General features: G+C 43.4%; 46 protein-coding genes, 1 tRNA gene and 1 pseudogene (2 of these 48 cut by a window edge). 21 read left to right on the top strand and 27 right to left on the bottom strand.

Translation table 11 applies throughout. The annotated features are described in order from the left end of the window. Together NT175_01745 and NT175_01740 are read left to right on the top strand one after the other, a co-directional pair. Positions 1–701: the 3' end of a BamA/TamA family outer membrane protein gene (locus NT175_01745; GenBank protein ID MCX6233436.1), read on the top strand. The gene continues 1,657 nt to the left of window position 1, outside the view; 701 of the gene's 2,358 nt are visible here — the last part of the coding sequence; its start codon lies off the left edge, out of view; it ends in the stop codon at positions 699–701. Positions 702–765: 64 nt separating this feature from the next. Continuing rightward, positions 766–2,193, top strand: coding sequence for an AAA family ATPase (locus NT175_01740; protein MCX6233435.1), 1,428 nt, complete (start codon positions 766–768; stop codon positions 2,191–2,193). Between the two features lie 59 nt (positions 2,194–2,252). Here NT175_01740 and ispF read toward each other — a convergent pair whose 3' ends face one another. The 4 genes from ispF to porU (NT175_01720) all read right to left on the bottom strand — a co-directional run bounded on the left by ispF (position 2,253) and on the right by porU (NT175_01720) (position 11,372). Next, complete coding sequence (ispF, locus tag NT175_01735) at positions 2,253–2,738, bottom strand: 2-C-methyl-D-erythritol 2,4-cyclodiphosphate synthase (protein MCX6233434.1); 486 nt, start codon at positions 2,736–2,738, stop codon at positions 2,253–2,255. Next, positions 2,738–3,949, bottom strand: coding sequence for a type IX secretion system outer membrane channel protein PorV (gene porV, locus NT175_01730; protein MCX6233433.1), 1,212 nt, complete (start codon positions 3,947–3,949; stop codon positions 2,738–2,740). The genes ispF and porV overlap by 1 nt, the downstream gene beginning before the upstream one ends. A 94-nt stretch (positions 3,950–4,043) precedes the next feature. Next, positions 4,044–7,505 (bottom strand): type IX secretion system sortase PorU, encoded by a 3,462-nt coding sequence (gene porU, locus NT175_01725; protein ID MCX6233432.1) that lies wholly within the window; start codon positions 7,503–7,505, stop codon positions 4,044–4,046. A gap of 6 nt (positions 7,506–7,511) precedes the next feature. Further along, a complete protein-coding gene (gene porU / locus NT175_01720; protein ID MCX6233431.1) occupies positions 7,512–11,372 on the bottom strand; it encodes a type IX secretion system sortase PorU in 3,861 nt (1,286 codons plus the stop codon). A gap of 271 nt (positions 11,373–11,643) precedes the next feature. Here porU (NT175_01720) and NT175_01715 point away from each other — a divergent pair, with 271 nt between their 5' ends. From NT175_01715 to NT175_01680, 8 genes are all read left to right on the top strand, one after another. Then, complete coding sequence (locus NT175_01715) at positions 11,644–12,657, top strand: type IX secretion system membrane protein PorP/SprF (GenBank protein MCX6233430.1); 1,014 nt, start codon at positions 11,644–11,646, stop codon at positions 12,655–12,657. Positions 12,658–12,695: 38 nt separating this feature from the next. Continuing rightward, complete coding sequence (locus NT175_01710) at positions 12,696–14,189, top strand: SUMF1/EgtB/PvdO family nonheme iron enzyme (protein ID MCX6233429.1); 1,494 nt, start codon at positions 12,696–12,698, stop codon at positions 14,187–14,189. Continuing rightward, positions 14,173–15,525 (top strand): UDP-N-acetylmuramoyl-tripeptide--D-alanyl-D-alanine ligase, encoded by a 1,353-nt coding sequence (murF, locus tag NT175_01705; protein ID MCX6233428.1) that lies wholly within the window; start codon positions 14,173–14,175, stop codon positions 15,523–15,525. The genes NT175_01710 and murF overlap by 17 nt, the downstream gene beginning before the upstream one ends. A gap of 36 nt (positions 15,526–15,561) precedes the next feature. Continuing rightward, complete coding sequence (locus NT175_01700; GenBank protein MCX6233427.1) at positions 15,562–16,641, top strand: anhydro-N-acetylmuramic acid kinase; 1,080 nt, start codon at positions 15,562–15,564, stop codon at positions 16,639–16,641. Between the two features lie 175 nt (positions 16,642–16,816). Continuing rightward, positions 16,817–17,503: a MotA/TolQ/ExbB proton channel family protein gene (locus NT175_01695; protein ID MCX6233426.1), complete on the top strand. Its 687-nt coding sequence runs from the start codon at positions 16,817–16,819 to the stop codon at positions 17,501–17,503. Positions 17,504–17,514: 11 nt separating this feature from the next. Then, positions 17,515–17,937: a biopolymer transporter ExbD gene (locus NT175_01690; GenBank protein MCX6233425.1), complete on the top strand. Its 423-nt coding sequence runs from the start codon at positions 17,515–17,517 to the stop codon at positions 17,935–17,937. Further along, a complete protein-coding gene (locus NT175_01685) occupies positions 17,934–18,734 on the top strand; it encodes a hypothetical protein (GenBank protein MCX6233424.1) in 801 nt (266 codons plus the stop codon). The genes NT175_01690 and NT175_01685 overlap by 4 nt, the downstream gene beginning before the upstream one ends. A 119-nt stretch (positions 18,735–18,853) precedes the next feature. Further along, positions 18,854–20,152: a bifunctional folylpolyglutamate synthase/dihydrofolate synthase gene (locus tag NT175_01680; protein MCX6233423.1), complete on the top strand. Its 1,299-nt coding sequence runs from the start codon at positions 18,854–18,856 to the stop codon at positions 20,150–20,152. A gap of 78 nt (positions 20,153–20,230) precedes the next feature. On the opposite strand, the gene thiS is transcribed toward NT175_01680, so the two are convergent. Both thiS and thiF read right to left on the bottom strand, forming a co-directional pair. After that, positions 20,231–20,434: a sulfur carrier protein ThiS gene (gene thiS / locus NT175_01675; protein ID MCX6233422.1), complete on the bottom strand. Its 204-nt coding sequence runs from the start codon at positions 20,432–20,434 to the stop codon at positions 20,231–20,233. Next, entirely contained in the window at positions 20,431–21,006 is a 576-nt protein-coding gene (gene thiF, locus NT175_01670) for a sulfur carrier protein ThiS adenylyltransferase ThiF (GenBank protein MCX6233421.1), read from the bottom strand. The genes thiS and thiF overlap by 4 nt, the downstream gene beginning before the upstream one ends. 192 nt (positions 21,007–21,198) lie before the next feature. Between thiF and NT175_01665 the strand changes: the two genes are divergently transcribed. The 3 genes from NT175_01665 to NT175_01655 all read left to right on the top strand — a co-directional run bounded on the left by NT175_01665 (position 21,199) and on the right by NT175_01655 (position 25,374). Further along, positions 21,199–23,355: an aldehyde:ferredoxin oxidoreductase gene (locus tag NT175_01665; protein MCX6233420.1), complete on the top strand. Its 2,157-nt coding sequence runs from the start codon at positions 21,199–21,201 to the stop codon at positions 23,353–23,355. A gap of 100 nt (positions 23,356–23,455) precedes the next feature. Next, positions 23,456–24,115: a uracil phosphoribosyltransferase gene (upp, locus tag NT175_01660; GenBank protein ID MCX6233419.1), complete on the top strand. Its 660-nt coding sequence runs from the start codon at positions 23,456–23,458 to the stop codon at positions 24,113–24,115. A 23-nt stretch (positions 24,116–24,138) separates the two neighbouring features. After that, positions 24,139–25,374: an ABC transporter permease gene (locus NT175_01655; protein ID MCX6233418.1), complete on the top strand. Its 1,236-nt coding sequence runs from the start codon at positions 24,139–24,141 to the stop codon at positions 25,372–25,374. A gap of 19 nt (positions 25,375–25,393) precedes the next feature. Here the strand turns inward: NT175_01655 and NT175_01650 are convergent, their stop codons facing one another. Then, a complete protein-coding gene (locus tag NT175_01650; GenBank protein ID MCX6233417.1) occupies positions 25,394–26,731 on the bottom strand; it encodes a DUF5103 domain-containing protein in 1,338 nt (445 codons plus the stop codon). Positions 26,732–26,944: 213 nt separating this feature from the next. On the opposite strand from NT175_01650, the pseudogene NT175_01645 reads away from it, so the two are divergent. Both NT175_01645 and NT175_01640 read left to right on the top strand, forming a co-directional pair. After that, positions 26,945–27,127 (top strand): annotated as a pseudogene (locus tag NT175_01645) (NADH:ubiquinone reductase (Na(+)-transporting) subunit F). Next, on the top strand, positions 27,127–28,131 hold the full coding sequence (locus NT175_01640) for an FAD:protein FMN transferase (protein ID MCX6233416.1): 1,005 nt from the start codon (positions 27,127–27,129) through the stop codon (positions 28,129–28,131). Before NT175_01645 ends, NT175_01640 begins: the two are co-directional and overlap by 1 nt. A gap of 21 nt (positions 28,132–28,152) precedes the next feature. Here the strand turns inward: NT175_01640 and NT175_01635 are convergent, their stop codons facing one another. The 13 genes from NT175_01635 to NT175_01575 all read right to left on the bottom strand — a co-directional run bounded on the left by NT175_01635 (position 28,153) and on the right by NT175_01575 (position 38,524). Next, complete coding sequence (locus tag NT175_01635) at positions 28,153–29,628, bottom strand: hypothetical protein (GenBank protein MCX6233415.1); 1,476 nt, start codon at positions 29,626–29,628, stop codon at positions 28,153–28,155. Positions 29,629–29,726: 98 nt separating this feature from the next. After that, the gene (locus NT175_01630; protein ID MCX6233414.1) at positions 29,727–30,500 is read right to left on the bottom strand and encodes an RNA methyltransferase; all 774 of its coding nucleotides are present in this window, start codon (positions 30,498–30,500) and stop codon (positions 29,727–29,729) included. Between the two features lie 137 nt (positions 30,501–30,637). After that, positions 30,638–31,087, bottom strand: a complete 450-nt coding sequence (gene rplI / locus NT175_01625) for a 50S ribosomal protein L9 (GenBank protein ID MCX6233413.1) — start codon at positions 31,085–31,087, stop codon at positions 30,638–30,640. A gap of 10 nt (positions 31,088–31,097) precedes the next feature. Next, positions 31,098–31,370, bottom strand: coding sequence for a 30S ribosomal protein S18 (rpsR, locus tag NT175_01620; GenBank protein MCX6233412.1), 273 nt, complete (start codon positions 31,368–31,370; stop codon positions 31,098–31,100). Between the two features lie 25 nt (positions 31,371–31,395). Then, a complete protein-coding gene (gene rpsF, locus NT175_01615) occupies positions 31,396–31,758 on the bottom strand; it encodes a 30S ribosomal protein S6 (protein MCX6233411.1) in 363 nt (120 codons plus the stop codon). 146 nt (positions 31,759–31,904) lie between these two features. Further along, the gene (wecB, locus tag NT175_01610) at positions 31,905–33,053 is read right to left on the bottom strand and encodes a UDP-N-acetylglucosamine 2-epimerase (non-hydrolyzing) (protein MCX6233410.1); all 1,149 of its coding nucleotides are present in this window, start codon (positions 33,051–33,053) and stop codon (positions 31,905–31,907) included. A 42-nt stretch (positions 33,054–33,095) separates the two neighbouring features. After that, the gene (gene radC, locus NT175_01605) at positions 33,096–33,794 is read right to left on the bottom strand and encodes a DNA repair protein RadC (GenBank protein ID MCX6233409.1); all 699 of its coding nucleotides are present in this window, start codon (positions 33,792–33,794) and stop codon (positions 33,096–33,098) included. 104 nt (positions 33,795–33,898) lie between these two features. Then, positions 33,899–34,153, bottom strand: a complete 255-nt coding sequence (gene rpsT, locus NT175_01600; protein ID MCX6233408.1) for a 30S ribosomal protein S20 — start codon at positions 34,151–34,153, stop codon at positions 33,899–33,901. A 20-nt stretch (positions 34,154–34,173) separates the two neighbouring features. After that, a tRNA-Glu gene (locus NT175_01595) sits at positions 34,174–34,245 on the bottom strand. Between the two features lie 203 nt (positions 34,246–34,448). Then, the gene (locus tag NT175_01590; protein MCX6233407.1) at positions 34,449–35,141 is read right to left on the bottom strand and encodes a hypothetical protein; all 693 of its coding nucleotides are present in this window, start codon (positions 35,139–35,141) and stop codon (positions 34,449–34,451) included. Positions 35,142–35,300: 159 nt separating this feature from the next. Further along, a complete protein-coding gene (locus NT175_01585; GenBank protein MCX6233406.1) occupies positions 35,301–36,089 on the bottom strand; it encodes a porin family protein in 789 nt (262 codons plus the stop codon). A 170-nt stretch (positions 36,090–36,259) separates the two neighbouring features. Continuing rightward, entirely contained in the window at positions 36,260–37,237 is a 978-nt protein-coding gene (locus NT175_01580; GenBank protein ID MCX6233405.1) for a bifunctional ADP-heptose synthase, read from the bottom strand. An 84-nt stretch (positions 37,238–37,321) separates the two neighbouring features. Beyond that, entirely contained in the window at positions 37,322–38,524 is a 1,203-nt protein-coding gene (locus tag NT175_01575) for a pyridoxal phosphate-dependent aminotransferase (GenBank protein ID MCX6233404.1), read from the bottom strand. 117 nt (positions 38,525–38,641) lie between these two features. Between NT175_01575 and NT175_01570 the strand changes: the two genes are divergently transcribed. Next, positions 38,642–39,163, top strand: coding sequence for a hypothetical protein (locus tag NT175_01570; GenBank protein MCX6233403.1), 522 nt, complete (start codon positions 38,642–38,644; stop codon positions 39,161–39,163). A gap of 142 nt (positions 39,164–39,305) precedes the next feature. After that, on the top strand, positions 39,306–40,214 hold the full coding sequence (locus tag NT175_01565; GenBank protein MCX6233402.1) for a DMT family transporter: 909 nt from the start codon (positions 39,306–39,308) through the stop codon (positions 40,212–40,214). Positions 40,215–40,250: 36 nt separating this feature from the next. Here NT175_01565 and NT175_01560 read toward each other — a convergent pair whose 3' ends face one another. The 3 genes from NT175_01560 to alaS all read right to left on the bottom strand — a co-directional run bounded on the left by NT175_01560 (position 40,251) and on the right by alaS (position 44,564). Continuing rightward, the gene (locus NT175_01560) at positions 40,251–40,760 is read right to left on the bottom strand and encodes an RNA polymerase sigma factor (protein MCX6233401.1); all 510 of its coding nucleotides are present in this window, start codon (positions 40,758–40,760) and stop codon (positions 40,251–40,253) included. Positions 40,761–41,001: 241 nt separating this feature from the next. Next, positions 41,002–41,892, bottom strand: a complete 891-nt coding sequence (locus NT175_01555; GenBank protein MCX6233400.1) for a MerR family transcriptional regulator — start codon at positions 41,890–41,892, stop codon at positions 41,002–41,004. Between the two features lie 62 nt (positions 41,893–41,954). Continuing rightward, positions 41,955–44,564: an alanine--tRNA ligase gene (gene alaS / locus NT175_01550; protein MCX6233399.1), complete on the bottom strand. Its 2,610-nt coding sequence runs from the start codon at positions 44,562–44,564 to the stop codon at positions 41,955–41,957. A 138-nt stretch (positions 44,565–44,702) separates the two neighbouring features. Here alaS and NT175_01545 point away from each other — a divergent pair, with 138 nt between their 5' ends. Together NT175_01545 and NT175_01540 are read left to right on the top strand one after the other, a co-directional pair. Beyond that, the gene (locus tag NT175_01545) at positions 44,703–45,674 is read left to right on the top strand and encodes a M23 family metallopeptidase (protein ID MCX6233398.1); all 972 of its coding nucleotides are present in this window, start codon (positions 44,703–44,705) and stop codon (positions 45,672–45,674) included. Positions 45,675–45,694: 20 nt separating this feature from the next. Further along, the gene (locus NT175_01540; protein MCX6233397.1) at positions 45,695–46,030 is read left to right on the top strand and encodes a MerR family transcriptional regulator; all 336 of its coding nucleotides are present in this window, start codon (positions 45,695–45,697) and stop codon (positions 46,028–46,030) included. Positions 46,031–46,156: 126 nt separating this feature from the next. On the opposite strand, the gene NT175_01535 is transcribed toward NT175_01540, so the two are convergent. The 4 genes from NT175_01535 to NT175_01520 form a co-directional block, all read right to left on the bottom strand. Continuing rightward, positions 46,157–51,070: a carboxypeptidase regulatory-like domain-containing protein gene (locus tag NT175_01535; GenBank protein MCX6233396.1), complete on the bottom strand. Its 4,914-nt coding sequence runs from the start codon at positions 51,068–51,070 to the stop codon at positions 46,157–46,159. A gap of 23 nt (positions 51,071–51,093) precedes the next feature. Then, positions 51,094–51,750: a carboxypeptidase-like regulatory domain-containing protein gene (locus NT175_01530; GenBank protein ID MCX6233395.1), complete on the bottom strand. Its 657-nt coding sequence runs from the start codon at positions 51,748–51,750 to the stop codon at positions 51,094–51,096. 349 nt (positions 51,751–52,099) lie between these two features. Beyond that, entirely contained in the window at positions 52,100–53,065 is a 966-nt protein-coding gene (rfaD, locus tag NT175_01525; GenBank protein ID MCX6233394.1) for an ADP-glyceromanno-heptose 6-epimerase, read from the bottom strand. 33 nt (positions 53,066–53,098) lie between these two features. Next, positions 53,099–54,481, bottom strand: a complete 1,383-nt coding sequence (locus tag NT175_01520) for an MFS transporter (protein ID MCX6233393.1) — start codon at positions 54,479–54,481, stop codon at positions 53,099–53,101. Positions 54,482–54,667: 186 nt separating this feature from the next. Here NT175_01520 and NT175_01515 point away from each other — a divergent pair, with 186 nt between their 5' ends. Together NT175_01515 and NT175_01510 are read left to right on the top strand one after the other, a co-directional pair. Next, on the top strand, positions 54,668–57,619 hold the full coding sequence (locus NT175_01515; protein MCX6233392.1) for a PKD domain-containing protein: 2,952 nt from the start codon (positions 54,668–54,670) through the stop codon (positions 57,617–57,619). Between the two features lie 4 nt (positions 57,620–57,623). Further along, positions 57,624–57,671, top strand: partial view of a trypsin-like serine protease gene (locus tag NT175_01510; protein ID MCX6233391.1) — the 5' portion only. 1,848 nt of this gene lie beyond the right edge of the window; only the first 48 of its 1,896 coding nucleotides appear in the window; the start codon lies at positions 57,624–57,626; the stop codon falls past the right edge of the window.

Here is a 57,671-nt window from a genome sequence, read left to right as displayed (position 1 = left end):
AAATCAAAACAACTGTTGATTTTATTTATCTTGATGTCAGCGGTGAATCGGGTGGGAACCTGCTATATACTATAAATAGATTAACGGGTGCTTCAAAAAATGAGAATGGCAAATATACTATTCTGCGTATTCCCTTTTCACAATATCTCAAAGGAAATATCGACCTGCGATATTATCACTATTTAAATCAGGACAACATCCTCGTTATGAGAGGGTATATGGGGCTAGGCATACCCTTTGGCAATTCCGAGGCTTTACCTTTCGAAAGGGCATTCTTTGGTGGCGGTGCAAATGATCAGCGGGGGTGGCAGTTCATGCGGCTGGGTCCGGGTTCATTTTACAGTGACACACTGAAAGATATTGACCGCATGGGAGATATCAAACTGATGGGCAACATTGAATTCCGTTTCCCTGTCTATTCGTTCTTTCACGGTGCATTATTTGCCGATGCCGGCAATATCTGGCAGCTCCATGCCAGCGAGGCATTTCCCAGCGGACAATTCAAATTGGACGAGTTTCTGAGTCAGATGGCCGTGGATGCCGGCATCGGCTTCCGCTTCGACTTCGACTTTTTCATCTTCCGGCTTGATGTAGCCTCCCCTGTCCTTGATCCGTCGCACACAGCCGGTGACCGCTGGATATTCAATAATAAAAACGTCGCTCATTTGGTGTGGAATTTTGCGATAGGATATCCGTTTTAATTGCCAATTGTCAATTTGGCGATTTGACGATTTGACGATGGCATTCTGATGACCTCTTATTAATATGAACATATCCGACATCGAAAGATTACTTCTCCGGCAATTCCCTTACAATCCCACTGAGGGCCAGAAGAAGTTTATCCTGAAACTTTCGCAATTTCTGATAGATTTTGAAAAGCCCTCTCTATTTATTCTCAAAGGTTATGCAGGTACGGGAAAAACGACTGTCGTCAGTGCGCTAGTGCAGATGTTATCGCTGCTGGGAAAGCAATCTGTGCTTCTGGCCCCCACCGGTCGTGCTGCCAAAGTTCTGGCGGCCTATTCCGGTCATCAGGCCTTTACGATCCACAAAAAGATCTATCAGCCGCGCGTGGCCAGCGATGGCAGCATCATCATGACACTGGCACAGAATACCCATTCAAACACTCTTTTCATCGTCGACGAAGCATCCATGATACAGAATGATAATCCGAACGATTTCAGCCTGTTTTCGCAGCGCAACGTGCTTGACGATCTGTTCTCCTATGTGAGCCAGGGCAGGAACTGTAAGCTCCTGCTCATCGGCGATACGGCACAACTGCCTCCGGTCGGGCTTTCCATCAGCCCGGCACTCGATACCGCATACCTGAAAAATGCCTACCACATAACCATCGAACTGCATGAACTCACCGAGGTGGTCCGGCAAGCCCATGACTCCGGGATATTGTATAATGCTACACTGCTCCGTAAGAAAATTAAAACCACAGCAGCCACTCCGCCATTTTTTTCAGTTTCTTCCTTTGATGATGTGGTGGAAATTAATGGCGTGGACTTCGAAGACCTGCTGAACAAAGCTTATTCCACACACGGATGGAGCGATGTTGTGGTCATCTGCCGCTCCAATAAAAGAGCCAACATGTATAACCAGGAAATACGCCGCAGGATTCTCTACCAGGATAGTGAAATCACAGCAGGTGACCTGCTCATGGTGGTGAAGAACAGTTACTTCTGGCTGCCACCTGATTCCCATGCCGGATTTATTGCCAATGGCGATATCATCGAGATCATGCGCATCAGAAGGATTTACGAAATGTATGAATTCCGCTTCGCCGATGTGTTGGTCAGGATGCTCGATTACCCTGACGAGAAGGAGTTTGATACAAGGATTCTCCTCGACACACTGACCAGTGAATCACCCTCACTCAGCAGCGACGATAACCGCCGCTTTTTCAGTATTGTCATGGAGGATTATGCCGACATGGAGAAAAGAAGCTCGCGTGTGGAACAGGTGAAAAACAACCCATATTATAATGCCCTGCAAGTCAAATTTGCCTATGCCCTGACCTGCCATAAGACACAGGGAGGACAATGGAACACCGTGTTCATTGACCAGGGGTATGTGAGAGATGAGATGATTAATGTGGAGTTCATGAGATGGTTGTATACAGCGCTTACACGGGCAAAGGAAAAGGTGTACCTGGTGAACTTCAATGATAAATTCTTCAGCAGGTGATCTTTTTATTTTAAAAGAACTGTCAAGTAGTACCATGTACTTTCGGGCATAGTCTGCATCTATCGGGGAACAGACTGAATTAATGCCACAGCATAGGCTGATATCCCTTCACCCCGGCCAACATAGCCCAGCTTTTCTGTTGTTGTCGCCTTAATCGAAATGTCTTCCTCACTCATCCCCAACACTCCTGCAAGAACTTTTCTCATTTCCGGAATAAAAGAAGAAATTTTCGGTTCCTGCAAGCAGACGGTAGCATCAATATTGCCGATGGCATACCCTTTTTCAGTAAGCATGTCTTTTACCCTGCCAAGGAGTATTGTGCTGTCAATATTTTTAAATTCCAACGATTTATCAGGAAAATGATAGCCGATATCTCTCAGGCCGGCAGCGCCGAGTAGGGCATCACAGATGGCGTGGATAAGGACATCGGCATCGCTGTGACCCACAGAACCCTTCGTATAAGGGATAATGACGCCGCCAAGGACAAAAGTCTTGCCGGACTCGAGTGGATGAACATCAAAGCCAAATCCGACCCTGATTTTCATCAATTAAGATTTTGGGTATCTCGATTTACTACGGCATCAAAGTTAAATGTCAGCGTGAACCGCAGCGTATTTTCGAGTGGATTCTTTTGGTCGGTAGGTATAAGATAGGAGAAATCCAGTCCGAAGACGTTATATCTGAGGCTGGCGCCAAGCGTGAAGAACTTGCGGTTGCCTTTTGTCTTATCTTCCCAGAAATATCCGCCTCTCACGCCAAATTGCTTGTCGTACCAGTATTCTGTTCCAATAGAGAAGCTGAACTCGCGCATTTCCTCATTAAAACCGCCGGGAGCATCATAAAACGACTGGTATATTGCTTTGACAATACCTATATCGGGATTTTCCCCTGCAACGATCACAGATTCCCCGTCAACCGTATCGTATATTGGCGGCGTTGGAACAAGTAGCTTGTTCACATCGACCATGAACGACAGAGAGTTAAATTCATCAATGTCTAATGTTATCGATGGCCCGATGCGAAGGTTGGTAGGTATGAAGTCTTTTTCCGTATTATCATCGCTATAAGAGATTTTAGCGCCGATATTGGAGATATTTGCTCCGATGTTAAACGATCCGCCAGAGAGGTTTCTGCTTTCCAAAGGTGTGGTATAATAAAAGGCAACGTCAGTAGCGACAGAGTTACCTGGGTGTGTGGCAGCACCGGCAACATATTGTCCCTGTGTAAGGTTGGAATGAATATAACGCGCCGAAACAGCACCCGACCATTTGGGCCCCAGTTTACGGGAATAAGTGGCATCAATAGAAAATTCATTGGGTTTGTAATTGCCGATGATCTCACCCTGTATATCGGTAAATGTAATATCGCCAAGAGAGAAATACAGCAGCGACATGGCCAGAGTCTGCCGATCGTCAAGTCTTTTAAATCCGGCCAGGTAAGCCAGGTTTATATCGCTGACGAGAGCCCGCAGCCAGGGACTGTAAGAGACAGAAAAACCCATATCCTTATCAATGAACGCATATTTTGCCGGATTCCAATGCATGGAATTGGCATCCGGAGTTGATGACACACCCACATCGCCCATGCCTCCCGCCCTGGCATCCGAAGCTATCATGAGAAATGGCACAGCCGTGGTAATGGTATTCAGTTGACCTAGATAATTTGGTTTGTCACTATTCTGAGCACTTATTACAGAGGTTAGGAATAAAAAACCTGAAAAAACCACCAGCCTGATTTTCAGCGATATTATCTGCATAGAGTTTATCAATTTTTGAGTCTGCAAAGATATGAAATTATTATTACTTCTGAACGCCTTTTTAAAAAACTTATTGCTGATCAAAGATATTATATCAGTTAAAAATGATAAGTTTACCGGATAACGTTTGTTTTGATAATTTATTATTATCAACGATGACCTGATAGATATAAATACCACGGCTGAAAGGAGAGCCATTATTTCCAGTCCCGTCCCAGTAAATTGGTTCGGCATGATAACCTTCAGAGATGATCATTTGCGGGCCAATGGTTGTCATCAGGTTGCCCAACATATCAAAAATTCTGATCTCCACTTGCAATTGGGCATTGAACTGGTTATGGTCAAATTGGAATGAAGTGCCACTGGTCACCGGATTTGGGTAATTCATCACATGAGATATGGCTACGTCAATAGTAAGTGAAACCATAAAATCAATAGTCACAGTGGATGAATTATTCTGAAGGTCCCATGCTTTCACTGTTAAGGTATGAGGCCCTTCGGCCAGGTCATGAAAATAATACCTCACTATGCCACTTTGATATGTATCGAGACCTGGCTCGAAATAGTCATTCAGTGTGATGGCTTCGTCTGAATGTCCGTCGAGATAACCTATGATTTCATGCCCGATGCCGATACCGTTTGCATTTATGCCGCAATCGTCTGTAAGATAGGCAAGCAACAGGGGATTCTCGTTAATGACATCACCGGACCGGAAATTTGTATCATTCATAAATAACCTGATGACAGGGCTTTCCATATCAGGTACCACCTCCTGGTCAATATCGCCTATAATAAAATTGTCATAGTAGCCTGAAGCATCCATACCGGCATTCCGGGCATAGTAACTTATTTTACCATTTCCATAGCTATAGGAAATATCTTTTGGCAGCATGAAAGAAAAAGAAAATTCACCATTTATGATACTAACCTGGCCTTTATAAAGGATATTTTTCTGAACGTAGAAAGGTGCCGGGAAGCTCTTGGGATCGTTGCCCAGGGTATTGACTACACCGGGCTTATCATATACTAATGGGAATAGAGTACCGCCGAAAGCCATATCGATGTTGCCCTGATCATCTACGACAGCACCCCTGACTGCCACGGTGCTCAGAGCTCTCACTGTGTCGGGCGCCCCATCGGCAGGAGAATTGTTGAATGAAGTGGTTATAACGGAATAACGCGGATATGCCAATTGCAGAGCAGGATCTCCCAGGAGGACGATATTCCGGATATTATCGTTGGGCGGATTCTTCGACAATCTTATGAGGTCGCCAATTCGCCAGTACTGTCCGTTACTTTTTTCAAAGACATGTTCATAGAAACGCTTATTCATTAAAAAGTTGGATTGGGCAAAAGCGAGTCTGGTGGTGGTGATCAAAGCGATGCCGCCTCCATTGGGGTTAAGGAAAACCTGTTCTCCTGCCGATGTCCGGCCCGGGTCATCAAACCTGCTGAATTCACAAGTGGCGGTGACAAACAGAGGCAGTCTGTCGAAATTCGTCCATGAATTGATATCTGTCATCTCCAACACCTTTTCATCTGACCATCCTTCCTCACCTCCATGCCCGGTATAATTCAAGATCAGCACGCCATCTTCAACACGTTTGTTCAGGGCCTTTTTAGCATCCGGATAGCGTTGGCCCGCCGGAGTGGATATCTGTTTAAAGGCATCAAAGTAGATCTTGTCAATGTTTATGGTTTTGTTGTTTGCCCTGATGTATTCAGATAACTCCTCAGCCTGCTTGAAATGGAGGTTATTATCTTCATCATCGGCAACATAACAAATATTATTGCGCCAGTTGCCAAGAACATTTTGAGAAGTGCTGAGGTAATGCTCAATTTTCCCCACAAAAATTTCTGCCTCAGCTTCAGATGTCACCGGCAGACGTCCGATGCCAATATCAAGACCTCCCATGCCATCATTCCCTTCATCCGGGTCAAAGAGACCGAAAAAATCATCGGAAACAAAGGACGAAGTCAAAAGAAGTGATTCTCTCGACTGAAATGTCGGGATAAAGTTGGTATTGCTGGTAACGCGGTCTTTGGGATCATATGTGCCATCACCAACCAGGAGAAGGTATCGTGGTCTATTTGCAGAATCAGCCCTTTTATAAAGCATTCTCATGAAATTCCTGATAGCAGCAATATCCTGCGATCCGGACGAAAACTCATTATAGATCTGCTGCGGCGTCACCACTGCTACCGTCAGTCCATCCTTCTCATTGTGCAGGTCGGCCAGGTGAAAGGCCTGATCAAGAAACAGCGGGTGACTGACAATGACCATGTCAATAGGCTCAATACCATGAAGATTCTGGTTAATGACCTTTTCAACAAAAACCGGACTGTAGAACGATGTTTTGTCAAAAGCAATGAAGTGCCTTAAAGTATCTGTCGCCATCCGGAACCGGAGCTGTGTGCCTGTCAACTCAGCTGCAACAGCACGTACATCAAGCGGATTGGATACCTCCCATACAGTAACCTGTTCATTTGCAGAGGACATAATAAATTCAGCAATTTTATCCCTGCCCATGGAGTTGATATCACGAAACGACACCTGCCCCCCGGGAAACAGAAGATGCCTGGTCACATTAATTTCCAGATAATTCAGCCATCCCAGTGAGGTGGTCGTCGGTGGATCATATATGATCTTGAAATCCAGCGCAGGGCCTGTGACTTGGAAATATTCCGCAGTAATGGTTTTTCGGGCATAAACAGTTGTCGAAGTGGGAGAAATCCCGCTGACAGATGCTGTGATGACAGCGGTATTTCCATAGTTGACCGTAAAGGTGCTGGATGTCGTTGACTTGGCAGCCACATTAAGCCGCATGTAGACCAAAGCTGACGTGTCAATATCCGGAAAATCAAATGATACGGTTTCCGAGTTATCTATAGGGCTGTATTTCTTCCCGTACCATTCCTTGCCCGATTTGATAAGGTTGGTGAGGTCGGGGTCATAGCAGGCAAAATCATTGTAACTGACAACTGTATCCGTAGGTGTAGCCGAAGTCGAAGTGACAGTGCTGAGCCGTCTGCCATTGTCACCGGAAGGAGTAACAGTTAAAAAGTAATATGTGTAATCATCATACAGGTGATTGGTATGTTCAAATTTAGCCCTGAAAGGATTAAAAGACCATACTGTTGACGACTGCCCGTAAAACAGGATATAGTCATCCGTGTCGAAATGCCCATCCTCTTCACCCTGGACATAAATAGCCATTTCAGACAGGTCATCCATGCCGGCGTCAAAGTTCGATTCTGCAAGCATGCCGGCCGGATTACCATATAGCCGCAGTTTTCTGGGATCAATGGTGGTTGGGTCCAGACCAATACCCACCAAATCCTGATATGTCACCTTATAGATCCCTGTCTTGTCTACTTTGAATTTGTACCAGTCACCAAATTCCAATACCGACTGGTCAGCATAAAGGTGTTTCCCTTCCTGACCTCCAAAACCCGGAAAGGGTAAAACAAGACATATAAGGAAACACAGGCGATATGAATGCACTATTTTCAAAAGGCTTCCCCTCTTCTTTTTAAAATCACCTGAAAACATCATTTCCGACTACCTGTAGATAACTAACTTTGCTGATTTCTCAGCATATTCACCATAATTTGAGCGGATTCCGGCACGGTACAAATAGATACCCGCTCTGAGCCGGAAACCATTGTCGTCAGTGCCATCCCACCGTATGGGAGCTATCCTGTAGCCCTCGGCATAACCCGAACTTCTGATCGATTTAACACGTTGCCCGGTAATAGAGAATATGTCGATGGTAATATCCAGGATCTGATCGGCACTATTATGTTCAAAGCTGAAATTTGTATAATCCCTGAACGGATTGGGATAATTTATCATGTCACCGATCGTAAAGCTATCTGACCCTCTGACCACAAAATTGATCGTTTCTTCCGATGAATTATTAAAGGCATCCCATATCTTGAATTTTATCTGATGAGGGCCTTCGCTCAAACCAAAAAATGGATAGCGCACGCTTCCACTCTTATACGTGTTAAGGTCCGATTCATAAAAATCGTTGAGTACTTTAATATCTTCGCTTTTATCATCGAGTATGGCTGTGATATCGTGACCGATGCCATTGCCAACAGTATTGATGCCACTCTCATCGCTCACGATGGCAAGCAGAACTGGATTTTCATTGGTCATACCACCGTCAAGGAAATTTGTATCATTCATATACAAATGGATTTCCGGTCCCATCTGGTCAAGAGAGGCATCTTTATTAAATCCGCCGATGATGATATTGTCATTGTATCCGTTGGCGTCGGTTATCCCATTTTCAGCATAATAACTGATCTTCCCATAGCCATACTTATAGGCTATGTCCTTGGGTACGATAAAGTTTAAGCTGAACACGCCATCAGTGACTGTTGTTTTGCCTTTATACAGGAGGCTTTTGCGGATTTCGAATGTGCGGGGTTGGTCACCGTCGTTTGCCAGTGTACTGATAACAAGAGGCTTATCAAACACCGTGGTATGAATAGTACCATTAAAGTCGGATATCATTCTGCCCATATCATCTGTAATCATACCAGTGATGATGACTTCCGACAATGCGTTAAGGGTATCTGGTTCGGAGTTCACGTCACGGTAATTGACGGTGGATGTGATGACATTCTCACGCGGGTAGGCAAGGCGCTGGGCAGGATCGCCCAAGAGGACAAATTTACGCCCGTTGTTATCAGAACCGCTTTCCCGTTTCGACAGCCTGATAATATCGCCCATTGTCGGAAAGTGGCCGTCAATTTTATCAAAGGCATAAGTATAAAAACTTTTGTTCAGGTTATAGTTGGGGCTGCCAAACGTAGCTCTCGATGTTGAGAAGAGAGCCAGGCCACCACCATGGGGATTAAGAAACACATACTCCCCTGCCGACACTCTGCCGGGGTCGTCAAAGCGGCTGAATTCACAGGTTGCAGTGACAAAAACCGGCATATTGTCGAAATTCCTCCAGTTATTGATATCGGAGATTTCAAGAATACGTTCGTGAGCCCAGCCCACTTCACCGCCATGCCCAGTATAATTGATTATTAATGTGCCTTGTTCAACCTGGTCATTGATGGCTTGGTTGACATCCGGATACCGCTCCCCTCCCGGTGTGGAGACCTGCTTATAGGAATCGAGATAGATTTTATTCACGTTATAATCAGGATAAGCAGTGTCAACATAATTGGCCATACCTTCAGCCTGGATGAAATGTATGTTGCTGTCTTCATCGTCGGCAATGAAACAAACATTATTTCGCCAGTCACCCATCACTTCTTCAGAGGGGATGCTGTAATGAAAGATCTTATCAATGGCAGCCTGTGCTTCTTCCACAGAGGCGACAGGCAACCTGCCTACTCCGATATCCAGCATATCTGCCTCATTTGTGCCTTCTCCATAATCAAGGAATCCATAATAATCATCTGTGACATACGACAACACCGGGTGAAGGGATTCATCTGACTGGTAGGTCGGAATAAAATTCGTGTTCGACGGCATTCTGTTCATATTGTCATAGGAACCGTCACCAAACAGCAGCAGATATCTGGGTTCATTCCCTGACGGGGACCTGTCATAAAACATTTTGATAAAATCGCGTATGGCTGATATATCCTGTGCGCCGGATGAAAATTCATTATAAATTTCCTGTGGTGTGACTACAATAAACCTCAAACCATCGAGGTCAGCATGATGCTGTCCCAATGCTCTGGCCTGCTCCAGAAACAGAGGGTGTGAAACAATGACCAGGTCGGTTTGACCCAGCCCGTGCAGGTTCTGGTTAACAACAGTCTCAATAAATTCCGGACTATAAAAAGATTTTCCGTTAAAAGCGATGAATTCCCTGAGCGTATCGGTCGCCAGCCTGAAAATCAGATTGCCTCCTGACAGTGTGGCATCCACCAGACGGGTATTCACAGGATCGGTGACATCCCATATTTTAACATCACCTGATGCATTACCAACAGTGAATTCCGATATTTTTCCGTTCCCGATCGACTGAGCATCACGGAACGGCATCTGATCACCGGACATGATCAAATGGCGGCGGACATTTAGTTCAATAAAATCAAGCCATCCGATAGAAGAAGATGTGGACTTGTTATAACGGATCCTGACATTCAGACCAGCCCCCGAAGGCAGAAACTCATTCACAGCCACAGCCTTTCTGGCATATTGGCTGTTATATTGTGTGGATATGGAAGCCACACTTGTCGTTACCACATGTCCGTCAGCAGTGACCGTAAAGCTGCTGGTTGACGTGGATCGGGCGACTAATCCCGCTTTCAGGTAAACAGTGGAATTTTGATCTATATTGGGAAATTCAAAAGGTAATGTATATTCGGTGACCATATCGAAAAGCTCTCCAAACCACTGCCGGCCCGATTTAATGAGATTTACCTGATCCAGCTCATGCGCTGCAAAATCATTGAACGAGCTCACCTGGTCAGTAACCTGTGACGTGGTACTCTCTTCAGGAGATATGCGCTTGCCGGGGCCAAGATCGGCTGTAAGAAAATAATAGTTTCTATCGGAGTATAAATGATTGGCGTGTTCGAATTGTTGTTTCAGCGAATTATATGTCCACGACACAGGCGACTCGCCATAAAAGAGGATATAATCACCCTCGTCAAAGTGGCCATCCTCTTCGCCCACGACCTGTATGGCATTCTCTGCAAGATCGTCATTTCGGGCTACACTGGTATTTTCGGGAAGCATACCGCCACCATTGCCATAAATCCGTATGTTTCGCGGATCAATCGCTGCCGGATTTATACCCATAGCCGAAAGCTGCTGATAATTAATGATATGGATACCTGTATTTTGTACAGCCATCCGGTACCAGTTGCCTGATGTAAGCACTGAAGCCTGAACATAGCTTCTCACCGACCGGACATCTGAGCCATTTTCCTGGCCGGGTGAAGGAATTATTTCGACTGTGAATGAAACAAGCTTCTCATAATTCCCGAGTAAACCATTTTTACGGATCGGAACAAAGGAAAATGTCAGAAAAGGTTTCCTGCGTTCATAACTCACAGTCGTGTTAACGGAGATGGAATCCTTAAGGTTGGCGAGTTCCGGCCATAAAGATGGATCTGTTAACGGCAGATCCTCAAAAATCAGATTCTTCAGTAAAACTTTATAGTCTGACCCGGCTTTTTCAAGGGGCACTCTTTTAAAATATACCGGCAGCGTCCCTGTTTCTTCAAAATAATTCGCACCTTCAAACATAAGTACCGGAACAGAATCCAGGTCAGAAAACCTGTACGAAAAAATATCTTTCCACAGGATGGTTGTTCTGCTTTCAGCATCCTGTGCTTTGCTGCAGATGAAAGCCTGTAAAAACAATAAAAGAATTATCGGGAATCTGACCTTCATTCGTAACTTATCGGTGATTTTCACAGCGGCAAAATTAATCATTTCGGCGGAACAGGGTATTCATAAGACCGTTTCAAGGTAAAAAAAGTTGCTTCCGGACAAAGAAACTTCAGCCCATTGCACCGAAAATGTTCAAAATTGTTCTGTATGAATAGTGTAACATTTTCAGAATAAAAAAGTTTAAAATATCAGAGATAAACATAATTTTGCAATTTTAACGTTATACAAAAGATTATATTGCTGGTATAAAAAAAACGATGAAGTATTTAATATTTTTCGTAATATTGTTGCTTCATTCTTGAAAAAGGTGTTCATGGCGAAAAAACTGCTGTACGTAATTGTGGTTTTGTGTCTGTTATTCCCAGGCTTTCAGTCATCTGCGCAGGACCCTGAGTTTTCACAGTTTTATGCAAATCCATTATATTTAAATCCGGCTTTTGCAGGCACCACCTTTTGTGGCCGGCTCACGCTGAATTACCGGAATCAATGGCCTTCCATTTCCAAAGGATATGTCACTTATGACGCGGCTTACGACCAATATCTTGAGAAAATAAACAGCGGCTATGGATTGGTGTTCATGGGCGACCGGCAGGGCGATGGAGCACTATCGACCATGTTGATAAGCGCATTGTATTCCTACAAATTAAGAGTCAGCAACTCATTTAATGTGGACTTCGGCGCTCAGGGCACATATGGCCAAATAAAGATGGATTGGAACAAGTACATCTTTGGTGATATGATCGATCCCAATACCGGTGCAACGACAAATCCCACACAGGAGTCAGAGGCTGACTGGAATAAAAACAAATCTTATATTGACTTTTCAGCCGGCCTTGTCGCAGGATACCAGGATAAGGTTTTTGGCGGTATTGCCGTACATCACCTGAATGAACCCGATAACGGGCTGCATATCCAATCTACCAGTACTCTTCCCATGAAGATTACGGTGCACGCCGGAACAGAATTCAACCTGTCATCATTACGTTTTGGTTCAGGGGAAAATGATGAATTTACCATTTCCCCCAATATTCTCTATCAGCAACAGGATAAATTCCATCAACTCAATGTGGGTATGTATGGAAAGGCTTATCCTTTCATTGGGGGATTGTGGTTCAGGCATAATTTTGAAAATCCCGATGCTGTGATAGTCCTGCTTGGATTCAAACAGCAAAATTACCAGCTGGGCTACAGTTTTGATTTCACCGTTTCAAAGCTGGGTATCAACTCAGGCGGCGCACATGAAGTGTCTTTTATGTGGGAATTCTGCATTTATAAAGAAGATTACAAAAAGAGGCGTATCAGAACAATAAAATCGCCCACATTTTAGTTAATAAGTGGTTTAAAAATTTAAAATCCAACATAACGATGATCAAATTCTCGAAATTAAATTACTGGCTTTCATTAACAGTCATGCTGGTGATCCTGGCTTCATGCGGTAAAACAGGAATATTCAAGAAAGAGTCATCCAGGACAACAGGATGGGCTTATAATGATCCAAAATGGGGTGGATATGAAGTCGCCCAATATCAGGAACAAATAACAGGTCCCGGACTGATATTCGTTGAAGGTGGCACCTTTACCATGGGAGCTACCCAACAGGATGTTATGTACGAGTGGGATAATATTCCCAGAAGGGTCACTGTTCAATCTTTTTATATGGATGAAACCGAAGTGGCGAATGTAGATTGGTGTGAATATCTTTACACTCTAAACAGGATTTATGGAACAGATTATCCGGAAGTAGGCCGCAAAGCCTTGCCCGACACGTTGGTGTGGAGGGATAAACTGGCTTTCAATGAACCCTTTGTTGAACAGTATTTACGCCACCCGGCATATCAGAACTATCCTGTTGTGGGTGTCAGCTGGATACAGGCTACAGAATATTGTGCCTGGCGTACCGACAGGGTCAATGAAATGCTGCTGGTTGAAAAGGGCATCCTCAAGCTCGACCCGGACCAAAAAAATGAAAATAGCTTCAACACTGAAGCCTATCTCGCCGGCCAATATGAAGGCCTTGTCAATAAAAACCTGCCAGACCTCCGCCCTAATGGCAATCCTGACGGCCGCAAAGTCAAGATGGAAGATGGCATCCTGCTTCCAAAATACCGGCTCCCAACCGAAGCTGAATGGGAATACGCCGCTTATGGCCTGATCGGTAATACCATGACCGAAAGAATAGTCGAACGCAGAACTTATCCCTGGAACGGAGATTACGTGAGAACTGATGAGAAAAAATATTACGGTAATTATATCGCCAACTTTAAACGAGGAAGCGGTGACTATATGGGTGTTGCCGGTAACCTGAATGACGGCGCACTGATACCGGCTGAGGTCGGTTCATACTGGCCCAATGATTATGGTCTGTACAACATGGCCGGCAATGTTGCCGAATGGGTCCAGGATGTCTACCGTCCTCTCAGTTTCGAAGATGTAACCGACTTGAATCCTTTCAGAGGAAACGTGTTTCAAACTAAAGTGATTGACGAAACTGGCATGATAGCTCAAAAAGACAGCCTCGGACGTATCCGTTACAGAGAGGTTACACCTGAGGAGGCCGCAGGAAGGAAAAATTACCGTAAAGCAGACAATATTAACTACCTGGATGGCGATTATCCCTCAACACTGGCTACTGACTGGATGCAACAGCCTGCGCTTGCCAATACAACCCAGCTCATGTACGATTATGGTAAGACGTCTCTGATTAATGATAAAGCCAGGGTGTATAAAGGTGGCTCATGGAGAGATCCTGTCCATTATCTGAGCCCCTCAGCAAGAAGATTCCTCAACGAAAATGAAGCCACAAATTATATCGGCTTCAGATGCGCCATGAGCAGGGTGGGTGATGTCATCTCCAGATAATCAGCAGAAGGAGACAAGGCAAACAGGACAGGAAGAGAAACTTCTGAAACTCTACCAACTCTTCCTGCAACATCCGGTTATATGCACGGATAGCCGGAGAGTGACTCCAGATTCGATTTTCTTTAGCTTGAAAGGTGAATATTTCGACGGCAATCGCTTTGCCGCTCAGGCTCTGGATGCAGGGTGCCTCTATGCTGTGGTGGATGATCCGAAATATGTTGTAAATGACCGTTATCTCCTGGTCGCTGATGTGCTTCACACACTCCAGCATATGGCCTGCCATCACCGGAAACAATTTAACATCCCAGTCTTAGCAATCACAGGCACGAATGGAAAAACTACAACCAAAGAGCTGTGTCATGCAATTCTCGCATCAAAATTTAACACTGTCGCCACCTCCGAAAATCTGAATAACCAGATAGGTGTGCCACTGACACTTCTGTCAGTAAAATCCGATACAGAGATGGCCATTATTGAAATGGGAGCCAATCATCAGGGAGAGATTACCTCCTTATGCCAGATGGCTTTACCCACACATGGGATGATCACCAACATCGGTAAGGCCCACCTGGAAGGCTTCGGCGGATTCGAAGGTGTTGTAAGGGCAAAAAAAGAACTCTATGATTATTTCCAGCATACGGGGAATGTGATCTTTTATAATTCAGATAATGCGCTGCTTAGCAATCTGTCAGCCGGACTGGACAGGATTGCATACGGATATTCAGCACATTCCTCCATGTCAGGTGAAGTCATTACAACAGACCCGTTTTTAGTTATCAATCTGAATATAAAAAATGCTCTGACACAATCAGTTGAGACAGTCGAGATTCACACGCATCTCATAGGTCATTATAACTTTGAGAATATCCTTGCTGCAGCCTGTATAGGAAATTTTTTCACCGTTTCCCTTGCAGAAATACAGAAAGCTATTGAACAGTACCATCCCTCAAATAACCGGTCACAGGTCGTTCACTCCCGCCTGAATACCCTCATCCTTGATGCCTATAATGCCAATCCTTCAAGCATGGAACAGGCGTTGGTCAACTTTGCCAATATGTCCTGGCAAAATAAAGTCCTGATTATCGGCGATATGCTCGAGTTGGGTGATGAGAGCCAGGCCGAACACGATAAAATCCTGGATCTGATCCGGGAACTTGGTTTTAAAACCGTTTTTCTGGTTGGTGAACAATTTTCAGTTAAGGGTAAGGCTCACACCTGCTTTGCCAGTACAAGTGAAGCCAGAGAGTATTTTCGTCAGCATCCTGTCGCCGCATCTACCATTCTCATTAAAGGTTCCCGGGGAATAGGACTTGAGAGGCTGACAGACATGCTCTGAAAAAAATAAATGATCATAATGAAATAAGCAGCACAAATGAAAAATGAACGGTTTAAAAAGGACCAGTATAAGGTCATCGGAGTCATGTCAGGGACTTCTCTTGATGGTGTTGATGTAGCCTATTGTGTTTTTATGCCAAAGAGTAAAAAATTGTTTTACCAGATTGTTGCTGCTGAAACATACAGTTATAATGATGAATGGAAGCAGCGCCTGTCGGGACTTGCAAAAAGCTCTGCGATGACATTCTGCCAGACACATACCGACTACGGGCACTACCTTGGCGGGATCATCAGATCCTTCATTCACGAATATCATCTTCATCCTGATTTCATTGCTTCGCATGGACATACGATCTTCCATCAGCCCGAAAACAGGATGACCGTGCAGATTGGCCATGGCGCAGCCATAGCAGCCGAAACCGGTTTACCTGTCATCAATGACTTCCGGTCGCTTGACGTAGCTCACGGCGGTCAGGGAGCACCTCTCGTTCCCATGGGCGATAAATTTCTCTTTAAAAAGTTTAATTACTGCCTCAATCTGGGAGGATTTGCCAACATCTCATCTGATGTCAATGGAGAAAGGATCGCTTATGATATATGTCCATGTAATACTGTACTGAATGGTCTGGCCAATAAAACGGGTCTCCCTTTCGATAGAGATGGTCAGTTGGCCAAAGGTGGTTTGTTAGATAAGTACCTGTTGAAAAAATTGAATGCCCTCCCCTATTACTCTGAAAAACCGCCCAAATCACTTGGCATGGAATGGGTATCGCGCCATATCCTCCCCCTCGTAAGCCATCCAAATAAGAACATCCCGGATATTCTGCGGACATTCACCGAGCATATCGCTCACCAGGTCGCAAAAGCCACACTCACTGATAAAGATAAAAAGATCTTTGTAACCGGCGGCGGGGCGCACAACATCTTCCTGATTGAACGTATCACTGAATTATCGCATCATAAAATCCTTATACCTGATAAAAAAATTATTGATTATAAGGAAGCGCTGATCTTTGCATTTCTGGGCATTTTACGCATGGAGCAGCAGCCCAACTGCCTGAAGTCGGTGACAGGGGCGGATAAAAATTCGTCCGGCGGAGCATTATTCCTGCCCTGACATACCAGATATGGTCATTCTGCATCCGGACAATAAACAATCAAATTTCCCTATAAAATAAATTGCGATTTCCGTAGTTAATACTAACAAATCCCTGTTTACAAATTGGGATATTAATGTCCTGATATAGCTTTTGATATATCTAATTTTAAGGCCATTAAATTCATCATCAATGATTGGAGTTATTTTGCAGGTTGCCCAGAATGCACAGGCCTTATTACCCGGTGCAGCAACAGAAATCAAAATGTCGATATGGGAAATGACGCTAAAAGGCGGTTGGCTTATGCTGCCATTGGGGATACTGTCGGTCGTTTCGGTATATATTTTTATTGAAAGATATCTTGTTATCGGGAAAGCTTCGAGGGAAGAATTCAATTTCATGAACAATATCCGTGATTTTGTTCATGACGGGAAACGCGAGGCAGCCAATATGTTGTGCAAAAGCATTAATGCACCCCTGGCCCGCATGATTCACAAAGGCCTGGCCAGGATAGGCCGGCCTCTCAATGATATCAATGCCGCCATCGAAAATGTAGGTAAGCTTGAAATTGCCAGGCTTGAAAAGAATGTCGCCGCACTGGCAACCATTGCCGGCATATCACCGATGATCGGATTCCTGGGCACCGTCGTTGGCATGGTGAGGGCTTTTTACGACATGTCGCTGGCCGGTAACAACATCGATATCCAGCTTCTCTCAAATGGTATCTATGTCGCTATGATTACGACAGTTGGTGGATTGATCGTTGGTATCATCGCATACATATTATATAATATCCTGGTTGCACGCATCGAGAAGCTGGTATATATACTGGAGGCCCGCGCAACAGAATTCATGGACCTGCTTCATGAACCTGCCAAGTAAAAAGTATATCTATGGCAATCCAGATAAGAAATAAACGCCGGGCGGAATTCAACACTACCTCAATGGCCGACCTGGTCTTTCTGCTGCTGATCTTTTTCATGCTGTCATCCACACTTGTAGCACCCAATGCCGTTAAACTTCTGCTCCCAAGCAGCAACAGCAGAACACTTGCCAAACCGGCCAGCGTGACCGTATACATCGATGCCAATCTGAATTTTTATATCGACGGAATACCTGTAGAAGCCTCCATTCTCGAAACCGGGCTTACAGAAAAACTGAAAGGAGAACAGGATGCATCAGTCGTGCTTAAAGCAGACAAGGATGTCACCGTGCAGTATATTGTCATGGTGATTGATGCAGTCAATAATGTAAATAAGCTGACCGGGACGAAACATAAAGTCATACTTGCCACACAGCCTTTTCCGCGATCATGAGCATAGAAAAGGATAAACTATATGGAATAGCCGGAACATCAGCCTTTCATCTGCTGATCATTCTCGTGGCCCTTTTCCTGGCCCTGCATACACCTTTACCCTTGCCACAGGAAGAAGGCGTGGAGGTAGACCTTGGTTATATCGATGTCGGTATAGGCGATATGCAGCCTGAAGAAGACGCAGCGGTGAATGTACCGGAAGCAGCAATGCAGCAGCCTCCGGCTTCATCAGAGGAGCAACCCGACATCACCCAAAATACAGAAGAAGCTCCCCCTGTCGAAGAGGTTAAGAAACCTGAGAAACAGCAACCACAGGAAACTATCAGGGAAATAAAAAATGAAGAAACACAAAGCCAAGAGGAAGCTAAACCTGTGGTCAATCCTGATGCGCTTTACAAGGGAAGAAAGACCCAATCAGATGCAACAGGAACGGAAGGCATAACCGGCCAGCCAGGTGACCAGGGGTCCCCAAACGGAGCCCCAAATGTTAAAACCTATGATGGCCAGGGCGGACAAGGTGACGGCATATCTTACAGCCTATCAGGACGCCGCTCCAAACTGCTACCCAAACCTTATTACCGGTCCGAAGAGCAGGGCAAGGTGGTCGTCACTATATGGGTGAACCGCAATGGTGATGTCATCCGGGCAGAAGCTGGCGCAAAAGGAACCGATGTCACTGACCTGTCATTGCGCCAGCTGGCAAAAAATGCCGCCCTCCAATCGAAATTTACTTCCGATCCCAACGCACCCGAAGAACAAAAGGGAACGATTACCTATATTTTTATTAAAATGAACTGATTGGGGGTTCATGGGTAACAGTCGCAGGTAATCTGCAACCTCTATCCATTTAATTTTTGATTTGTATTTTTACATTTTAATTTTTGATTTTTAATTTATTCCGGTAATCCGCGCAACTAATGACCCAATACCAGCAAATCCTCAACTACATCTTCAACCAGCTCCCCGTCTTTCAACGCATTGGCCCTGCCGCATACAAAACCGATATCACCAACACTATAGCCATTTGCAACCTTCTTCAAAATCCGCAGCATAATTTCCGCTCTATTCATATTGCCGGCACAAACGGAAAAGGCTCTGTATCACATTTTACAGCATCCATTTTACAGGAAGCTGGTCTCAAAGTCGGATTGTATACTTCACCACATCTCCGTGATTTTCGTGAAAGGATCAGAATAAACGGGAAAAAAATTCCCAAGGCATATATATGCAATTTCGTCAACACCTATCAAAAAGACTTTGACGCCATCAGGCCATCCTTCTTTGAGATGACCGTAGGAATGGCTTTTCATTACTTTTCGGAAGAAAAGGTGGATGTCGCTGTGTTGGAAACAGGCCTGGGAGGCAGGCTTGACTCGACCAATATCGTTGTTCCGGTATTGGCGGTCATTACCAACATCGGATATGACCACATGCAGTTTCTTGGTGACACTCTTGAAAAAATCGCCGGAGAGAAAGCCGGCATCATCAAACCTGGTAAGCCAGTTGTGATTGGTGAGCGGCAGGATGAAACACAACATGTATTTATCCGGAAGGCTGAAACAATGGGATCGCTTCTGGTGTTTGCCGGGGATCATTATGCAACTGACCATATACGATATCTGGATTATAGCAATCCCTTACTGCAAATGGATATCACACGGAATGGCCAGTCTTTTATTTCGTCATTGAAGTCACCCCTCACCGGACAGTACCAGCTTAAAAATATCAGAACAGCCCTGCAGGTTGCAGAATGCCTGAACAATACAGGATTTGACATTTCAAAAGATCAGATCAGAAAGGGTATATACCATGTCATCAAAAACACCGGGATAGCAGGCCGCTGGCAGATACTGTGCAAAGATCCCCTCACCATCTGCGATGTGGGACATAACAAAGAAGGCATTATTGAGGTGCTGAAACAAATTGACATCACCCCCCACCAGCAGCTGCATTTTGTCTTTGGGATGGTGGCAGATAAAAACATAAATGAGATTCTTTCCCTCCTGCCAAAAGATGCCCGTTACTATTTCTGCAAGGCTAATATCCCGCGAGGATTGGACCAGCATGTGCTGGCAGAACAGGCAAAATCATTTCACCTTGCAGGTGGTGCCTATCCTTCGGTTACGGATGCGGTGCACGACGCACAAAAAAATGCCCTGAAAGATGATATGGTTTTCATAGGAGGAAGCACCTTTGTTGTGGCTGAAGCCATTTAATCAATGATCAATGATCAGTGATCAGTACTGGGAGTATCTAATTTTGATCATTGTTCATTGATCATTGTTCATTGAACATCATCCTCCGCTCACCAGATGCATAACCACAACTTTGTCGCCATCACTGATCAGGGCGCTGCCGTAATCTTCCTTTCTGATCAGCTTATCGTTGATTTTAATGACCAATAACCGGAAGGTGAAATTCTTTATTTGAAGGAGTTCGGAAACAGTCAACTGCTCACCCTGAAAATCTTCAAATCTATTATTCAAATTAATTCTCATAATGCTGGTTTTCCCAATAAAATCTCGAGCACCTGGTTTGCCTGCATATTTGCAACAATCCCTACCCTAGGCGCAAGAGGAGGTAAATGATCGCTGACCTCTGTGGCCCCGTCGCCGCAAACATAAATATGATCGATCTTTCTGGTTCTGATGGCATTATTTCTACCCCATCCGGCCAGTCCCGATCCGATAATGAGAGGCTTACCCGGCATCCCCGAAATAACCGCTTCGGCTATCATCTGCTTCATCTCTTTCAGATCAAATGCCTCTACAATGACATCGCAGTCTTTAAATATGCGGCCAATATCGTGCGACGTAAGCTTCATATCATGAGCCTCTACAATAACCTCAGGGTCGATCATGCGGATGTTTTCTTTCAACGCCACCGTCTTCTTCAATCCTATCTGTTTTAAAAAATAATATTGCCTGTTCAGATTACTTCTATTGACAATATCATCATCGGCAATGATGATCTTTCCAATTCCTACTCTGGCCAAAGCGATGGCACAATTGGAACCCAGCCCGCCACAACCGGCAATGCCAACCGTGCATTTTTTTAATCTTTCAAGCATCAGGTGCATTATCAATTAATTCACTACAAAAATATAAAATTATTCAACCTGCCAGACCATCATCGGTCTGACAGTTCAAGCATATCACAACAGGTCGTTCAGGTATCCGGGGTATAAAAAAACCTCATTTCCACGGATTTTTCAGTTTTTATTTACCTTTGTGAATCTATGAACAATATATAAAACAATTATATGGACATATCAGAAATTAAAAGCAGCCATCAATTGCTCAGGGAATGGAAATACACCTGGACACCTCTGGACAAAGGCTATACAGACAAAGTTTTGTACATTAATATTTCCGATAACACGGTAAAAGCAAAAGATGTACCTCCCACAATGAAGGAAAAGTTTATTGGAGGAAAGGGTTATGGACTGCGTTTGTTATGGGATGCGACCAAACCAAACACAAAGTGGGACGATCCTGAAAATGAGATTATTATTGCATCAGGCCCCATCGGCGGCATCACACAGTATTCCGGGACAGGAAAATCCATTGTTGTTTCCATTTCCCCACAGACAGATATACCTATTGACAGCAACGTTGGTGGATTTTTCGGCCCATTCCTGAAATTTGCCGGCTTTGATGCGCTGGAACTTCAGGGTAAAGCGAAGGAAGATATCATCATTTTCATCGATGGTATTAACCACAGGGTCGAAATTATCACAGCCCCGAAAGAAGCCTTCGACAGCCATATCCTTATAGAACAGCTGACAGAAATGTATGCCCTGGATGAGGCCGATAAAAAAAATATAGGCATAGTGTCAACAGGAGCAGCTGCCGACCATTCACTTTTCGGAATGCTTAATTTCAGCTTTTATGATAACAAAAGAAAGAAGGTCAGGGTGAAACAGGCCGGAAGAGGAGGCACAGGCACGGTTTTCCGTAATAAAAAAATCAAAGCCATCGTGGTCAAAATCCCCGGTGTAAAAGGAAATCTTAACAACGTGGCCGACCTTGAACCTATCATGGAAAGGGGCCGGAGATTCAATAAAGAAATGAGAGACCTCGATGATTCCCAGGCAGAAATGAAGACTAAGGGCACCGCTCACCTGACTAATATCATGAACGATTATGACCTGCTTCCCGTGCATAACTTTAAATTCGGCAGTCATCCTGATGCCCCCGGAATACATTCCAATATATGGAAGCAGCGTTTTACACAGGGCATTCTCGATGGATGCTGGATAGGCTGCAACATGGCCTGCTCCAAGGGTGCAGACGGATATATAGTCATGACAGGGCCTTATAAAGGGCAATCCGTGCTTGTGGATGGCCCGGAATATGAAACTGCCGCAGGTGTGGGTTCCAATTGCGGCATCTTCAACCCGGAATGGATCGTCGAATCCAATTTCTATTGCGACACTTACGGCATTTGTACCATCACCTGGGGGACTTCCATGGCTTTCATGATGGAATGCTATGAAAATGGCATACTGAATAAAGAAAGAACAGGTGGGCTGGAGCTGAAATTCGGAAATGCCGAAGCAGCTATGGAAGTGATGCACCAGCTTGCACGTGGTGAAGGCTTCGGGCTCATCGCAGGTTTGGGCATCAGAAAAATGAAAAAACTCTTCGCGGAGAAAGGCTGGGGCGATGCAGCCTTCCTCCAGGATATCGGTATGGAAAATAAAGGACTGGAATATTCCCAGTACGTTTCTAAAGAATCTCTCGCCCAGCAGGGAGGTTATGCCATGACCAACAAAGGTCCCCAGCATGACGAAGCCTGGCTGATATTTATGGATATGGTTAACAACCAGATACCAACATTCGAAGATAAAGCTGAAGCCCTTCACTATTTCCCTATGTTCCGGACATGGTTTGGACTGCAAGGGCTGTGTAAACTGCCATGGAATGACGTTGAACCTGTCACCAACGCTGAAACAGATGAACCGGCCAAAGTACCTGAACATGTTGATAATTATGTGACCATTTATAAGGCTGTGACCGGCAAACCCTTTGATAAACAGGAGTTGATACGGCAATCTGAACGGGTTTATAACTTCCAGAGAATCTTCAACCTCCGGAGAGGCTATGGCACCAGGAAATATGATGCCCAGCCTTATCGCGCAGCCGGACCGGTCACAGCTGAGGAATATGAATCAAGGGCTGAACGTTATGACAAACAGCTCGGGGACATCCTTGGAATAAATCCTGCCGGTAAATCAACTAAGGAAAAAATGACCCTTATGAGAAAATACAGGGAAGACCGGTATGAAAAACTGCTGGATGCCGTTTATATAAGAAGAGGATGGACGAAAAACGGTGTCCCTAAAATTGAACATCTTGAAAATCTTGGCATGGATCTGCCGGAACTTATTGAGCTTGTCAAACCTTACCAGGAATAGACTGAAAATCCTATATTCATAAAAGGTTATCGTACGACAACCTTTTTTATCCGATAATTAAATTGTTCTTTCAATTAAAAGATGTATCTTTGACTTACTTATGAAAGTTAACATTATAGGAAAACCGGATACTCTTTTTAATCATTTCATTGCTGAGTTGCGGGATGCTGAAATTCAGAAGGATCCTTTCCGTTTCCGTTACAATTTCGAAAGGATCGGGCAGATATTTGCCTATGAGATCAGCAAAACACTGAGTTATGAAGAAAAAGATGTCGTCACTTCCCTTGGAACAGCGCTGGTACCTGTTTTAAAACGACAGCCTGTCCTGGCAACCATCCTGAGGGCCGGACTACCGTTGCATAACGGGATTCTCAGTTACTTTGACCAGGCGCCGAGTGGTTTCATTTCAGCCTTTAGAAAAACTTATAAAGACGGACGCCAAAATATTCATATAGAATACGTCTCATGCCCTGATCTTACTGATGAAATTCTCATACTCTCAGATGCATTGATTGCCACCGGTTTATCGATGGTACTGTGCTATAAGGAATTGCTAACGCACGGGCAGCCTTTGCATACGCATATCGTCACTGCCATGGCTAGTTCTGAAGGTATTGACCATCTCAAGCGTCATCTTCCCAAATCAACTGTCACACTTTGGGTTGGTGCTGTAGATGATGAACTGACCGCCCAGGCTTTTATCGTGCCGGGAATGGGCGATGCCGGCGACCTTGCATATGGCAGAAAAGAAGAGTTGTAATTGTTTTACCCTATTACACGACTATGCTTAAATTACTGCTCGAAAATATCAAGATAGCCCTTCATTCCATACAAAGCAACCTGCTCCGCTCCATATTAACTATCCTTATCATTGCCTTTGGCATTATGGCACTCATGGGGATCCTGACTTCCATCGATGCCATCAAATACTGGCTGAATGAGAACTTTATGCGAATGGGAGCGAATACACTGACCATCCGCAACCGGTCAATGTTTGTCATGGGCGGCGACCACCACTCGAAGGAATTTATAAAAATATCTTACGAGGAAGCTGTCGCATTCAAAGAACAATTCACCTTTCCGTCTACAGTGGCCATTCTCGCCCGGGCAACCGGCACCGGCACCGTCAAGTACAAAACATACAAATCAAATCCTAACATTGACGTTCTTGGCAGTGATGAGAATTATCTGCTCACATCCGGCAGTGACCTGGCAAAAGGAAGAACCTTTACACCCAATGAGGTTTTTTATGGCTCCAACGTGGTCGTCGTCGGCGCAGAACTGGCCAGGAAAATGTTTAAAAACAAGGAAGAACCTATTGGCAGTGAGATTTCTATCGGACCGGGAAAGTACAAAATCATCGGCGTACTCGCATCCCGGGGCTCCGGCATCGGCTTCAGCAGTGATAATATGTGTATCATCCCGCTGAATAATGTCAGGCAGAGATTTTTACGCCCCGACATGTCGTTTTCCATTAACATCATGACTTCAGGTTCCCTGTCACTTGAAACCGCTCAGGGCGAAGCTACAGGACTCTTCAGAAATATCCGCAAGCTTAGACTGAACGAGGAAAACAATTTCGACATCTCCAAAAGTGATACGCTCGCAGAGATGCTCTTCAGCAACCTGAAATACCTGAGAATGGCTGCGACTATCATCGGCCTCATAACACTTTTCGGAGCCGCTATCGGATTGATGAATATTATGCTGGTCTCAGTAACTGACCGGACACAGGAGATCGGTATCCGAAAGGCTATTGGAGCAAAAAACAGGGACGTATTACGGCAATTCCTCATCGAATCCATTGTCATTGCTCAAATAGGCGGATTACTGGGCATCATCCTCGGTATTGCCATCGGCAATGTCATTGCCATCCAGATCGGATCGCATTTCTTTATCCCATGGGCATGGGTAATCACCGGTGTCATGCTATGCCTCTTCGTCGCCCTCATCTCCGGTATCATTCCGGCTACCAAGGCAGCCAAACTTGATCCCATCGAATCACTCCGCTATGAATAATCACTGATCCGGCAACATATTATGGATTTTCACGGGAATTCAATGTTTTAATCCCGATAAGTTCATCGTATAAAAATCCGGGAGGACGGTAATAAACCAGAATGACATAATCATTTCCGGTTTCATAATGATTACCTTCAATTTGACCTGCGTCGCCAACTGACCGGCCATTTGCAACATATAAATACAAGTAATCATAATATCCCTCTTTCAGATATAAACTGTCACAATAACCCTTCACATCAAAGTTATACTTCATCAAAGCATCACTGTTGAACTGCCAGTTGGTCAGACCACCAAAAATATACAGGCTCCCGCCAGTCAGCGGACCAGGATATTTAAGGACAAAATGCACCCAGGCATAATCACATTCCACGTCTACGTCTTCGGCATCCTCGCAACTGATTAACCGGTTTCCGTTGATATCGGTTTCCGAATGGTACACCCTGAAGCTTCTGGCTTCATCCTCCCACAGATACACATGATTGGTCCTGTTCTCAAAGCCGAATGCCTTTATTCTTGGCGACTGGTAACGAAGGCTTTTGATATCCACGTTTCTGAACTCGTTATCACCGTCAAACACATTTTCAGCATCATAATTGTAATCGAGTTCATCACCAATGACCATACGAGGTCGCAGGTTCACAATTGCATTATCCCACCTGTTATTCTGCATGACGACAACATTCAGGCTTCGATAGGGCTCATAAATGGGATAATCCTTTGTATCAATCGAAAAATCAACTTCCTGCCTGTAATTTCTCTCTTCGACATTAGATGAGCGAAGAATATGACCGGTAATAGTAATCCGGGGATCAACAACCATGAAACGCATTGACAGCACCATATCTGAGCTATCCGTATCATATACCTTAATAAGATAATTTCCTGGTATTGTAAATCTGATATAATTGTTTGGCAGTGTCAGATCATAGTGCGTATAGGACTGGATGGTGTTGAACGAAAACTTGTAATCTTCAATCTGGTCTTCAGTATACCCTTCCAGATATTCATTGGGACGCAGGTCACTTGGGGACCAGTTTGCATTGCAATGCAGTATCGTATAGCGGTAGTCTTTCGTATCGCCCTCCAGATCATCAAATGACAGCCGCAGACAATCATCTGAATTGAACCGTACGACCGGTGATGTCAATTCCCATCCAACCCTGTACAATAAAACCGATTTGATGTTTTCCTTATAAATATGATCTGTAAAGCGGAAATAGTTGTCATTATAGTAATCGACCTCTTCCTGGCAGTCAGCGTGAAAAATAAAAAAACCGATCACACACCAAAAGAAAGTGCTTATGGTAAACTGCCTGAATAATCCTGAATATCGGTGAGTTGCTTTAATCATCAAATATTTATTCTTTTAAAAATAGGTTCATCGGAAGAATGCTTTCCTGGGAAGAACTAAAAACTACCTGTTTTTAATGTCAAAAATAGTAAAAATTAAAAAAGGGACTAAATATAAAACTCTACGGTGAGACAGATCGGAGGTGGTGTAGGCATGGCACCTATGCAATCGCAGAATATTACTTTGTCAGAACCGTTACCCGAAGATCGCTGTGAAGGTTATACTGGATTTAAATACCAGGTGGTTATGGATAATTATCTCAGCAAACATCCTGAACCGGAAGAAGTAGAATATTATCTTTGCGGACCACCACTGATGAATCAGGCTGTGCTGAAAATGCTTGATGATTATGGTGCCCCGAAAGAAATGATTGCCTTTGACGATTTTGGAGGATAATGAAAAGATATTTTTTATTCGGATCAGCAATAATTACAGGCTTCTTCTCCTGTAATCCCGATGCAGCAGAACAACTGGTTAAATTTTCGGGTGAAGCCCAGGGTACATATTATACGATAACGTATTATACATCTTCAGGACAAAATTATCAGGAGGAGATAGATTCCATTCTGAATGCATTCGACCAGTCCGTATCGGTTTATAAGGCTTCATCAATTATCTCCAGGATAAACAATAACGACACAACTGTTATTGTTGATAATATCTTTGTAGATATCTTCAATCATGCGAAAGAGGTTTCTGACAAAACAGGAGGGGCATTCGACATGACTATCGGGCCCCTCGTAAATGCCTGGGGATTTGGAACATCTCCCATCATGAAAACCGACACGGCATCCATTGACAGCCTCCGTAAGCTGGTGAATTATAAAGCAGTAAGATTATCAGGACAGAAAGTTCAGAAAGATAATCCAGGCATGCGCTTCGACTTCAACGCTATCGCCCAGGGCTACACAGTCGATGTCATTGCCAGATTTCTGGATGAGAAAGGTATTTCGGCTTTCCTTGTGGATATTGGAGGTGAAGTGTATGCAAAAGGCCATAAACCTGGTGGTCAGCGATGGCGTGTCGGCATTGAAAAGCCGGCTCAGGATATGGATGCCAGCCAGCAGGTGAAAGCCATAGTAGAGCTTGAAAATGAAGCCCTTTCCACATCAGGGAATTACCGGAAATATTATGAAAAAAATGGTATCAGATATTCCCATACCATTGATCCATCAACCGGCTATCCTGTTACACACACTCTTCTGAGCGTTTCAGTCAAGGCAAAAAATTGCTGGACTGCCGATGCATATGCCACTGCTTTTATGGTGATGGGATTGGAGAAATCAAAAAAATTCCTTGAGCAAGAGAAAAGCCTCGATGCCTATTTTATTTTTTCAGATCAGGGCGGGAACATGAAAAGCTTTGCGACAGAGGGAATAGAAAAGCTTATTGTGGATTGATTTCGCTAAGATCTCAGCCTTTTATAATAATCTAAGCTGGCTATGCTTACCCCCTATGCGCTTGTATTTCTTTGAACGCAGACCAATGAAACTTTTCTTGTAAAATACGAAGGCTCTGGTCCTGTCAAGTTTTAGATTGGACAGAATGTTTTTATCAGTGGTTTTCCTGAACTGAATCACATATTCAGCGATATCATTAATATGCCGTGGTTCGTCGAATTGGGAAAGGTATTCTTTCACCAGCGTTTTAATGGTACCGGTTTTAATGTTCCCCCATTGTTTTAAAGCATATGTGCTTGTTTTACCAATGGCCACAATATCATCGATGCTTAAAATTGACGACCGGAGGGATTCGATATTATGAGGAGCCTTATGTGATCTTCTGGAGAGTTCCTTGTGTATCTCTTTCAGGTGCATAGGACGGCCGGCATTCTTCACAATATCAACGATGTATTCGGATAACTTGACCATTGTGTTCCGGGGAATGAACAACATGTTTTCTTTGTTCACTTCCAGGTTAAGCCCGATCTTGAGGATGTGTCTGCACATGGGCTTGATACGTTTAAAAATTGCGGGATCATCCGATTTCAGATATTTTTTCAATACTTTATCAAAATCTTCGGCATAACTCACTTCAATTCTTTGGTTGGTTTTTTCTACCAGATCATCAAATAATGCTGCGAAACGGAACTGTTTAAACAAATCATTTTTTACCAGGAAATAATTTTTATATGTGATTTCCTTATCCTGGAACATGCTGTATGTTTTTGAATACAATATGGAGAAAACAAGCGCATAGAATTTGACAGTAAACTTCAGATCCTCCAATTTATTGATCTCCCGGGCAGTATTATTATCAATCAATATATAGTCGGCCTTGATATCGAGGTTATAATGAAAACAGCTTTTAATATAATCCTGTTCTTTTGTAAGACGTATGACGGCTTCCTCAAGTTTATAGGGAATCATCTGGGAGATCTGCCTGATCCGTTCACGGGTAATACCATATATATCACCAATGGATTGCAGGGTCATCTTTTCCTGTTCAAAAAGGTATCCATAGTTGTGCTTAAAAATGAAATATTCCCTTTCATTAAGTATCTTTTTCAGTATCAGCATCACATATCTGAAAAAAGGAAATTTGTTTTTAAAGAACTCTTCACGAAAAACCTCTGTTTCTACAGATGGAATTCCAAAACTTTCGTAACAAAAAAATTTGAAGCGCTCGAACACTTCACTTTCATCACTTATTTCAAGATCATCAATAGTGAATTTAAAACGAGCGAGATATTTCTCCGCCATATTAATCAGCTCTTTGTTGGTCTTATCACCACAATTTCTGATTTTTTTAAAATTCCCATTTTTCAGGAAATAGATCAGAATCTTGTTCAGGTTATCCAACGAACCTTTAAGGCAAACATTCTTTGTCCGTTCCGAAAGATTCTCGGAATTCTTTAACTCTTCAATATGATAATTAGTGAAATTAATATCGTGCATAAGAAGGGATTTTAAAAATTACACAAATATAATAATTCCAAAATCCAAAAGCAAGAGTTTTTTTCAGAATGGAATTATTTTTTTTAAAATAACCATAATTAAAGGTTCATGTGCTTTCTGAACTCATACAGAATAATCGAACAGGCAATGGCAGCATTAAGAGATTCAGCTTTAGGTCCCCCATTATAAATATCATATGCAGGGATATAGAGTTTCTTGGTAATAAAGGGAAGAACATTACCTGACAGGCCGGTTGATTCGTTGCCAATAATGATGACACCTTCAGCTGATAGGGATACCTCATGAATGCTTTGGCCTTCAAGGGCTGCGCCATAGACCATCAGGTCAGATGGAAGATTTTTTAAAAAATTGCCCAAATCGGCATAATAGACGTTTACACGTGTAAGAGAGCCCATGGTTGCCTGGACGACCTTTGGATTATAGAGGTCAACGCATTGCGGCGAGCAAATAATATTTTTAATGCCAAACCAATCTGCTGTGCGAATGATGGTACCCAGATTCCCGGGATCACGTATATCATCCAGAACAACAACCAATCCGCTTATCACTAATTTATCAGGTATCCTTTCAGGAATTTCACAGATGGCTATAACCTCAGATGGTGTGTTCAGGGCTGATATCCTTTCCAACTCTTTCTCCGATACCCGGATTGTACTGGTGCTCTGCTCATCTATAAAACCCAGGTGGTCATGAAGCCATTTATCCAGTGCAAATATCTCTTTAACCACCCAGGAGCTCTTTAAAAGTTCCAGTACAACTTTTGTCCCTTCAACAATAAATTCATTATGGAGATTCCGGTACTTTGCGTGCCTGAGAGATGTGATGTATTTTATTTTATTCCTGCTTAGCATTGTATTAGCTGTTGTGCAATATTTTAAGCTATGTGACAGGTTCACCCTGAATGCTGGTTTGGAACATATTCCATTAAAAAAACCCGGTGCTCTGAAAAAATATTTCAGCACACCGGGCTTTAAAATGATTGTCTGTATTATTCAGCAAACACTTCAAAATTTATCGTTACACTGATATCTTTATACAGGTTGAGTTTGGCTTTATAAGTACCCAGTTCTTTAATTGCATCGCCATCGAGGATTATTTTTTTTCTATCGATTTCATAGTTAAACTGCTCCCTGATAGCATCAGCGATCTGAAGGGCATTAACGGAACCAAATATTCTTCCCGTAGAAGCTGCTTTGGCACCGATTTTTACCGTGATATTTTCAATAGCTCCGGCAAGTGCTTCGGCCTCCTTACGGACCTTATCTTCTTTAAAGGCCTTTTGTCTCATATTCTCCGACAACACCTTTTTATTGGTTTCAGTGGCGAGGATGGCGTAACCCTGTGGTATGAGGTAATTTCGGGCATAACCACGCTTTACATTGACCACATCATTCGTATGCCCAAGATTGGCCACATCTTTTTTAAGAATAACTTCCATATCTGCCTCCCTATTTTAACAAGTCTGCAACATAGGGCATTAATCCCAAATGTCGTGCTCTCTTAATCGCCTGAGCGACCTTCTTCTGATATTTGGTTGATGTTCCCGTAATTCTCCTGGGGAGGATTTTCCCCTGTTCATTAACAAATTTCAAAAGGAAGTCAGCATCCTTATAGTCGATATATTTAATGCCACTTTTCTTGAAACGGCAATATTTCTTCTTTTTTATATCGACGGCAATCGGTGTTAAATACTTTATTTCTGAATTGCCTTGGTTTATCATTTTGCTGTTCTTTTAATATGAATTATTATTCTTCTTTTACTTCCGCTAATTTATCGATATCTTTTTTATTACGTTTTTTCTCGTTATAGGCTATTGCATGTCTATCCAGGGTGACGGTCAGGAAGCGCAGGATGCGTTCATCACGTTTAAAGGCGGTTTCCATCTCCTTGATGATCGTGCCATCAGATTTATACTCAATAAGGTGATAGAATCCACTCGATTTTTTATGGATGGGATAGGCCAATTTGCGCAATCCCCAGTTGTCTTCAAGGATAATCTGTGCACCTTTTGCTTTCAGGAATGAACTGAATTTTTCTACCGTTTCCTTCATCTGTTCTTCAGATAAAACGGGAGTCATAATGAAAACGGTTTCATACTGTTTCAACATCTCTATCGCTGTTTTAAAATGCTTTATAATTTAAAAATGGAGTGCAAAGGTAGGAAGAATATTTCAAATTCCAAATTATATGGAATTTTTAGAAGAAAACATTTTCGAACACTATCCATTCTGAAATCCCGGTAGCACTGACTATCTCAATTAAATATGGCTGCAATCTCCCTGCAAATAAATTCCGACGCTTTACCATTACCATAAACAGGAGGGAAAATAATATCCGGGTGTTCAACATAATGGAGATAGGCTTCACGGATCTTTTGCGGATCAGCATCTGCTATGATGCCGGCCTGATGTTCAATTATCTCAATCCATTCTGTTTCAGGCCGTAAAATGATACATGGTCTCTGATAAAAAAAGGCTTCCTTCTGCACGCCCCCTGAATCGGTTAAAATGATCTGGGCGTTCCTTTCAAGCACCATCATATCGAAAAATGATAACGGCTGTGTAATGATTATATTCGGGCGGTTATATACAGACCTGTACAAGCCGGCTTCAAGGTTTTTCTTCAGTACCCGTGTCGTTCTGGGATGCAAAGGAATGATGACCGTTTTATCAAACTCCTCCGACAGGTTGTACAAAGCAGAAAAGATCGCATTCAGGCGTTCAGGCTGGTCAGTATTATTGTCGCGGTGAATAGTGGCCAAAAGATACTCACCGGATGCAAGCCTGTATTGATTCAGGATATCCGTGCTTCCTTTCGCTATTCCGGAAAAAAACAGAGCATTATCATACATTACATCGCCTGAGAAAAAAATCTTAGGATGATTACCACAAAATGATAGCTCACTATCCTGCATAAAACCTTCATGTTTGAGATTATTAACAGCCGTTTGTGAAGGACAAAACAGCAGTGTGGAAACATGATCACAAACGATCCTGTTGATCTCTTCAGGCATAGACCTGTTGAACGAGCGTAATCCGGCCTCCACGTGTGCTACCGGTATATCCAGTTTCGATGCCGTTATAGCCCCGGCAAGTGTGGAATTGGTATCGCCGTAAAGGATGATCACATCGGGCTTTTCAGCTAAAAATGCCGGTTCCATGCGTAAAATCATACGTGCTGTCTGCACTCCGTGCGGGGCAGAACCCACACCAAGATTATAACGCGGTACAGGTAGATTAAGCTGGTCGAAAAAAACTTTCGACATATTATCATCATAGTGCTGACCGGTATGAAGAATGATATCCTGGATTTTATCACTGTAACCACTTCTGACAGCCCTGCTGATAGCGGCAGCCTTAATAAATTGTGGCCTCGCTCCGACCACGGATATCACTTTGATCATCTGCTGTTTACTTAACTTTAAACATTAACGCCGCTTCAGGCATTAAATTTTTCCATCATCTGCAAAACTATAGTATATTTCATCTCCGACAATAATATGATCAAGAATTTCAATATCGAGGTATTTTCCGGCTTCAACCAGTTTGCCGGTTAACTGCATATCAGCCTGGCTCGGATCCGTGCTGCCGGATGGGTGATTATGGCACAGGATGATACAGGATGCATAGTGGTCAAGTGCCAGTTTAAAGATTTTTTTGGGATCGGCAACAGTTCCCGAAATGCCGCCATCACTGATCTTTTCCATGCCAATGATTTTATTGGAGCGATTCAGGAGCATGATCCAGAATGCTTCATAATTCTCTTCCGACACTTTAGCCTGGAATATTTCATAGGCATCACGGCTGGTTTGTACCTTTTCCCTGTTAAAGACCTCTGCAGAACGGCGACGTCGTCCCAATTCAAGGGCAGCCATAATTGTAATCGCCTTTGCCGACCCTATACCCTGTACCCTGGTGAGATCTGTGACAGTCAACTTGGCTAATTCAATGAGGTTATTATGTGCGCGTTGCAGGATATTTTTTGCCAGATCAACAGCAGAGGCATGGCGGGTGCCTGATCCTATCAATATGGCGATCAGTTCGGCATCACTCAGATTGTGTTTCCCTTTTAACAGCATCTTTTCTCTTGGCCTGTCGTCCTCGGCCCAGAAATTAATCGGCATATGTCCGGTAGTGTTTTCCATAGTATCCAGATATTAATCCGGAAATGAATGAAACGTGACCATAAAAAAGCCCTTTCTGTTGAAGAAAAGGCTTTCAGGTATATGAGCAAATGGGGGAAAAACGATTATGACAATGTTCCGATATATTTTGTCAGTTTCGATTTCAGGTTGGAAGCTGTATTTTTATGCACTATGGAACGCTTGACATTTTTATCAATCATGGCGATGAGTTTAGGGAGCTTTTCTTCTGCTTCCGTTTTACTCGTGAGGCTTCGGAATTTACGAATAGCATTTCGCATGGTTTTAGCATAATAGCGGTTATGCTCTTTACGGACTTCTTCCTGACGTATCCGTTTTAATGATGATTTATGATCGGCCATATCTGTATTTTTAGCTTATGTAGCCCGTAGGGGAATCGAACCCCTGTTACCAGGATGAAAACCTGACGTCCTAACCCCTAGACGAACGGGCCGACGTGCGCATTAAAATTGGAGTGCAAAAATAGAACAAATTTTGCATTCTGCAAACATCATGATTAAAATTTAAAGAAAGAAAACTACGAGAGAGGCTAAATAAAATTTTGAATACCCAGCTTCATCCCGCTCCGCTGCCAACTGCCGACTGTTGACTGCTGACTGTTGACTGCCGACTGCTGACTGCTGACTGCCGACTACTTTACAACTCCGGCAGCTTCAACTCCTCATGGTCACCCTGGAATTTAAATCCCAGCCTCTTGCCAGTCCTTATCTGCATATTATCCATTGCTGTCATCATGTCCTGAACGACGACCTCTTTCACATTATCAAAAGGTGGGGTTAACAGATCAAAATTAATAGTATACAGAATTGCCGATTCAATGATCTGACGGGCACTATTTTTATCCATGACCGCCTGGCCGAAATTATTGAATAAAAAACCGATTTCACGCTTTCCCTCAATGAAATAATGCATGTCTTTATTGATAAATACCCTGCCGATCAGATATCCGACATCGTTCAAACGGTTATACTTGAAAGAATCAGCCAGAAAATTGTAAATATTGATGACACCGCAGTACGAGCGTTTTTCATCTTCTTTGATGTAAGGGGTTTTCATCACCTCATGGTACCTCGAGAATTCAAAAATATTCGTATGCATCATGAAGATCAGCAGATCGCCGGCAAACTTTAACTCAATCTGAAAATCACCCTTATCGAAATATTCAAAGGGTATGCTCTTTTTCTTCGCCGGGTCAGTTTTCATGTATTCGTCGGCAAGCTGACGGATGATATCCTTGAAAAGATAAAACGTATTAAAGGTATTCGTATACACATTTTGCTTTAAGGATCCTTTATTGATGACCGTTTCGAAAAGTTCTTTGGTATCCATATAATCATTATTTCTGATAAAATCACAGGTAAAGATATAAAATCTCCTTTAATCAATGAGACTCAATTTTTTCGAATGCAGTGAAGAAAAAATTGCTAGTCGAATTGATCCCGATGAACGAAGTGAAATCGGGATCCTGTATGAAACCGGACAGGATGATTACTCAAATGTGAAGGAAAGCTGGAATATCTTGGATGTCAACCGGTCGATTGAAGAAGTATAAATATTGTCTTCCCTTATAAGAATATCATTCAGGCCATACGACATTTTAAATTCCGTTCCGAATTTGAAATAGGTCGTATAAAAGTCAAATCCTACCGCTGCTTCAAAATATAAATCATTCTTTTTCAAACGCACATGCTTATTATCCAGTTCATCCTGATTTTTTTTGGCCTCTGATGCCAGGTCAATGCTGTACTTGAGGCCCGCCAGTAAATAGGCTCTTGTATTGTTATACCGCTTTGATTTATACTTGATGTGTAAAGGGATGTCCACGAGGGTGGAATAAACTGTTTTTCTCATCCCCACCGTTTCAACGGTTCCATCATAGTGCCTTTCGACAATATAAACCAGTTCTCTTTCACCAAATGCAAGATCCGGTACAAATCGTAAGTCGAAAAATGTTCCCAGCCGTAAATTTGACACGATGCCAATAGTAAAGCCAAATGTGTTCAAACTCTCCAGGCTAAGAACCCTGGCTGTATCTTTAACGGAATTCGGCAGGTCGGGTAATTGCTGGACGCCGTAATACCATTTTTTCTGCATGTTGGTGGCAGGCTTTATCGTAAAAAACATCTGGTTGACATTCAAACTGAACCCAAAGTGGTAAGGTGCCAGGTCAAATTTAGGCAGGTTCAGAACGCGTGGCCGCTTCTGAGCAAAAATCTGTTCAGAAAAAATACCCGTAGTGATAAAGACTCCAATCAGTATAATTTTGAGAAACTTCAACAGCTATGCATTTAATATCCTCTATAACGGGATGGGTAAGAATTTATTTTTAAAATTATTGCGTTGCAAATGTAACGATTATTCTAATTTCATAAAATGGATGTATCTTTATAATGATCATTGATCAATGATCATTGTTAAGTTTGGATAGGATGTGAATAAAAATCACTTCAATCGATCATATATAACCCCAGCACTTCTTTTATCAGACGTTCTCTCTTGATCGGCACCACTCCGACATGTTCACATACCAGGCCTCCGGCAAGATTGGAAATAGCCGCCATATCAAAGGGAGGCATTTGTGAAGCCAGGCATAACGATGCCACGCTGATCACCGTATCACCTGCGCCGGATACATCAGCTATGGTTCGCAGATGTGCCGGTATATGATGTGCTATGCAGGTATCACCCTCTTTTGAGCTAATGTAAATGCCTTTTTCTGAGAGTGTTACAAGCATATTGTCAATATTCTGCTGTTTCTGGAATGTGATAATAACCGATTTCAGGTCATCCATATTCTGTGGTGGCATATCCAGCTTGCTGCCTTCAATAAGTTCTTTCAGGTTAGGCTTGAAAAGGTCAATATTACAGTAAGCATCGAAATGTCTTTTCTTCGGGTCGACAGCAACAGGGATGCCACGACCATGAGCCTTACTGATGATGCGGTCGATGACCTGCCCTGTCAGCACCCCCTTATTATAATCCTGGAAAATGATGACCTGGAATCTATTTTTGTTGAGCAGGCCTTCGAACCGGTAGAGCAATTCCGAAACTTCTTCCTGGTCGAGGTCTTTATCATCCTCCTCATCCACACGAATCAACTGATGGTTATTGCCGATGACCCTGAATTTAACGGTCGTCTTGCGCTTTTTACTACATAGTATGCCTTCACTGCTGATACTTTCCTCGATAAGCAGTTGCAGGAATTCACCGCCTTTCTGGTCATCACCGACAACTGAGCAGAGCAGAGGTTCCGCTCCCATGGCCTTGATGTTGCGTGCTACATTGGCTGCACCACCAAGCATATTGGCCCTGTGACTCACCGTGACAACCGGTACAGGTGCCTCAGGTGATATACGCTCAACACGTCCCCAGATGTATGCATCAACCATGACGTCACCTACGATAAGCACCTTGTTGGTTTTCACAGAGTCAAAAAATGAACTTATTTGATCTTTTGTTAACATGGTTACCTGATCGCTGATTTGACTCTTAATTTTTTATAAAGTTAATCATGAAAGTTCAGAAATGGCATTTTTTATTCGTAGCATTCCCTCGACCAGCTTCTTTTTCGATGTGGCATAAGAAATCCTGACACACTCAGGGGAGCCGAAAGCTGTACCCGGGACAAGCGCAACATAATAATTCTTAAGCAGATATGAGCAAAAGTCATCACTGGAGTTAATTGCTATACTTCCATTTCTTTTTCCAAACAATTCATTAATTTCCGGAAAAACATAAAAGGCGCCCCGGGGTGTATTGGTTCTCATGCAGGGTATTTCCTGCATCATTTCAAGCAGCATATCTCTCCTGTCTTTAAAGGCTGACACCATGATTTTAAGCTCCTCTGTTTTGGTGGGATCACTCTGCACAGCACGGAGTGCGGCTTTTTGCGAAATGGTACAGGCTCCTGATGTGAACTGTCCCTGCAGCTTATCACACGCTTTAGCAATAGCCAGCGGTGCCGCCAGGTAACCCAGACGCCATCCGGTCATGGCAAAACCCTTTGATACCCCATTTACAGTTATGACACGGTCCCTGATAAAATCAAACTGGCCAATGCTTTCATGTTTTCCGATATAATTGATATACTCATAAATTTCATCCGAAATAATATAAATATTCTCATGCCTCGAAATGACCCTGGCTATTTCCTCAAGTTCATTGCGTGTATAAACTGTACCCGAAGGATTACAGGGACTTGAAAAGATCAGCAGCTTGGTTTTGCTGGTAATGGACTTTTCTATCTGGTCGGGAGTGACCTTAAAATCATGATCTACCGAAGCATGGATAAGTACTGGCTTGCCTTCAGCCAGCTTGACAATCTCACGATAGCTCACCCAGTATGGAACAGGTAACAGAACCTCATCACCGGGATTAATCAGGCAGAGGACAACATTGGCTATGGCCTGCTTCGCACCGGTGGTGACGACAATCTGGTTTGGTGAATAGCCCAATCCATTATCCCTCCTGAATTTCATGCTAATGGCTTCGCGAAGGTCCTGATAACCGGGCACCGGCGGATAAAACGTAAAATTATTATCTATCGCTTCAATTGCTGCATGTTTGATGTAATCGGGCGTATTAAAATCCGGCTGGCCAATACTCAAATTTATCACATTATGTCCCTGTGCTTCAAGCTCTCTGCTCATACGCGTCATGGCCAGGGTTTCCGATTCCCCCAAATTGATGACCCTGTTCGAAAGTACTATCATTGTAAAAGAAGGTTTTAGTTTAGCCGACAAATTTAATGATTTTAAATTTTTATTATCCACATATAATAAGGCTTATTTAACGGATTTTTCTGACATTTGTTATTAAATAAACATGCAATGGAAACATTTCTCGAAATACTGAAATATATCATTCCCGCGCTGGTGGTCTTTGTAACTGTATTCATTGTTCTAAAAGCATTTCTTGAAAATGACCGCAACAAGCGACAGGCGGAAGTGAAAACGGATCGTGAGAAAATCCTGATACCCCTGAAGACGCAAGCCTATGAGCGTTTGGTCCTGTTCCTTGAACGGCTCACACCCGGCAACCTGGTTCTGAGAGTCAGCCGGCCGGAAATGAACGTCATACAGTTGCAGGCAGCCCTGATAAAAAGCATCCGCGACGAATACGAGCATAATATGTCGCAGCAGCTCTATGTGTCGGACGAAGCCTGGCAGATGATAAAAAACGCCAAGGAAGATATCATCAGGCTGATAAATATCAGCGCTGCCCAAGTTAATCCCTCGGCACGAAGCAGTGAAATGGCCGGTATTCTCCTGGAGTCTTATCTTAAAAACGAAAACCCACCTGTTGTTTCAGGAATGAATTTCATTAAGGAAGAATTCAGGAATCTTTCCTGAAAATATCCAGCCTTATGATTCCCTGAGAAAAGCAAATATTTAAGAAAAAGAGAAGTGATTGAACGATGGCCGATTGAACGATTTTCTCCGGGTAACATCATCAAATAACTTTTACCTTTGCAGCTTTAGTCAAATTATTCTGATGAAAGGTTACCGGTCGGTATTTATTGGCGGTGCGGCTGTCAGCATGGCAGCGGCATTATGGGGCCTGGACGGCGTCGTCCTCACACCCCGCCTGTACAACCTGAATATCGTTTATGTGGTCTTTATGGTCCATGCCATTCCATTCTTTCTGATGAATTTTGTGTTTTATAAAGAATACCGCCATCTTGGAACAATTTCGTGGAATGACCTGCTGATATTTTCACTTGTTGCACTGGCTGGTGGCGCCATCGGAACAATGGCCATTGTCAAGGCATTATTCCTGGTAAATTTTAAAAGCCTGACAGTAATCGTCCTTCTGCAGAAGCTACAACCGGTTTTTGCCATTACACTGGCCATTATATTATTGCACGAAAAAATCAGGCGTAACTATCTGATCTGGGCAGGATTGGCAATTGTTGCCAGCTATCTGCTGACCTTCGGATTCCGACTCCCTGATTTCAGGACAGGTTCCAATACCGTTTATGCTGCACTGTATTCCATGCTGGCTGCGTTTTCATTCGGGAGTTCGACGGTGTTAAGCAAGAAAGTCCTCATTAAATATGATTACACGACAGCCACCTTTTTCCGCTATGGTCTCACCACGCTTTTCATGTTGATCATTCTCCTGGCTACATCCACCCTGGGACAGGTCAATCAGACCACAGGACAGAACTGGCTGATCTTTTTCATTATTGCCTTCACAACCGGATCCGGGGCAATATTTCTGTATTATTTCGGGCTGAATAAAATCCAGGCGTCGGTGGCAACGATCTGCGAACTCTCATTCCCTTTATCGGCTATCATCCTGGATTATATATTTAACGGGAATCTCCTGTCTGTTGCACAGTGGATCGGTGCAGCCATACTGGTTTTTGCCATTATCAACCTGAACAGGACATCAGGCTGATATCTGATTATTGTAACTTTTCTGCGGAGAGAACTTTTAATTGGTTTTATAAGCTTTCAAACTATCCATCAGCTTTTTACGGGTGAAAAATATCCTGCTTTTCACTGTTCCAATGGATAGATCAAGTGCATCGGCAATTTCTTTATACTTATAGCCTGCTGTGTGCATTTCAAACGGCATGCGTTGATCTTCCTCCAATGATTCAATGGATTTAGTGATATCCTCAACAGCCAAACCGTTATCAGGCATATCACCGGTATCACTGGCCCTGTTCCTCAAATAATACAAGTCCTCAGAAATATCAAGAATGGTGTTTGATTTGACATTGCGGCGGTAGTTATTTATAAACGTATTTTTCATGATGGTATATGTCCAGGCCTTTAGATTTGTATCAGGCAGGAATTTATCCCTGTTTATTAAGGCTTTATATAAAGTGTCCTGAACCAGATCCTTTGCATCTTCGTCATTTGAGGTCAATAAATTGGCAAAATAATGAAGATTGTCCTGCAGACCGATTAGCTTATGACTGAATTCAATTGCTGTCATAGGTCATGATTTTTAAACGTTAAACATTGTTTAATTTTGACGGTACAAAATTAAACGTATTATCATGACAAGTCAAGATGTAAAATGCTAAAAAATGTTAAAATACTGTTAATTATGACTAATAGATTGATTATCAGCTATGTTATTATATAAACATTTATTTATGTAATGTTTAATATACATTTACATGTATTAAACGTAGAAGCATCATATTCGGAAAAAGAAACAGAAGCGGGGGAAACTAATAATATTTCACAAGCTCCTCTTTGAATTGCATAACATTATTGATTTTCCTGACATTGGAGGGAAATATCAAAGGTGAATGTATAATTTGCAAACCTGTGGTATAAATAATCTGTTTCGGGAAGGTTTTGGAAAGCCTGACAATATATTTATTCAGATCATCATGATCAAGCGGGGTGGTTATTGATGTGATCAGAGCATCAGGGGGCTTAAATTTCGATACTTCAACCAGATCACTCATAGGTACCGATTGCCCGAGATAAATGATTTTATGGCCGCTTTTCCTGATAAGATAGGCATAAAACAACAATCCCAGTTCATGCCATTCATTTTCCGGAAGGAACAGTATAAAACGCCGGGCATCAGCTTTCGGTCGTTCGGCATGTCCATCGATGGCCACCAGCATTTTCTGCCGGATAAGGCTGGACACAAAATGTTCCTGTGCCGGATTGATGCTTCCGGCCTGCCATAGCACACCAATCCTTTCAAGAAAAGGATAAATGATTTGCAGAACGGTGTCTTCGAAACCCAGACTCAGCGTGGCGGCCGAAAGTGCTTTTTCAAATTTCAGCTCATCCAGCTCAATCATGGCCGATATCAGTGTTTCTATCTGGCTGCCGTGGTTTGTGGGTTGAAATGTCAGGTTAAGTATCTTTTCCCTGATCATATCATCTGTCATGTGAGCGAGAAAGGAAATCTTTAAACCATGTCGTTGCAGAATCGAGATATTCAGAAGCTTTTTCAGATCCAGGTCATTATAATACCTGATATTGGTGGCTGTACGATGAGGTTTGACAACTGCGTAACGTTTCTCCCATATCCGAATTGTGTGTGCCTTGACGCCGGTGAGTTTTTCAAGATCCTTAATCGAGTAGAGCCCCTGAGTCATACAATGGGTTAGTTGATGATCATGTACGGGAAATAAACAACTGACAGGGGAAAAAGTTTATATCAGGAAATCATTTGTTCAACTTTTTGGATCGCACGGTTAATACCAACAGGATCATTACCGCCGGCAGAAGCGTAGTGAGCCTGTCCGCCACCGCCACCACTGATTTCCTTTGATACCTCACGGATCATTGTACCGGCATGCAGGCCTCTTTCTTTGACGAGGTTATCGGATATCATTATGGTCAGATTTGCTTTGCCATTATTTTCTGAACCAAGAACCACGACCATATTCTCTATGGAATTTCTCAGGTCAAAAACCAGGTCTTTAAGAGCAGCAGGTTCGATGTCAATCCTGGCGCCGATGAAATTGACACCACTGATTTGCCTGACCTGGTCAATCAATTGTTTTTTAATATCCTCCAGTCTCTTTTTATTATATTTTTCAATCTGTTTCTGAAGTGCAAGATTTTCATCCAGAAGATTGCTGACACTTTTTACAACATCGCCGGGATTTTTCAGGAGGTTTTTTATTTCATCGATAATTTGAATCTGACTGTTGATATATGCCTCTGCCCTATCGGCTGTGATAGCTTCTATTCTCCTTATGCCGGCTGCGATGGCACTTTCGGAGATAATTTTGAAGAGCCCGATCTGACCGGTTGCTGTGACGTGTGTTCCTCCGCATAATTCAATGGAATTATCAAAACGGATCACCCGCACCTGATCGCCATATTTTTCTCCAAAAAAGGCTATAGCTCCCAAAGCCAGGGCCTCATGAATCGGAACGGTGCGTTTCTCATCCAGTGTAATATTCTGTCGGATCTTTTGATTGACGAGGGCTTCGACACGGGCAAGCTCTTCATTGCTTAACTTCTGATAATGGCTGAAGTCAAAGCGTAAATGCGTTGGACCGACAAAGGATCCCTTCTGTTCGGCAAATTTCCCAAGGACTTCCCGCAAGGCATTATGCAGCAAATGCGTGGCAGAATGATTACATGCTGCCAGTGTGCGGCTCACCTGATCCACAACGGCTATGATGTCATGCGAAGGCTCGGCAGGTAATTTGTCGGCATAGTGAACAATAAGGTTATGCTCCTTTTTTGTGTCGGTTATCAGGATTTTTTCACCATTTTGTTCGATATAGCCTTTATCCCCGATCTGACCGCCACTTTCAGGATAAAAAGGGGTTTTATCAAAGACAAGCTGGTACTTCTCTTCATTTTTAACAGTGACTTTTCTGTAACGTGTTATTCTCACGGTGGCCTGCAGGATGTCATATCCGATAAAGGCACCGCCATCATTGCCCGACAGTATGATCCAGTCGCCCGAGTCGATTACAGCAGCCTGACGTGACCGTTCTTTTTGTTCGTTCATACCTTTGCTGAAGCCTTCCATGTCGACAGTAAGTCCGAGTTCCTTAGCCATAAGCTGTGTAAGGTCGATAGGAAATCCATAGGTATCGAACAAATCAAAGGCGAAAATTCCTTCAATAGTCTTATTGCCTCCCATCGCAGCAACATATTGTTCAAACCGTTTGATGCCAAAAGCCAGTGTGCGCAGGAAGGATAATTCTTCTTCAGCGATCACTTTTCTGATCATGTCCTGTTGCCGGGCGAGTTCAGGGAAGGCGGCCTTCATCCGGCTGACCAGTATAGGCAAGAGCTCATGAATAAATGGTTCCTTCTGGTTCAGGAAGGTAAAGCCATAACGAACGGCACGCCGCAATATCCTGCGGATGACATATCCTGCACCGGTATTGGAAGGCAGTTGTCCGTCGGCAATGGCAAAAGCAACAGCCCTGAGATGGTCGGCAATGACACGCATGGCCACATCGTGCTGGAAAGTATCTCCATAATGTATACTTGTCACTTTAGATATTTCGCTGATGACAGGCTGAAATATGTCGGTATCATAATTCGATTTTTTGCCTTGCAACACCATGCAAAGTCGTTCGAAACCCATGCCTGTGTCGATATGTTTTTGTGGTAAAGGTTCGAGGTGCCCGTCAGCGGACCTGTTATATTCAATAAAGACCAGGTTCCAGATTTCGATGACCTGCGGGTGTCCCATGTTTATCAGTTCCCGCCCAGGTGTCACTATTTTTTCATCCCTGCTGCGTATGTCGGCATGTATTTCGGAACAGGGGCCACATGGCCCTGTATCGCCCATTTCCCAGAAATTGTCTTTTTGGGAACCAAAAATAATCCGGTCTTCACCGATGATATTTTTCCACAGGTTAAAAGACTCGGTATCAGCCGGCAGGCTATCAGGCTCATCACCTGCAAATACAGTAACATAAAGATCATCTTTACTGATACCCAGGACCACTGTGAGTAACTCCCATGCCCATTCAATGGCCTCTGTTTTAAAGTAATCGCCGAACGACCAGTTACCCAGCATTTCAAACATGGTATGGTGGTAGGTATCTATGCCAACCTCTTCAAGGTCATTGTGTTTACCGGAAACGCGGAGGCATTTTTGGATATTGGCTACGCGTGTATATTTCGCAGAGGAATGACCGAGAAAAATTTCCTTGAACTGATTCATCCCGGCATTGGTAAACATCAGTGTCGGATCATCTTTAATGACCATCGGGGCGGAAGGAACTATCTGATGGCCCTTTGTCCGGAAAAACTGCAGGAAAGCATCTCTGATCTGACCCGCATCCATTGCACGTTCCATCATTTCAGAACACGGAATTTAGATTTTTTAACAATAAAAGGATTGCAAATTTACTTTATTTTATTAATTTTGCTCTCCCGTTATCCATAATTTATTGTAATTTGCTGAAATAGTTACTCATCTGGCATGCCAAAGGTAGAATATAAGTTTAATCCGGGATCATTCATGATCGAGAAGGTGAAAGTGACCTTCAAGGACTGGATAAAACGCGCCCTTTCGGTTACCGCGGCAGGCATTGCTTTTGGCGCTGTATTCACCTATGCTGCTTACAATTTCATTGATTCGCCCAAAGAAAAAATGATGAAACGTGAAATTGAGCAGTACAAGCTCCAGTACCAGATCACCAATGACCGGCTGAATCTGATCACTGCCTCGCTAAGGGATCTGCAGGACAGGGATGATAATATCTACCGCGTCATTTTCGAGGCAGAACCTATTCCCAGTTCAATAAGAAAAGGAGGTTACGGAGGTGCGGATAAATATTCGCAGCTTATGGGCTTTTCCAATTCCGATATCATTATCCAGACCAGCAGAAAACTGGATGAGATCACAAGCCAGCTTTACGTTCAGTCCAAGTCATTCGATGAAGTTTTCAATATGGCCAAAAACAAGGAGACTATGCTGGCCAGCATTCCCGCCATACAACCTATCAGCAATAAAGATCTGAAGAGGCTTTCGTCATATTTTGGGTACAGGACAGATCCTATCTATAAAGTACAGAAATTTCACAACGGCCTTGATTTCACTGCACCGACAGGAACCAAGGTTTACACCACAGGCGATGGAACTGTTGCAGAGGTCATTAAATCACGAAGTGGTTTCGGCAATACGATTGTCATCGATCATGGATTCGGATATCAGACGCATTATTGCCATCTTTCGCGGTTTAATGTCACACAGGGACAGCAGGTGAAGCGCGGGCAGGTAATTGGTTATGTAGGTAATTCTGGTAAGTCAACAGCCCCGCACCTGCATTATATTCTTTGTAAAAATGGACGCCCTATCAATCCTATTTACTTCTTTTTCAATGACCTGACACCAGGGCAGTTCGAGCAGATCATCGAACTCTCACAGCGGCCATCCCAGACCATGGATTGATCATCCTATTATCATAACTGATGGAATCCCAGGATAACAAGCCGGAAAAAGTATATTACTCCATTGGAGAAGTGGCTGACATGCTGCATGTCAATGCTTCACTGATCCGTTTCTGGGAAAAGGAATTCAACATCATTAAACCTCATAAGAATAAAAAAGGCAATCGTTATTTTAAGCCTGAGGATATCGACATACTTAAATCGATATACTATCTGGTAAAAGAAAAGGGGTACACCCTCGATGGCGCCAGGAAAAAGCTGAAAGAGAGCAAAAACGACACGCTTAAAACGGTGGAGGTCATTGCTTCGCTGAAGAGAATCAGGTCTGTTCTGGTAGAGATAAGGGAATCGACGTAGGTCTCAGGTTGCAAGTTGCAGGTTACAGGTTTCAGGTAGCAGGTCATCAGATAGGGGGTCATATATTAATCCAAGACTTGTAAACCATAGATCTGCAGACCCGATGACCTGAGGACCTCCGATCAATTATCGATCGACTACAATTTTTGATGTGACAACACTCCCATCATCCATTTCGAATTCCATCATGTAAGTACCATCAGAAAGACCGGAAATATTGATGGTGAATTTCGTACCCAAATCTCCGGCCAAATCACAAACAACCTGACCGGGATAATTCATGATCCTTAATGCTCTTATATTTTCAGAAGAGGTAATGGTGATCTCATTCCGTGATGGGTTGGGATATATCTGTATCAGGTTTTTATTGATGATCTCAGTTACACCGCTTAATATATCGAAAGTAACCATCACGATGATTGTACCCACATCGGGTGATGATGAAAAAGTTATGGATGCCAGGTAGCTGTACTCGCTACTAAGTCCTTCAGCATTAAAAATGGCTGTCACCTGGTGTTGACCGGCAGGTTGGACCACACCCTGGATTATGTTAAGTGACAACCAGTTATCCTCAGATGGCACACTCCCGTTGCCGGAATCATCAAAATATTCAATTCCGGCCGACCACTCAAGTGGACCATTACCTTCATTGTAAATTGTAATTATCTGCGAAAAGACCAGGGTATCAGAAGTATTAGGATCATACACCTGGTAAAGCGACTGTGGATCGATGGTCATCACCGGCTGTGTCAACTGCACATCCCAGGATGTGAGGCCATTAATTTCTATTTCTTCTTCTACAGTATTGAATCCAGCTGCCTCACATGCTACGGTAAATGTACTACCATCAATATCGCAGGAATAATATCCCTGGCTGTCAGTGAATGCCGCAAGGAATCCGTCAGTAGTGATTTTTGCATTCTCCACCGGATCCCCGCCAGCCAGCTCGGTCACAATACCTTCAAGAAAGGACTGTGAAGCTTCATAAATCCTGATATTATCAACACCCCACTTATTGATCATGTATGAGTTTTCGCCTGTTGCTGTAAACCTTAACCTGACAAGCCTGCCTTTCGTCAGATTGGAAATACCATAAGACCAATGTTCCCACTCAAACGACTCCTCGCTGTCAAATTTATCCACAAGTTTCCATGAAGTATCACCCCAAATTTCAACACGGAGTTCTTCTTGATCTCCCGGTGCAAAGTCATCCAACGATACATCAAATGAAAGCCAGACATGTTCCTGTGCCATCGTGGCATCAATTACCGGGCTTACGAGTGAGTAAGAATAAAAATCATTAAAAGGAGTAAAGTCAAATACTGCAGAGGGTGATGGCTGACCAAAATCATCTGCAATCATCCAGTTGCCTATATCAGGAGTATATGTCCAGGAATGAGTCTCAAACAAGCCTGAATACCATGTTTCGGTGAAGGGCAATGGGAAAATTTCGGCATTAACGGAATATACCGGAATATTCAGGAAGGTGATCTCATCATTTTTAACTTCGATTTCTGCAAGAACAGTCGTATCATAGCCTTCGGCGATGGCAGTGACTTCATAAAAACCCGCCGCGATATCTGTGAAAAGAAAAAATCCCTCCGTATCAGTCGTGTCGGCCAGACCTGCCGGACTTACACTCACAACAGCGCCGGGAACAGTCAGCCATGTGCTTACATCCCTTACATATCCTTTCAAATCACCCCTGGGAATGATCACGACAGTAGCCGGTTCTGAGGTGAAGGATTCACCTTCATCGTACACTGCGGATACATAGTATTCCCATGTACCCGCTGCTACTGACGGATCAATGTAGAATGTATCCGGTGCAGGCACAAAGTGGACGTTGTTGCCGTTTCTCCACAGGTTGTATCCTAACAGGGTCAACCTGCTGTTGTCGTCAAACGTTGCTGTCGATACCGGCTTCAGCATTCCTGCTGCCGGATATACATCGCCGCTGTTTTCTATTTTAGCCCGTGGCAATGATACCAGTGGTGCATACACAGCTTCTGTTGTCACCCATCCTTGCAGGTTCCAGTTATAATCCAGTCCATATCCTGACAATGGATCCCATGTTTCTCCGTCCGTTGTGATCATGTCTCCCTTGCCGGCTATAGCCGGGCCATGGTCGCATCCTGCAGGATATTCGCCTTCCGGATGTTCTATGATTGCATAACCAAACCACAGCTCCTGTGTGGCATCAATCTGTACCGGTGTGGTCAATGTTACCTTATTCCATTCATCAAGTACCACTGAGTCTATCGGCTGATCCACAACCAGTGTTCCGGCATTTTCACCTATCCATACCTTCAGTGCGTAATCTGTCGATGCTCCGCGAGGGTAGAACTTGATCTTGGTCAGGTACATGCCATCATAGGCTGCCAGGTCCGTAACTTCCCAACGCGATGCTACCATAAAGCTTCCTCCTGATGTTAATCCGATTGCGTCATAGTTCTCGCCATTATCCCAATGTATCCATTGACCTGTAACTTCGCCAGGTATATCCCATGTCAGCAACACATCATCGCATTCAAGCAATTCTGCTGATAATCCTGTTGGTAGCAAGAGGTCTTCGCCTACGTGAGCTTCATAGGATGGATCCAGGAAACAGCTTTCGCCCATGTCCCAAACTGCCGTTACATTATAATAATATATACCGCCTGGTGAGCATACATCCAGGTATTGTGATGATGTCAACACATCATCATTCAGTAATTTATTGTTTTTATAAACATTATATCCCAACAGTGTGAATCTGGAACGTCCATCCGGGAAGACATATTCGCCCGATCCTAATTCCACCAAACCTGTAGCCACCGGTGCTGCCGGGGCATTTGCTGTTACTGCGCCGCCTGTTGGAAGGCCGCCTGCCGGTACCATCACCGGTTCCAGTATTTGTTCACCATAATAAGGACCATAAACTTTTGCCCTTATCATATACAAATCGTACTGTCCCGGTGCCCAGCCTGTTCCAACTTCGTGGTCATAACTACGGCCTGAACCTGCCGATGATTCGTCTATAGCTGTCGGAGGACAATCCGGGTAACCTTGCAACTGCATGTGTGCTATGTAAAAGTCGCCACTGGCAATGACGATATCCAGGTCACTTACATCAATCTCGACCCAATTGTAATCCGCCGGCGTAAAATCTACCTGTCCCAGGTTCGTTCCCGGCATGCCGTTGCCACCGTCATCATCGTAAATAACAATGCGCATCGGGTTCAGGATTGTTCCTGCCGGCCAGGTGCCATCAAATATATGTACATAAGCTGACAATACTTCGCATGGATAACCTCCTGGTGATATACGTACAGCTACTTCTCCTCCTGCATCGTCCCATGCCATGGCATTTTCCGGTTCGCCGTCATCATACCTGATCTCATATTCACCAAATTCTACCCATCCTGGGTCCCATACCAACAGTACATCCATGCCATTGACCTGGCCAGTGAAGCCATTCGGCTGATAGAAGTAGTCGCATGTATAATAAGTGAACGGGAATTCCACGATCAGCGAGTGGCATGTCGTATACTGTGCATCCACGCCGGCTACATAGAATTCGCCGACCACCAGGTCGGTATAAGTATACGTCAATTCGGCTGTGAAGGCCAGAAGTACACCATTCAGGTATATATTATATCCTTCGAGCACCCTGGTTTCGCCGTCACCTTCTGTCGGGTCAACACCGGCAATCACCTTGATGTCATCCAGGCATATACCCAATCCGGAAGGTTCGGGGCTATCACCCAGAAAGCCTATCTGGTAAGTGCTTGTCGGATTCGGCAGGTTCAATTCAGCCTTGGTCCATACCGGAAAGCTGCTGAAAAATGACGTTATCGGTTTCCAGATGGCTGTTGGAGATGTACGGTAATATATCTTCAACTCATCCTGTCCCCTGCTCTGTGGCTGTGTATGATAGAAGATCAGTTTTGGTATTAATTCGCCAGATAGGTCTATTTCTGGAGTTATCAGCCTGGTTTTTGCCGAGCTGCCAGTAAAGCACGCATTGTACTCGCCGCCATGGGCAAAGTCCGGTACGCCGCTCGGGCTTCCTGTCTGTACTGCCCACGATACATCCTGTGCGATGTATTCCTGTGTCCATCCTGCCGGTATCACACCGCCTTCAAAGCCTTCTTCATAAACTGTATAGTAATCTATAAACGGTGGTAACCATGTGGCCACGCCGGTCTGACTGTTCACATGGAAATTCTGGGGCGGAGGGCAACAGTCGCATAAAGTAACATTAATTGTAATATCGTTGAAAAGTCCGATATGAGAGAGATAAAAAGGCTGCAAATCTTCGTAAATGATCTCCAACGAATATATACCTGGATCAAGATCGCTGAAACTTCCGGAGCCAGTTTCGTCGGTATATAGTGTATCACATCCACTAGGGTTGGCCATATTACAAAAGATCACCACCGCACCTACTAATGGTTGACCCTCACATCCACGGACATGTATCAAAACGTCATACTTGTCGGATTTTAGCAATAAATTGGAAAATACCGGTTCCGATTGATTGTAGGTATATTTACTTATCACCGCATACCTAATCCAGCCGTTTTCATATTCGGGCCAATGCGTGTCGGTATAATCCGATGAGGTCAATGTGGAATCCAGCAGAATCCAATTTTCGGGATTTGTCTCTTCTCCTTCCGGGAGGATAAATATTTCATAGCTTTCAAAATTCCGGTTTTCCGGTGGCATGTCAGTCATTGGTGTGTATTTGGCTTCGCCCACTTTATATGTTCCTGCCACTGTTGCTGAAGGATATAATGAAACAGTATGCTCTATGTTTAGCGTGATATCAATTTCAGAAGATGTTGGTACTTGCCGTGACTGGTTATTTCTCGGATAGATCAAGGCACGGACCATAAAGTCGTTGTATCCTGCGGGTGTCCATGGTCCTCCACCGATAACAAATCTCGAATAGCTACGGTAAACAGGATTACTTTGGTCAATAGCGATCGGTGCGCAGTCGGGCCAATCGCCTCTTTGAATCATCACACCGTAAAAGTCACCACTATCGATAACCACCTGAGCCTGTGAAAAATTTACAGTTATCCATCAAGATTCAGTATCTCAAAGGGATACCCGGAATGTGTAAATCTGATTGCATTCATGCTTCCTGATTGGAGCCATGCTGTCGCATTATCAGCCTGGTCATCATCATATACGATACTCCAACAGTGAACCGGATCATACCAGCTTATAAAAGCTTCGGTTTTCTGATCATTTAGCGTTGCTGTTACCGGAAGAGGCGGAATAGGAAATTCCATTAAGTAAAAATCAACGGTGACAACCTCATGGGAGCCGACGACAACATCTTCAATGGTCTGTGTTACATATCCATCGGCTTCCGCCGTAAGGGTATACGTTCCCGCTTCAATGGAATTAATCAGATAAAATCCATAGAAGTCTGTTATGCCAGAATAGGTATAAGACCCATCCGTGATAGTGATTGTGGCGTCATGAATAGGAATGGAATCACTACCATATATATAAACATGCCCGGTAATGGTGCTATTACCCCCGAGGGCTGTAAATGATTCCGGTTCAATTATGAACGGATTTTTTGAAACGGAGGTAGTTGGGCTGTTCATACCATGCGGTAGCCTGTTGCCTGCCGATAAAAAAGAACAATCAAATATCAGAGAAATGCAACAAAAAAGTAATATGCCGAAACTCTGATCTCTCAGATGGATTATTTGTTTCATAGTTGCAAGGGATTGGAAGGTATACACTTGAAATGAGTTCCGAAGATACAAAATATATTTAAAAAAATCAAATTTGATGTATAATTATTTTCACCCAAACTATCACCCTAAGTATTTATTTATACCAAAACACCCTAAAAGGTCGGGGTGAAAAATGAAATATTTATCAACAAAATGAAAAATATTTCGTAAAACGTTAATAATCAATGATAAAATTTTATGGAGAGAACACTGCGGAAGTCGCCATCCACAGACGTGCGGATCTGCGATCCCGACTTCGTCGGGATTTCGCTCGGCTTCGCCTCGCTTAACCTGCAGACCCGAGGACTTGTGAACCTATAATCTCATCTCAATAATAAGCCTGCTGCAGCAAATATCCCTGCACATATTCCTCAATTCCTGCTTCAAGTGAGTAGAAAGGAAAATCAAAGCCGGTGCTGCGCAGCTTATCCATTTTGGCTTCGGTGAAATACTGGTACTTGTCGCGGATGTCTATGGGTGTGTCGATAAATTCAATATTTTCTTTGATATCCAGCGATTGAAATGTTGCCCTTGCCAGATCGAGAAAAGTGCGTGCCGTGCCGGTACCGAGGTTATATAGCCCGGGCTGAGGCCGGGCTTTCATGAGGTAATATAAAACATCTACCACATCTTTCACATAGATAAAGTCGCGAAGCTGCTTCCCGTCTTCATAATCTGGACGATGCGAACGGAATAGCCGCACTCTCCCTGTCTGTTGGACCTGGTTGAAGGCATGAAAAATCACCGATGCCATGCGCCCCTTGTGATATTCGTTAGGTCCATAAACATTGAAGAATTTGATCCCCGACCAGTATGAAGGCTGGTGTGCCTGCCGAAGCACCCATTTATCGAATTCATTTTTCGATTCACCATACGGATTAAGCGGTTTGAGCTTTTCAACAATTGAATGGCTGTCATCATAGCCATGTTCGCCTAAGCCATAGGTAGCAGCCGATGAGGCATAAATTAGCGGGATATCAAACTCCACGCAGGCTTTCCAGACAGACTTCGAGTAATTGAGGTTCAGTTCGTCGAAAACCGCCTTATTAAATTCGGTCGTATCGGTGCGGGCACCTAAATGGAATATGAAATCCACATCCCTGTGATGCTCCTTCAGCCAAAGGAAAAAATTCATCCGTTCAACTTCCAGCAGATAGATTTTATGCTGTATGTTCCTCAGCTTAACCGGACTGGAAAAATTATCGACGAGGACGATATCTTTAAAGCCTTTGTTATTCAGCTTATTGACCAGACAACTGCCGATAAAACCTGCCGCGCCTGTTACGATGATCATATTACAATAAAATTTTTTACGGTGTTATTTCTGTTAATCTTTCTTGTTAGAGGGTACTTCAAGACCGTAACCTGAAGTTTTATCATCCCATTTCAATAACAAGGCAAATATAAATCCAAGTATACCGAAACCGACAAACATCAATATTGTCGGTGTATAAAAGAGTTTAGCACCTGACTCTATCATTTGCGGCGTGACTCCCTTATTGGTTATATCCAGGATATGACCTGCCAATATGGGTACTGCGAACAATCCCAGATTCTGAAGTGAGAACATGGCACCGTATGCGGTTCCGATCCTGTGAACAGGCACTATTTTAGCTACAGCAGGCCACATGGCTGCCGGCACCAATGAAAATGCAATTCCCAACGTAATCATTAAAATATATACATTGAATCTTGTCAGGGTAAATAAGACATGAACCAGAATAAGCATTAATGAGCCATAAATCATTAGTGATGCGCTTCTGCCTTTTTTATCGACAAACCACCCGAATAAAGGAGTGAAAAGAACGGTCCCATAAGGCAGTAATGATGCAATGTCACCGCTTGTTTCGCGTGACATTCCGTATTTATGATAAAAGAAATCAGGGGCATATTTCAGAAATGGGAATACTGCAGCATAAAATGTCACACAGAGTAAAGCAATGAAAATGAAAGAACGGTTAGTAAGCAATTTTCCGACATCACTGAAGTGAAATTCTTCTTCTTTTGACAGCAGGCTCCCCTGCGATTTAACCTGCCGGTCAAATTTGACATCATACATAAGATAAATGCAAAAAGATATGAATCCGATCAAGAGAAGCATGACGGCAAACCAGATTGGAAAAGTCCAGAAATCCGGTTTGATTAATCTCGGGGAAAGGTTGAAAGAAAGGGCAGTACCCAATCGTGCAATGCCTAAATTAATAGCAAAAGCCAGTGCGATTTCAAATCCCTTAAACCATTTGACCAGGATCTTACTAATCACAACGATACTAGTTTCAGCACCAAGACCAAAAAACAACATACCCAGAGACATCATTTTTACCTCAGGTGAGTATGATCTCCAGAAAGATCCCATAAACTTATATCCCAGACCACCATTATGATAAAGTTCAGAAGCACCATATGCTGTGATAAATGCACCAATTACCATAAAGACTGCAAAAAGGAATCCTGTAGGACGAATGCCCATCTTATCCAGAATAATACCCCCTAAAATCGCCATCAGAAGAAATGTATTCGGAAAGGAATAAAAACCGACAATTATTCCATAATTCTGTGAAGAAATATTCAGATGTTCCTGTAATATTGATTTAAGGGGAGACAAGACATCATAAAAATAATAGTTCGCAGCCATAAGCAGGCTAACCAGGAGCAATATCGACCACCGCATTATTGCTGATTCGTTGAGAGCCTTTTTAATTTCATTCATAAAATGAATTTTTAATTTAGGGTTTGGATAAATTAAACAGTCAAAAGTACAATTTTACAATCAAATATTAAATCCGGAAAATTAATCGTCACATACGGCTGGTTAAACTGAGAAAAAACTTAATTTTGCAAGATGAATTGGTACAGTCACCACAATAAAAAATTAACTATTAATAATTAATATTTTATGAAACCAGGCAGGATTATTCCCTTATTGCTGACAGGAATTTTGGTATTTTTAATGTCAACAGTCTCCCTCGCACAAATCAGCCGCGAAGGAGTTCCCATAAGTTTTTCGGCTGAAGGTTTGGCGGCCGATTTTCAGACAGTAGATATTGAGCCGCTCACGCAGGATATTATCCAACATGTTGATGACGATATGGCTGGAAAACCCGGACCCTACCGGATTGGAAAGACTATTCCGGTCAATCTTTCAATTGACAATGCGGGGACGTGGACTGATCTGCCATATGGAGGCCGCATCTGGCGCCTTAAGCTGCATTCCGGGGGAGCATTGGCATTAAGCTTATACTATGACCATTTCTGGTTGCCAAAAGGCGGGGAGTTATACCTGTATAATGATATGAAAACCCAGGTGATAGGTGCATTCACCGAATTCAATAATGATGGAACTGGCCTTTTTGCCACGGAGATCATCCAGGGTGAAACGGTGACGCTTGAATATTATCAACCTAATGAGGACTATGGCCAACCCGTCATCAGCATTTCTGATGTTGCTTATATTTTCAGGGGTGTCTCTTTTTCAAATATGAGTGACTCCCAAACAAGAGGGGAATCCTCATGGTGCATGATCAATATAAACTGCCCGGAAGGTGATGACTGGCAGGCAGAAAAAAAAGGCGTCGTCCACCAATATATGATCCTTCCTGCTGGTTATGTAGGCGATTGTTCCGGATCAATGATCAACAATACAACATGGGATCTGACGCCTTATGTGCTGACAGCTAATCATTGTGGTGAGGGCTGCACCCAATACATGTTTAATCAGTGGATCTTTTACTTCAGGTATGAAGCCTCTACATGTAGTGGCACTTCAGGACCGACAAATTATTCCATGACAGGGTGTTCATTAAAGGCAGAGGGTGATTTTACCGGGTCGGACTTTGCTTTGCTCCTCCTCAATCAGAATCCTCCATCATCTATGCAGGCATACTGGAACGGATGGAACAGAACCAATACCCCAAGTCCCAGCGGGGTGGGAATTCATCACCCCATGGGAGATATCAAGAAAATTTCGACATATACAACTACACTGGGACATTCACAATGGAATAACAATGGTGTACTGTCACACTGGAAAGCTTACTGGGCAGAAACTGAAAATGGTACATCCATTGTTGAACCAGGTTCATCAGGATCTCCATTGTTTGATAATGAGCACAGAATCGTTGGTGATTTAAGTGGCAGTCCCATTGACCAGACTTGTGAAAATCCATTGTATTCGCTTTATGGTAAAGTTTATTGGTCATGGGACCAGATGGGCTCACTGCCTGAACAACAATTAAAATATTGGCTCGACCCGGTTAATACCGGTGATCAATATCTGCCTGGGACTGATGGCACTGTGCCGCAGGCAAATTTTGAAGCCAGTGATGAAACCATACCCATACATGGCAGTGTTGATTTCACTGACCTGTCACAGGGAAGCCCGACAGAATGGAGCTGGTCGTTTCCGGGTGGAACACCAAGCAGCTCGACCGATGAGAATCCACAAGATATTGTCTACAATACTTATGGTAATTTCAGTGTCACTCTTACCATCAGTAATCCCTATGGTAATGATACAGAAACCAAAACCGCATTTATCCATGTTGATGATCCGCCTGTGGCAGCATTTAATGCCAGCGATACAGTCGTTGGCGTTGGCGGAACAATAACTTTTACCGATGCTTCGGCCAATAGCCCCACACAATGGCACTGGCAGTTTGAGGGAGGAACACCCAGTACATCATTCAACAAAAATCCGGCTCCAATACACTATAATACGGCGGGTGTATATCAGGTCAAGTTAACTGCCACCAACGATTATGGCTCCGATTCGGAGATCAGGGATGATTATATCACTGTGTATGGTGCCCCTGTTGCTGATTTTACTGTTGACTCGGCCATGATACCGACAGGTTATGCTGTGAACTTCACCGACCTGTCGTATGGTTATCCAACCTCCTGGGAGTGGACATTTGCCGGGGGTACACCTTCATCATCGGAAGATCAGAATCCTCTGGGTATTGTGTACAACACGGCTGGCATATATCCTGTTTCACTGACCGTGTCGAGTCCATACGGCACAAGTGATACCACCAAAACAGATTTTATCACGGTGATAGCTCCACCACAGCCAAATTTCTCCTGTTTCAACAGTTATATTCTTGTAGGTTCGTCCACCATTTTCACCGACCAGTCGACCGGTGATCCTGACACATGGCAATGGACATTTGAAGGGGGCACTCCTGAAACATCAATACTGCCGGTGCCGGTGCCTATCCAGTACAATTCACCAGGTGCTTTCAATGTCACACTTACTGTTGGCAATATTTGGGGCAATGCCACCCTCAATAAACCGGATTATATTCATGCCGGTTATTTGCCTGTTGCCAATTTCTCAGCAGATAACACAGTTATCATAGAGGGGGAAAGTGTCAATTTCGCCGATTTATCGACAGAAGATCCCGTTACATGGAACTGGACTTTTGAAGGTGGCACTCCCGGAACTTCAAATGAGAAGAATCCATCTGATATCCTTTATAGTGAACATGGCACCTATGATGTTACTCTGAAGGTCTTTAATGAATTCGGAGAGAACACGAAGACCGAAACAGATTATATCTTTGTCGGAGGTGTTGGCATTGACGACCAGAACGGAGCGGCCGAAGGTGTATTTGTATTCCCCAATCCAACAACAGGTATAGTCAACATGATGTTTACCGGCAGTGTGCCAGATATCAGATTAATAGAAGTATATAATTCTTTTGGAAATAAAGTTCTCTATTTGGATAAACCAGGCAGCATCAATAAGAATATTCAAATGGATCTTTCAGGTCAGAGACCCGGCATATATTATCTGGACATCCAGACTTCTGATCAGGTGATCATCAAAAAGATATCGCTGACCAGGTAACTGAATGAAGATACAGTTCATATTTCTTGTTTTTATCGTGTCATTTTTCTCT

This window comes from Bacteroidota bacterium, assembly GCA_026391695.1.
Taxonomy (GTDB): Bacteria; Bacteroidota; Bacteroidia; order Bacteroidales; family JAGONC01; genus JAPLDP01.
This window is presented reverse-complemented; position numbering and strand designations above follow the sequence as displayed.

Coding starts and splice junctions, on each gene's coding strand:
- NT175_01740 (MCX6233435.1), top strand. CDS start 766: ATGAACATATCCGACATCGAAAGATTACTTCTCCGGCAATTCCCTTAC.
- ispF (MCX6233434.1), bottom strand. CDS start 2,738: ATGAAAATCAGGGTCGGATTTGGCTTTGATGTTCATCCACTCGAGTCC.
- porV (MCX6233433.1), bottom strand. CDS start 3,949: ATGCAGATAATATCGCTGAAAATCAGGCTGGTGGTTTTTTCAGGTTTT.
- porU (MCX6233432.1), bottom strand. CDS start 7,505: ATGATGTTTTCAGGTGATTTTAAAAAGAAGAGGGGAAGCCTTTTGAAA.
- porU (MCX6233431.1), bottom strand. CDS start 11,372: ATGATTAATTTTGCCGCTGTGAAAATCACCGATAAGTTACGAATGAAG.
- NT175_01715 (MCX6233430.1), top strand. CDS start 11,644: ATGGCGAAAAAACTGCTGTACGTAATTGTGGTTTTGTGTCTGTTATTC.
- NT175_01710 (MCX6233429.1), top strand. CDS start 12,696: ATGATCAAATTCTCGAAATTAAATTACTGGCTTTCATTAACAGTCATG.
- murF (MCX6233428.1), top strand. CDS start 14,173: ATGTCATCTCCAGATAATCAGCAGAAGGAGACAAGGCAAACAGGACAG.
- NT175_01700 (MCX6233427.1), top strand. CDS start 15,562: ATGAAAAATGAACGGTTTAAAAAGGACCAGTATAAGGTCATCGGAGTC.
- NT175_01690 (MCX6233425.1), top strand. CDS start 17,515: ATGGCAATCCAGATAAGAAATAAACGCCGGGCGGAATTCAACACTACC.
- NT175_01685 (MCX6233424.1), top strand. CDS start 17,934: ATGAGCATAGAAAAGGATAAACTATATGGAATAGCCGGAACATCAGCC.
- NT175_01680 (MCX6233423.1), top strand. CDS start 18,854: ATGACCCAATACCAGCAAATCCTCAACTACATCTTCAACCAGCTCCCC.
- thiS (MCX6233422.1), bottom strand. CDS start 20,434: ATGAGAATTAATTTGAATAATAGATTTGAAGATTTTCAGGGTGAGCAG.
- thiF (MCX6233421.1), bottom strand. CDS start 21,006: ATGCTTGAAAGATTAAAAAAATGCACGGTTGGCATTGCCGGTTGTGGC.
- NT175_01665 (MCX6233420.1), top strand. CDS start 21,199: ATGGACATATCAGAAATTAAAAGCAGCCATCAATTGCTCAGGGAATGG.
- upp (MCX6233419.1), top strand. CDS start 23,456: ATGAAAGTTAACATTATAGGAAAACCGGATACTCTTTTTAATCATTTC.
- NT175_01655 (MCX6233418.1), top strand. CDS start 24,139: ATGCTTAAATTACTGCTCGAAAATATCAAGATAGCCCTTCATTCCATA.
- NT175_01650 (MCX6233417.1), bottom strand. CDS start 26,731: ATGATTAAAGCAACTCACCGATATTCAGGATTATTCAGGCAGTTTACC.
- NT175_01640 (MCX6233416.1), top strand. CDS start 27,127: ATGAAAAGATATTTTTTATTCGGATCAGCAATAATTACAGGCTTCTTC.
- NT175_01635 (MCX6233415.1), bottom strand. CDS start 29,628: ATGCACGATATTAATTTCACTAATTATCATATTGAAGAGTTAAAGAAT.
- NT175_01630 (MCX6233414.1), bottom strand. CDS start 30,500: ATGCTAAGCAGGAATAAAATAAAATACATCACATCTCTCAGGCACGCA.
- rplI (MCX6233413.1), bottom strand. CDS start 31,087: ATGGAAGTTATTCTTAAAAAAGATGTGGCCAATCTTGGGCATACGAAT.
- rpsR (MCX6233412.1), bottom strand. CDS start 31,370: ATGATAAACCAAGGCAATTCAGAAATAAAGTATTTAACACCGATTGCC.
- rpsF (MCX6233411.1), bottom strand. CDS start 31,758: ATGTTGAAACAGTATGAAACCGTTTTCATTATGACTCCCGTTTTATCT.
- wecB (MCX6233410.1), bottom strand. CDS start 33,053: ATGATCAAAGTGATATCCGTGGTCGGAGCGAGGCCACAATTTATTAAG.
- radC (MCX6233409.1), bottom strand. CDS start 33,794: ATGGAAAACACTACCGGACATATGCCGATTAATTTCTGGGCCGAGGAC.
- rpsT (MCX6233408.1), bottom strand. CDS start 34,153: ATGGCCGATCATAAATCATCATTAAAACGGATACGTCAGGAAGAAGTC.
- NT175_01590 (MCX6233407.1), bottom strand. CDS start 35,141: ATGGATACCAAAGAACTTTTCGAAACGGTCATCAATAAAGGATCCTTA.
- NT175_01575 (MCX6233404.1), bottom strand. CDS start 38,524: ATGATAGTACTTTCGAACAGGGTCATCAATTTGGGGGAATCGGAAACC.
- NT175_01570 (MCX6233403.1), top strand. CDS start 38,642: ATGGAAACATTTCTCGAAATACTGAAATATATCATTCCCGCGCTGGTG.
- NT175_01565 (MCX6233402.1), top strand. CDS start 39,306: ATGAAAGGTTACCGGTCGGTATTTATTGGCGGTGCGGCTGTCAGCATG.
- NT175_01560 (MCX6233401.1), bottom strand. CDS start 40,760: ATGACAGCAATTGAATTCAGTCATAAGCTAATCGGTCTGCAGGACAAT.
- NT175_01555 (MCX6233400.1), bottom strand. CDS start 41,892: ATGACTCAGGGGCTCTACTCGATTAAGGATCTTGAAAAACTCACCGGC.
- alaS (MCX6233399.1), bottom strand. CDS start 44,564: ATGGATGCGGGTCAGATCAGAGATGCTTTCCTGCAGTTTTTCCGGACA.
- NT175_01545 (MCX6233398.1), top strand. CDS start 44,703: ATGCCAAAGGTAGAATATAAGTTTAATCCGGGATCATTCATGATCGAG.
- NT175_01540 (MCX6233397.1), top strand. CDS start 45,695: ATGGAATCCCAGGATAACAAGCCGGAAAAAGTATATTACTCCATTGGA.
- NT175_01530 (MCX6233395.1), bottom strand. CDS start 51,750: ATGAAACAAATAATCCATCTGAGAGATCAGAGTTTCGGCATATTACTT.
- rfaD (MCX6233394.1), bottom strand. CDS start 53,065: ATGATCATCGTAACAGGCGCGGCAGGTTTTATCGGCAGTTGTCTGGTC.
- NT175_01520 (MCX6233393.1), bottom strand. CDS start 54,481: ATGAATGAAATTAAAAAGGCTCTCAACGAATCAGCAATAATGCGGTGG.
- NT175_01515 (MCX6233392.1), top strand. CDS start 54,668: ATGAAACCAGGCAGGATTATTCCCTTATTGCTGACAGGAATTTTGGTA.